The sequence below is a fragment of the Chloracidobacterium sp. D genome (assembly GCF_018304685.1).
Lineage (GTDB): Bacteria > Acidobacteriota > Blastocatellia > Chloracidobacteriales > Chloracidobacteriaceae > Chloracidobacterium > Chloracidobacterium thermophilum.
On the sequence record NZ_CP072634.1, the window covers coordinates 1,835,148 to 1,892,818 of the forward strand.

The following is a 57,671-nucleotide window of genomic DNA, read 5'->3' on the forward strand; positions in this document are numbered from 1 at the left end:
TGGCCGAGCCGGTCAGGGAACTGACGAAGTTCGATACTTCTGACCCCTACCGACTGGCCTACCTGCGCGGGGGAGCCAACGAGGCCCTACGGGTGGCCACGGCCGTCCTCATCGAAGCCCGTCACCTGATGCTTTTGCAGAACGAGTCGTCGGAAAAAAAGGAAAAGCAGCTCGTGACCGCGCCGGACTGTGATGCGAAGTCGCTGCCATTTCCTCTGGAAAGAGCCGTACTTCGCTTTTTCACAACTCCACGGAAGCCGGAGGAAATGTTTGAGCAGGGTGGTCTCAAACAGCAGGTGGATGATCTTTACAAAGAAGAGCTGGAGAACGCCGGCTTGTTGCCCTCTGAAGCCCAGAAACAGGCCCGTACCAGTCGGGCGCTGTTTGCTCTGATCCTCATCCTGGTGGTCGGTTTGACCAAGATTGGGGTGGCCTTGTGGCATGGATACCGCAACATCGGCTTTACCCTGCTGATTATGATTGTTGCGGCAATCTGGGCTTGGAGTTTTAGCGGAGACTATCGGACGCGCCTTGGCAACTATGTTGTGAAGTCGCTGGAATCGCTGTTTGAAGGCATGCGCGCCCAGGCCGCAACCCTCAAAGCCAACGCCTCGATGGCGCAGATTGCCCTGCTGGCCGGTGTCTATGGTGTCGCGGCCCTGCCGGCGGAGGTTTTCCCTGAAGTCCGGGAAGCCTTCCCCAAGGCTCCAACCGACAGTTCATCCTGTGGGAGTTCCTGCAGCAGTTCGTGCAGCAGCGACGGCGGTAGTTGCAGCAGTTGTGGCGGCGGCTGTGGTGGCTGTAGCTAGGTTACTGTTGTTCCCACTTGCCTGATGGTCGTAAGTCTGATGGTGACTGGATATGGTGGAAACCCTGCCCGATCGCGTCGGTCTTGGATGGCGCGCCCCTTTGGCAGCCGACATCCTGGCTAACCTGGATCGTATCGAGGTGGTGGAAGTCATCGCCGACGATTACTTCGACGCACCGGGCAGGGAGCGGCAGGCGTTGCGCTGGCTGGGGCGGCAAGTGCCGCTGGTGCTGCACGGCGTTTCCCTGGGGTTGGCCTCGACCGCACCGGCTGACCCCGTTCGGCTTGACCACATGGCCCGTCTCATCGGTGAGGTCGAGCCATGGCTGTGGTCGGAGCATCTCGCTTTTGTACGTGGCGGCGGCGTTGAAGTCGGCCACCTGGCCGCGCCGCCGCGAACAGCCGCCACCATCGAGGGCACGGCACGCAATCTCGCCACAGCACGCACCATTGTCGGCAGCAATCCACTGGTTGAGAACATCTCCACCATTATCGAGCCGCCCGGCAGTGCGCTCGATGAGGTGACGTGGCTGGAAGGCATCCTGGCCGCCACGGAAAACGGTTTGCTGCTCGATCTGCACAACCTGTACGCCAACGCCTGCAACTTCGATTTTGACCCCCGTGAAGCCATCGCCCGGCTTCCCCTCGAACGGGTCGGCTACATCCACCTGGCAGGCGGGAAGTGGGTGCAGGCGACGCGCTTTCCGGGGCGACGGCTGCTCGACGACCACCGCCACGCAACGCCACAACCGGTGTTTGACCTGCTGGCCGAGGTGGCGCGGCGGACGGCGCGGCCGCTGGTCGTCATTCTGGAGCGCGACGGCGACTATCCGCCCTTTGCCCAGCTTCTGGATGAACTCGATGCCGCACGTGCCGCCCTGGCACGGGGGCGCGCCGACCGGGACGCCAACCAGAACGTACGCACCAATGTCGTCGCCACACTTTGAAGCCTTTTTGGCGCGGCTCTATGCCGATGAAGCTTTCCGGGAGCAGTTTTTGGCCGCGCCGGAAAACACAGCTCGCGCCTTTGGGCTGTCGCCGGAAGAATGCGCGGCGCTGGCGGCAATTGATCTGACGGGCCTGGAGCTGGCTGCGCGGGTGTTTGCCAAAAAGCTCGACTACAAGGCGGAGTACAAACGCCGGCAGGGATGGCGAACCCGCTGGCGGCGGTGGTGGCGTGACCGCTGGGCGGAGTGGCGGCACCGCCGCCGGACAACCCTTCAGGCGAAATAGAGCGCCAGCGCCGTCCGGGCAAGATTCCACACGCGCGTCCAGTTGAGCTTCCCATTACGGGCATCGTGCAGGCTGGCCCAGACCTTTTCCCGCAGTTGCGCGCTTTCGCGCCGGAACAGAAAGTCGCGCGCATAGGGCAGGGCAACTTCAAGGAAGTTGAAGCGCGGGTTCATCGTGATGCTGATGCCTTCCAGAGTCATCAGCGCCCGGATGATGAAGGTGAACGAAGCAGGCGTCGAGAAGGGGTAGCGGTAGATGATGTCGCCCAGGTCGTAAGTCAGGTCCTTGAAGCGGACTTCCGAGAGGTTGACATCGAGTTTGCGCCGGAACAGGTCTTCGACGACGCGCGCAAAATCTTCCATATCGGCTTCGGGCGAAAGAAATCCCAGCCCGACCAAATCCCGGACGATGCCCGGCGCATCACGTTCGATAAGGTGGAAAAAGGCGCTGACCATCTGGCTCTGCAGGGTTGGGGAAATATGCCCGACCATGCCGAAGTCAAAAAAGGCCAGCCGTCCGTCGCGCAGTATGAGAATGTTGCCCGGATGCGGGTCGGCGTGAAAGAAGCCGTCTTCGAGCAGTTGTTTGAAGTAGGTGCGATACATCAGCTCGTTGGCTTCCTTGGCGTCAATGCCGGCGGCGGCCAGCCCTTCCAGATCGGTCACACAGATGCCACGCAGGAACTCCATGGTGATGACCCGCGAGGTCGTCTGTTCCCAGAAGATGGTCGGCACGTGAACCCGTGGCCAGTCGGCAAAGTTCTGCCGGAAGCGTTCGGCATTGCGGCCTTCGTTGCGGTAATCGAGTTCGGCATAGATCGTGCGCTCGAACTCATCAATCATCCCAACCCAGTCGTTACCTTTGAAGAGCCGTTTCGAGCTGGCCATCCACCGGGCAAGACGGCGCAGGATGTCCACATCTTCGCTGATGCGCGCCACGAGATTGGGGCGTTGCACCTTGATGGCCACTTCCTGCCCGTCGTGCCGGACGCCGCGATAGACCTGTCCCAGACTGGCGGCGGCAACGGGTTCCGGGTCAACGGTGCGGAAAAGCTGGCTGACGGGCGCCCCCAACTCGCTCTCGATGATGGCGAAGGCTTCGCTGTTTGGAAACGGCGGCACACGGTTCTGGAGCTTGGCCAGTTCCTGAATGAACGGCACCGGCAGCAGGTCGGCGCGGGTGGCCAGTGCCTGCCCGATCTTGATGAACGTCGGGCCGAGCCGGATGAGCTGTTCGCGCAGCCGGGCTGCCTGGGCTTCGAGTTTTTCAGCCGGAAGTACGGCCAGGTTGCCGCCGTCTGAGTGAACTCGGGCGCGTCGGAGGTCGCGGTACAGCATCCAGGCGAAGCGCCCCAGAACCCACACGATAAAAAGCGTTCGCTGCCAGTGGCGAAGCCAACTCCAGACCCCCCGCCGCGTGGGGACAACCGGTGGGTGAACATTCGGTGAGATGGAGAAGTCTGCGGGCAGGGTACGGTTCATCGAGGTCACATGCCACCGGTGCGGGGTTCACCGGATGGGCCTTCCCCGCCCGTTATAGCAAACTCATCCCACGGGCAAAAGCGACAAAAGCCGACGGCTGCCGTCACTGTCCGGCTGGCGGCAGGGCGCCTGCGCGTCAGGAAGTGTGGTCATAAACGATGCGCCAGCCGTTGGGAAAACGCCGTACCAGGAGGGTGAAGCGCCCGGAAGTGATCTGTTCGGGAAGTACGACCCGCCAGGCCCCGCGTACGAGTGCCGCGCGCGGCCCGACCATCTCGATGACGAGGTCCTGGAAGTCAAGCGTTCCCATGGCGCGTCCTTCGGACTGGTAGCGTTGCCGGTAGCGCACCAGCGTCGCTTCCCACCCCTTGGTCACGGTCGTACCGGAAACAAAGGTCAGTTCCGGCGAGCGCCAGTAACCGTCCATGAAACCTTCCAGATCGCCCCGGTTCCAGGCGGCTACCTGCCTGTCGAGCAGCGTACGAATGGCGGCCACGGACGATGGGGGCTGCGCCGGAGTGCGAATTGCACCAAACAGTAACCAGAGCAGACAGAAACACGCGGCAAGCGGTCGGAAAGGCATGGGATTCAGGGCGGTTTTCACTCGATGATTTTGACGTCGCCTTCGAATTTTCGGTAGTTCCGAAACTCGCTGACATTCCGAAAAGCCTGGCGATAGGCATCGCTCACCTGGATGGTCTCAGCCGTCAGCGGCATCCAGTAGTTCTTGCCGAGAATCGTGACCCAGTCGTAATCCACGGCCGATTCGACCTGCGACATGGGAAAGCCTGGTGGAATGTCGGTTGCCGTATGTTCGATGCGCAGCACGCGCTTGGTGGCTTCGTCAATCCACAGGCTGCCCTGATAGCCGACCTGAATGCGCTGCGGTGTGCCGTCGGAGAGCCGTACAGTGAGGGTGTAGCCGGAATTGGCCTTGGGAACAACGAAGTCATACACGCGACAGAGGCGCCCCCGGTAGCGTTCCCGTCTGGCTTCACGGAACCGGGTATTGGTGCTGGGCAGAAACGGGGCGGCAAGCTGGCCGGAAAAATCGCCAACGGAAGTCGCGCCGCCAACGTCTTCATAGCGCCGTTGGGTGGCGCGTCCGTTGATGGACAGCAGTTCGACCCGTTCGCGTCCGCCTTCGACCCGGACTTCCGTTTCAAGGATGTCGCGCGTTTGCCACTGGCCGCGACCGTCCCGCACCATGCGGCGGATGGTCTGGGTGACGATGAAATCCGGGAGGTCGTCGGCGCTGCGCAGGGCATGAAACCGGGCCTGTTCGATGAGCGGCAGTTGGCTGAGACGCGCTGTTTCGTCTTCTGCGGACGCTTCCGACGGCTCATCACTGACCGGTTCTGCCTGGTCGCGGGGTGGCGCCGAACTGGCAGGGACAGGGCCGGACGGTATGGTGCGGGTGGGTTGGGGACGCGCCGTTGGGGATGGTTTTGGCGATGGTTGAAACGTCAGTTCGACCAAGGCGGTGATGAGTGCGCCGGGTGCGCCAAGCTGGCGGGCACGGTCCAGAACTTCGTCCGTGACTTCAAAGGCGATGCCGCGTTGGCGCAACTCCCGGATGGCCGCGTCAGTGGTGATTTGTCCCTGGCGCACACGCTGGACAAGACGGTAAAAGCCCACTTCCGACAGCGGGCCGGTCTGGTTTTCTGGCGATTCCACCGAGCGCGGACGCTGCGGCGCAGGGTTGTTCCCGCCTGTCCCGGCGAGGATTGTGGTGCGCAGGGGATGGACCATCAGGAGCATCAGACCGGCGACGGCAAGAAAGAGCTTGAGTCGGATGGGATGAACTGCCATATCATCGGGTTTCGGGGTCACGACCGGCCTTCACCACCTCACCATGCTGTTACACGCTGTGGAAACCAACCGTGATTAAGTCGGACAAGTGGATCCTTCGCATGTGCGAAGAGTATAACCTGATTTCGCCTTTTGAGCGGCGGCTCATCCGGCAGGTCGAAGACCGGCGCATCATAAGCTGTGGGCTGTCAAGCTATGGTTATGACTGTCGTCTGGCGCGGGATGAGTTTAAGGTCTTTTCTCCGATCCAGGGGACGGAAGTGGACCCCAAAAACTTCAATCCCGACAACCTGCTGGACATTCCGCTGCGAACGGCGGCCGACGGCAGCCACTACTGGTTGCTGCCGCCTCACTCTTATGCGCTGGGGGTGACGATTGAGCACTTCCAGATGCCGCGCAACGTCACGGCGATTGCTCTTGGAAAAAGCACCTATGCGCGTTGTGGGCTGATTCAGAACACCACGCCGCTCGAAGCCGACTGGAAGGGGCGGCTGGTCATCGAGCTGTACAATGCGGCCAACCTGCCAGTCCGGCTCTATGCCGAAGAAGGATTCGTTCAGATCATCTTCTTCGAGTCGGACGAGGAATGCGCCGTTTCCTACAGTGACCGCGCGGGCAAGTATCAGCATCAGACCGGATTGACCCTGGCCAAGGTTTAGGCAAGCGCATGGCACTCGTCATTCGGAACGGCCGCGTCTGCGATCCCTCGCAAAACCTGGATGCGGTCATGGATGTTCTGGTGGTGGACGGCCGCATTGCAGCACTGGGGCCGAATCTGGACATCCCTCCACAGGCGGAACTGGTGGATGCAACCGGGTTGGTTGTGGCACCGGGATTCATAGATGTTCACGTGCACCTGCGTGAGCCGGGCTTTACGGCGAAGGAAACGATAGCTACCGGAACACGCGCGGCTGTGGCCGGCGGCTTCACGGCCGTGTGCTGCATGGCGAACACCTTGCCCGTCAATGACTCGCCGCTGGTTACGCGCTACATCCTCGACCGGGCGCGGGAAGCTGCTGCGTGCCGCGTGTATCCCATCGGCGCTGTGACCAAAGGATTACAGGGGGAAGCTCTGGCGGATATTGGTGGGATGGCGGCGGCCGGGGTCGTCGCCCTGTCGGATGACGGACATGGGATTGCCAACGCCAACCTGTTGCGACGGGCGCTGGAATATGCCAGCGACTTTGGATTGCCGGTCATTGATCACTGTGAAAATCGTGACTTGGCGGCCGGCGGCGTCATCAATGAAGGAGCTGTGTCCACACGTCTGGGGGTACGGGGGATGACGCGCGCCGCCGAGGAAGTGGATGTGGCGCGGGATGTCGTGTTGTCCAGCCTGACGGGGGCGCATATTCACATTGCCCATCTGAGCACGGCCGGTTCGCTGGAACTGGTGCGGCGCGCCCGCGCCGAGGGCTTGCCGATTACCTGTGAAGTTACACCGCATCATCTGACGCTTGATGAATCCGCTGTCTTGACGCTGGGGCCACTGGCCAAGATGAATCCGCCGCTGCGTACGGCCGGGGATGTCGAAGCCCTGCTCGAAGGTGTGGCTGACGGCACGGTGACTTGTCTGGCGACCGACCATGCGCCGCACACAACGCTGGAAAAGAACCAGGTGCTTTTGCACGCGCCCTTCGGGGTGGTGGGACTGGAGTGCGCCGTGAGTCTGATGCTTGACCGGCTCTACTGGCAGCAGGGCATTCCGTTGCTGCGCCTCATCGAGCTGTTTTCGACCGGCCCGGCGCGCGCCTTCAACCTGCCTGGTGGGACGTTGCAAATTGGCTGCCCGGCGGATATGACAATACTGGACATCCACCGCGAAACGGTGGTGGATGTGCGTCAGTGGCAGTCAAAAGCGCGCAACTGCCCTTTCGACGGCTGGCGGCTCAAAGGCGCGCCAGTCATGGTGGTGGTGGGCGGCGAGCGGCGGAGTGTTCTGCCGCCGCCTGTGCTTGCCGAAACGGTTGCGGCAGACTACCGGACAAGTTAACGTGCGCCGATTTTTCGTGTGCCGGTGCGTGTCCGTCACGGGCCGGCACATGCCAAATACTGAAGAAGAGAGAGGATGCATTCGCTCATGGCAGAGCAATCCGTTGAAGAGAAAGTCAAGGCTATCATCGTCGAGGAACTCGGCGTGGATGAAAGTGAAGTGACCCCGGAGGCCAAGTTCATTGAGGACCTGGGTGCCGATTCACTCGATACGGTCGAACTCGTCATGCGTTTCGAGGAGGACTTCGGACTCGAAATTCCTGATGAGGACGCCGAGAAAATCCTGAGCGTGAAGGATGCAATAAGCTACATCCAGTCCAAGCTCGGATAGGTTGTGCGTTCCACAAGCTGTTTGCCCGCGCACCGCGACCGTGGAGGTTTTGCGTCATGAAACGGCGTGTCGTCGTCACTGGCGTCGGGGTGGTCAGTCCCCTTGGGCTGGATGTCCCGGCCACTTGGGAGGCATTGCTGGCCGGGACAAGCGGGATTGGCCCCATCACGCGCTTCGACGCCACAGCGTTTGCCGTCCGCATCGCCGGCGAGGTGCGTGGTTTTGACCCGGCGGCGTTCATCGAGAAAAAAGAGATCAAAAAGATGGACCCGTTCATCCACTACGCCATCGCCGCTGCTGAGGAAGCGATGCGCGACAGTGGGTTGCACATCAACGGTGACCATGCGGCCCGGGTAGGGGTTCACATTGGGTCGGCGCTGGGTGGGTTGACCATCATCGAGCGCGAGCACACGAAACTGCACCGTGAAGGTCCGCACCGGGTTTCACCGTTTTTCATTCCGTCCGCCATCATCAACCTTGCCAGTGGACAGATTTCGATCCGCTTTGGGGCGAAGGGACCGAATCTCGCTTCGGCCACGGCCTGTGCTTCCGGCGCACACGCCATTGGGGAATCCTTCCGTATCATTCAGGCAGGGGATGCCGATGTGATGCTGTGCGGGGGTGCGGAAGCGCCCGTAACGCCGACCGGTATTGGCGGTTTTGCGGCCATGCGCGCCCTTTCCACGCGCAACGCTGAACCGGCGCGGGCCAGCCGTCCATTTGACCGGCAGCGGGATGGCTTTGTCATGGGCGAGGGGGCGGCCGTTCTCGTTCTGGAAGAACGGGAACAGGCTTTGGCGAGGGGGAAGCGTCCGCTGGCAGAGGTTGTTGGCTTTGGACAATCCGCCGACGCTTTTCACCTGACGCATCCAAGCGAGGTTGGCGACGGCGCGGCGCGGGCTATGCGGCAGGCGCTGGCCGATGCCGGCATTGCCCCGGCCGAGGTTGGTTATCTCAATGCCCATGCGACGGGCACTCCGGCCGGAGATGCTGCCGAAGCGGCAGCTATCCATCAGGTTTTCGGTGCGGCTGCGACTTCGCTGGCGGTCAGTTCAACGAAGTCCATGACCGGTCATCTGCTGGGGGCAGCCGGCGCGCTGGAAGCCGTCGTCGCAGTACTGGCGCTGCGGGATGGGCGCATCCCGCCGACGATAAATCTCGATGAACCGGAGTTTGACTTGGACTGTGTGCCTTGCAAGGCCCGCGAAATGTCCCTCGACTATGCCATGAGTAATGCTTTTGGCTTTGGTGGGGTCAATGTTTCGCTGGTCTTCCGGCGGGCCGAAGCCTGAGAGTTCCAGTTGGGAGGTCTTCTGCTGTGAAGTGCGTTGAACTTGCTGATCAGTTTGGAATTGAGCACCTTCGTCTCACTGAGCGCCCTCACCCGGAGCTGAAGTTTGGAGAGGTTTTGATCCGAGTGCGGGCTACATCCCTCAACTATCGCGATCTGATGACAGTAACCGGGGTCTATAACCCCAAGCAGCCGCTCCCGTTGATTCCGCTGTCTGACGGTGTGGGGGAGGTTGTGGCGGTTGGGGATGGCGTCACGCGCGTTGCCGTTGGAGACCGGGTGGCCGGGATTTTTGCGCAGGGATGGACCGCCGGTGAGCCGGCCGTGGAAAAGGTGCGCACAACGACCCTGGGTGGCCCGCTCGATGGCATGCTGACCGAGTACCGTGCGCTTTCGCAGGAAGGGGTGGTCAAAGTCCCGGACTATCTGAATGACGAAGAAGCGGCCACCCTGCCCTGTGCGGCGCTGACAGCCTGGAGTGCGCTCATCGCCCACGGACAGCTCAAGCCGGGGGATACCGTACTCGTCCAGGGGACAGGCGGCGTTTCCATCTTTGCCCTCCAGTTTGCCAAAGCCGCCGGTGCCCGGGTCATCATCACCTCCGGGAGTGATGAAAAGCTCGAACGCGCCAAGGCCTTGGGGGCGGATGAAGTCATCAACTACCGGCAGGCTCCCGACTGGGACAAAGCCGTGCGGGAGATGACTGCCGGCCGCGGTGTTGATCATGTGGTTGAAGTAGGTGGTACCGGCACTTTGGCTAAGTCCATTCGTTCCGTCCGGTTTGGCGGTCATATCAGCCTGATCGGGGTATTGTCCGGGCGGACTGGCGAAATTGACATTGCGCCGGTGCTGATGCAGAACATCCGCGTGCAGGGCATCATTGTTGGGTCGCGGGAGATGTTCGAGGCGATGAACCGCGCCTTGGAGCAGAACCGGATTCGTCCGGTAGTGGACAGAATCTTCACCCTTGAAGAGACACAGCAGGCGTTTGGGTTGATGGCGCAGGGTGGACATTTTGGGAAAATCTGCATTCGGATTGACTGAGACGGTTGCACATTTGGGGGAGCGTGGGGTGTGGCGGCAAGCCCTTCTGTGGCTTGCCGTTTGTGTTTTGGCGGTGGGGGCTGGGGCGGTGCACCAGTGGCAGACGGGGCGGATTGGGGTGTTGGGGGATTATGCCTACATCGTGGATACAGCGTGGCGGATAGCGCAGGGGGAGGTGATGTACCGGGACTTCGGGTTGCCGCATTCGCCACTGACGTTTCACGTGCAGGCGACGCTGATCAAGGTGTTTGGGTTCAGCTATGGGGTGACGGCGTGGTACTGCACGGTGGTGAACGTGGGGTACGTGCTGCTGACGTACGGGCTGGTGCGGGTTTTGGTGCCGGGGTGGAGTGGGGTGGCGTTGTGTGTGCCGCTGGTATGGCTGGCACCGCACAGTATTTATCCGCATCCGTTTTATGACCCGGACGCCTGTTGGCTGGTGTTGCTGAATCTGAACCTGCTGCAGTGGGTGGCGACGCGGCGGGTGGGGGCGGTGGTGGCGTTTTTGGGTGGGGTGACGACGGTGTTGCCGGCGCTGGGGAAGCAGAATGTGGGGTATCCGTATGTGTTGCTGGTGGTGGGGGTGGTGGTGTGGTGGGGGTGGGTGCGTGAGCGGTGGGTAGGAGGGCGTGCGGAGGGGGAGAGCCGAGAAGGAAGCAAAGGGGAAGAAGGGCTGGATGTTGTGGGGTTGCGATGGTTTGGGGCGGGAGTGGTGGCGGGCGCGGTTGGGGTAGTGGTGTGGCTGGGGCTGACCTGTGGGTTGGGGAACTACTGGCGTTGGGTCTTTGTTTCTGCCAGCCGCCGATTGGCACGCCCGACTATTCCAGAGACCTACGGAAACTATGCGCCTTGGGTCGTAGGGGGTGCATTGGTACTTGGCTGGTGGCTATGGCAGCGAAAAGGGGAGGTGGTACGACCGTCCTGGGTAACAACCGCCAGTCTGGCACTTTTGCTGGGGCCTTTTATTGTTGTGAGCGCCATAACCTGGCTCTGTGGACGCTTCTTCATTGGGTTCAATTATCCGTTGTTGTCGCTGTGGGTTCCGGTCATGATCCTCACCCTTGTGGTTGGGCTGTGGCATTTGCCGGCAGCGTTGTTTTCGTCACGGTTGATGTGGGCAATGCTCCCGTGGGCAATCGTCATTCTGACATTTTTTTCGTTTCTTTCCCAAGGCTATACCCGGTCATCCTACGGAATATGGGCGTTTTTCGTACTGATGGTAGCCTATGCGGTGAGTCCGTTTGGCAGTGACCGCTGGCAGCCGCTGGTGTGCTGGGGGATCACCTTCAGCCTGACCCTGGCGGCCTTTCCGTATGTGTACCACAACGTCCGACTGCGCTATGTTGACCAGTGGGGAGCATCGTTACAGACCACTTCTTCGGGTCCCCTCCGCGACTTTACGGCTTGTAGTCCCTACCTTGGTAACTTTGCTGAATTGTTGGATTTTGTGGCTGACCACATTCCTGAATCCGAGCCGGTGGTATGTATTCCGCAGGAAGACCCGTTTTACGTGATGACGGAGCGACGCAATCCCCTTCCGATGGTCATTTTTGACCGCACAGCTACGCCTTTTTCCCCAAAAGAGATTGTAGAAGAAGCCGAGCGCCGGCAGGTGAAATGGGTGATTGTCAAGCGGGTACTGCAAATAAGACATCTTGCTAAGGAGACCAAGGGAATCCCGGAGGCTTTCTCGGAAAAGTACACCACGGTGGCGAAGTTGAAGGGCTATGACATCCTGTATCGGTCGGCTCCGGCGCAAGCTGATTCACCATGAGCAGGTAGGGCCGTCGCGCTGTCCTTCCGACAAACTTCGATGCCAGGGGAGTTTTATTTCCAACTGAGCAGCGGCCGGGCGTCCGGTCGCCGGAATGAGGCCAACGCCCCTGCCGCCAGGATGATGAAATACACATCCAGGTAACTCCGGTGGCTGGTATGCGCCCAGAAAACCGCCGTGACCACACTGAAAGCCAAGACGTGCGCCACGCACAGAAGCAGCGCCGGCCAGTTTTTCCGGCGTCCCAGAAGCCATAGTCCAACTCCGGCCAGCAGCATCACGGGCACGTAAGACACCCCATAGATGAGCTGTTCCATCCGGCCTTTGACCGGATTGAGCTGCCACCAGAACGCTGCGCCCAGCTTGCGGCACGCTCCCCAGGCAGTCGCCCCCGGATGTGACCGGATATAGGCCCACGCCCGGGCGCGAAACCAGTCGTCAAGGTCCGTTTCACGGCGCGTGGCCCGTTCGACTTCGGCCAGTTCGGCTGGTGTCATGGCAGCCCAGGCCGCCGCCGTGCTGCGGTCAATGCTTTCGACCGGATAATGGGTAAAGGTCTGGGGATTATTCGCTATCCAGAGTGAGTGTCCCAGACGGGTCGTCAGCACCGGACGCCCCACGACCAGCCAGTTGCGCGCCAGCCAGGGCAGCAGCACGAGCAACAACGCCAGGGCATAGCTGCCAACCACCAACCACCGCCGACCTGGTGATGTGGACTGACAGCTCCACCAGAGCCAGCCAAGCGCCAGTGGCGCAATCGGCACCAAGGAAGGACGTACCAAGATGGCCACGCCCGTCAGACCGCCCGCCAAAAGCGCCTGACGCAGTGGATGACTGGATACCGGCACAAGGGCCAGCGCCAGCGTCGCCAGGGCAACGGTTGCCGTGTAGAGTCCTGTTTCCTGAAGCGCCGTGTCATGGACGACAAAGTAGGGATACAGCGCCGTACCTACAGCAGCCAGCCACCCGGCCGGCGCGCTGAACCACAGCCGCGCCAAATGGTAGGCGCACCAGACCGTTACCACGCCAACAGCCGACTGTGCGGCCGCAATGGACAGAAAGTTTCGTTCGCCGCCAGTGACAAGCGCCAGGAATGCCGGATACAGCGGCGTCCAGTAGGCGCAGGTGAGCGCGTCCAGACAGAAGGTGTGCTCCCGGACGAGCTTCTGGGCCAGATCGAAATAAAAGCCGTAGCTTTGTTCCCAGAAGGTGGCATCGCCACGCGCCACCCGAACGCCAAAGCGCACCCCACCAGCCAGAAACGCCACGGTGAGGAACCCGGCCAGGTGTCGCCAGCGGTCAGGCATCGAGGGGCACCGTCTCGACAAACACCAGACCAAACCCTTCCAGCGCCGTCAGGCGGCGGGGATGATTGGTGAGCAGGCGGATGCGATGCAGCCCCAGTGCACGCAGGATTTGCGCCCCGGTGCCATAGTCGCGGACGCTCCCGTGAACGACAGATTGACCGTTGGCAATCGCCCGCAGATGCTCCTCCAGGTGCGTTCCGGCATGTTTCTGCCGGAGATAGAGCAGGACGCCACTCCCTTCAGCAGCAATTTTGTCGAGCGCACACCGCAGCCACCGGCCGGCCTCGTCGCTGGCTTCTTCAAACACGTCGCCAAGCAGGGTTTGCGAGTGCACCCGCACCAGCGCGTCCTCTTTCTTTTCGGGTTCTCCCATCACCAGCGCCAGATGCACCTCATCGGTGATGTCACTGCGAAATGTCATGGCGCGAAACCGCCCACTGGGCAGGTTCACCATGGCCTCGGCCGTGCAGCGGACGTGGATTTCATTGGCGAGCCGGTACCGGATCAGATCGGCAACCGAGACGATTTTCAGCCCATGCCGGCGGGCAAACTCAATGAGTTGCGGCAAGCGCGCCATCGTACCGTCGTCATTCATGATTTCGCAAATCACTCCGGCCGGCGTTAGTCCTGCGAGGCGCGCCAGGTCCACGCTGGCTTCCGTCTGCCCCGGACGTACCAGCACGCCGCCACGCCGGGCGCGCAGGGGGAACACGTGGCCGGGACGCGCCAGGTCCTCCGGGCGCGTAGCCGGGTTGACGGCCGTGAGAATCGTCGTGGCGCGGTCGGCTGCCGAAATTCCGGTTGTCACACCCCGTTTGGCTTCGATGGAGACGGTAAAGGCCGTCCCAAACCCGGAGGTGTTGTTGGCGACCTGAAGGGGTAGATCGAGTTCGTCACAGCGTTCTTCCGTCAGTGAAAGACAGATGAGGCCGCGCCCATACTTGGCCATGAAGTTGATGATGTCCGGTGTGACCTTCTCGGCGGCGCAGACGAGATCGCCCTCGTTTTCACGGTCTTCATCATCCACAACGATGACCATGCGCCCGGCCCGGATGTCGGCAATGGCTTCCTCAATAGGAGCAAGTGCCATAAGACTTGGATTTTTCATTTCTCTCTTGTGCGGTGGCTGGCAACGGTGTCATCTCCGTTTGTAGTGTTTGTCCACATCGGACGCAACGCCACCCAACTGATTTCACTCGTTTACCGCTCCCGCCAACAGCAAGAGTGGCGAGTGGTGAGTGGCGATGGTGATAGGAGGTGCCGGCAGAATGTGGAAAAAGCAATCCCTGGCAGCTTTGCGGGCCTGGCCTGGAATGCAGACAGAAAATAGCAGGCGAAGAAGGGCTACCTGCACTCAGGTTTTCAGGCAAAACTTTGGGTGGGAGTCGCCGTTCGGCTGACGCCCACCCTAACCCGACTGAAACAACACCCAACATCCAGCGCAAATGACAACCCTGCTTTCAAAACCAGGTTGCCTGTGCCAGGCCGTGGCCTTACCTCCGCCTAAACACTGGGGACAGCCGTGCCCTCAGTCGGCAATGGCTCGGCTGCTTCTGCGTACTCATCCACATCGGCAAAAAAGTCCGTCAGATGTTGATATGCCGACCGACGCGCAATCGCCTGGCTGACCAGCTCGGCAATCGTCTGCGCCCCCTGCGCCAAAAAGAGCGGGCGGGAAGCAAAAATGTTGGTGAAGTACATGCTCGGAATCCCGCGCTCTTTGGCATAGGCAGCCAGCGCCGTCGTCCCCAGTACCAGGTCCGGCTTGTATTCATCCACGGCAATCACATCCTGGTCGAACGTCTTGCGAAACACGACCGTGGCGCCATGCGCGGCCAGCCACGCCTCGTCTTCTTTTGTAAATGGCGTCTGCCCGATGTTGGTTGACACATAAGGCACCTCCGCACCGGCTTCTATGAGCAGGCGCGCCACCATAAGTTCACTGCCCTCGTACCCCGCGACAATGATGCGTCCCCGCACCGGCGTGCGGGCAAAGACCTCCGCGACGGCCCGGGACTCCGTCTCGGCCAGAGTCTCAATAAGACTGGGACGGACGTTGAACGCCTTGCCAATGCGCTCAATCCAGGTGCGGGTGCCTTCGACGCCAACCGGCGTGCAGCCCATGGAGGGAATCTTGTACTTCGCCAGCAACGCACAGGTCTTCGTGTAAAACGGATGCAGCGTGACGTTGACCCCGACGCCAAGCACTTTGCGGAAATCCCCAATCGTCCGCGATGGGATGTGGGCCACGAGCCGAATGTCCATCTTTGCCAGCAACTGTTCCAGATACAGCGGATCGGCCGGGAAGACCTCCCCAATGGTCGAGGCCGTATCCGCCTGACGCGGCGGCAGACCATCCCGTTCCACCAGACACTTCAGAAGCTGGGACGCGGCAATGTCCTTGGCCTCGGCATGGGATTTGACGCCATAGCCCGGCACGTGCATGGGCACGACCAGCGGAAAGGTCGGGTCATCTTTGGCGCGGGCGGCATAGTCTTTGGCAATGGCATCAATGGCCAACCCGACCGTTTCCTCATTGCACAGGGTAATCAGCGCAATGACGCGGGGATTGAACTGGGCAATCGTTTCGGCCACGGCCGCCCGCGTCCGGTCTTCAATCCGGCCGTTGGTCAGGTCAGCCGCCGTATAGACCGGCGTCAGGACCGACTTTCGCGCCGCATAAAAGTGCGACACAAAATCCAGACCATACACACAGCCGGCATTGCCAACCAGAATCGGAACAATGCCCTCGACGCGCATCATGACGCGCAGGCTGCCAAAAGCCTGACACATCGAAAGAGGGGCGTGTTTGGAACTACAGGCGTTGATACGTTGCAAAACGTTGAGTTGCATCCGCTTCACAGGCGGGGACGGATGGATCACGGGCCGCGCCAGCCGCGGCCTTGCTTCCAACCTACAGTGTCCAGCCGGCCAAACGAAGGGCGACTTTCCACCTTTTGCCGTAACCTGATACGGCAGCCTGTGGGACTCCGCCTACCAGCCCAGGATGCAGGCAAACATCAGGGGCGCCACAATCGAGGCATCCGATTCAATGATGAACTTCGGCGTCTCGACCCCAAGTTTGCCCCAGGTGATTTTTTCATTCGGGACCGCCCCGGAGTATGAGCCATAGGAGGTCGTCGAGTCGCTGATCTGACAGAAGTAGCCCCAGACCGGCACGTTTTCCCGGCGCAGGTCCTGGTGCAGCATGGGGACGACGCAAATCGGAAAGTCCCCCGCAATGCCGCCGCCAATCTGGAAGAAACCGATGGAAGCCGTGACGCTGGTTTCGGTGTACCAGTTCGCCAGTTCGATCATGTACTCGATGCCTGTCCGCACCGTGTGCACGTGCTTGATGTCACCGGTGATGCAGTGCCCGGCGTACATATTGCCCAGCGTGGAGTCTTCCCAGCCCGGCACGAACATGGGCAGTCGTTTCTCCTTGGCGGCCAGCACCCAGCTATCTTTCGGGTCAATCTGGTAGTTGGCCTGCAGCCGGGGGTTGTCGAGAATCCGCCAGAAAAACTCGTGCGGGAACAGCCGTTCACCGCGCGCATCGGACGCCATCCATTCTTCAAGAATGAACGACTCGACGCGCCGCATCGCCTCCCCTTCCGGGATACAGGTATCCGTGACCCGGTTGAGATGCCGCTCCAGCAGCGCCTTTTCATCCTGTGGTGTCAGGTCACGGTAGTGCGGGATGCGCTCGTAGTAGTCGTGGGCGACAAGATTGAACACATCCTCTTCCAGGTTGGCGCCAGTACAGGAAATGGCATGCACCTTGTCCTGGCGGATCATTTCGGCCAGGGACAAACCCAGCTCGGCTGTGCTCATTGCCCCGGCCAGCGTCACCATCATTTTCCCGCCGGAGTCCAGATGGCGGCGGTAGGCTTCAGCCGCCTCGACCAGCGCCGCCGCGTTGAAATGGCGAAAATGGTGCTTGATAAAGTTGGTAATCGGTTGTGCATTCATCAGCTCATAACCTCTACAGCACTTCATCCAGCCGCCACAGGGGAAGCGCACCGGGCGTCAACCCGGCGCAGGTATTCCCAACTGGCGCAGGCAGGCCCGCCGTGGCGGCCATCCGTGGCTTACATGAAGGCGAAATCGAAACGTTCCTGGTGAATGTTCGGGTCACTGTGCAGGGTGACAGGGACCCCGAAGCTGAATTCGATTTCCCGCAGCACCCGTGATTCAGCGCCCCGCAGCAGGTCGGCAACCGCCGGACTCACCCGCAACGTCACCTCGCTGAACACCTGGCTCGAAGCGGCCTTTTCCTTGGCGAGATGCTTGGCGTCCGACAGAATTTCGTAGCACATCGTCTGCGCCGACTTGATCATGCCGCTGCCGCCACAGTAGTGACACGGCTCACTCAGCATCCGTTCGAGGCTCTGGCGGACCCGCTTGCGTGTAATGGCCACCAGCCCGAAATCATTGAAGGACGTAATCTTGGAAGGCGACCGGTCAGCCTTCATCGCCTGCTCCAGTACCTGCATGACCTTCTGGCGGTTCCGGCGGTCTTCCATGTCAATGAAGTCCAGAACGATGATCCCGCCCAAGTCACGCAACCGGATTTGGCGGACGATTTCTGCCGCAGCTTCCAGATTGGTCCGGGTGATCGTGTCCTCCAGACGGTTCGACTTGCCGACGAATTTGCCCGTGTTCACATCAATGGCCACGAGCGCCTCCGTCTGATTGATGACGATGAAACCGCCCGACTTGAGCCAGACCCGTGGTTTGAGGGCGGCTTCGATTTCAGGCTGGATGTTGTATTCCTCGAAAATCGGCCGATTCCGCGTGTAGAGCCGCACCCGGTCCACGAGTTTGGGCTGGAAGCGGTTGATGAAATCCACGATGTTGGTGTATTCGCCCGGATCATCCACCCGAATAACCGAAAAGTCACTCGACATGTGATCGCGCAGCAAACGCTGGACAAGGTCCAGTTCACGGCAGAGCACCGTTCCCGCCCGGGCCTGCTCGGCCCGGCGCCGGATGTCGCGCCACGTGCGGGCCAGGTAGAGCATGTCATCGCACAGGTCCTGCTCCGAACGGCCCTCGCAGGCGGTCCGCACAATGAACCCGCCTGTGACGCCTTCCCGCTCCCGCAACATGGTCATCGTGCGCTTGAGCCGCGCCCGTTCCTGTTCGGTTGAAATCTTACGTGAAACCCCGATGTGGTTGATAGTTGGCAGATACACGAGGTAACGCCCCGGAAGGGACACATACGAAGTAATCCGGGCGCCTTTGAGGCCAATTGGCTCCTTGGCAATCTGGACGATGATTTCCTGCCCTTCGCGCAGCAACTCCGTAATGGCCGGCTGCCGACGTGGCAGGTCAGGGTCGCGACGGTCTTCCCGCGCCGGACGTGCTGCCGGACGCGCCTCTCGTCCAGCGCGGAGATCAGGACGGGACTCAACAGCATTCTGGGCTTCGATGAGGGAAAGCGACTCCGCACTCACCGGAATCTCCCGCACCACCACAGCCGGCTCCCCTGGCGTACCACCGGTGTTGCCGTTTTCAGGCAGCCGGTCGGGATCGGGCCGGTGTGATTCAGCTTCCGGTGTGGCGCTCGGCTCGGCAGTTTCTTCCGGGGTATCACTCCGGTCATCCGACTCAGCGGATTCATCCCCTGGGGTGACGGCCGTGCGTGCACCGCTGCGCCGCCGGCCCCGGCGACCACGCCGTGGCGGGAATTCGGCCTGCGACGGACGTACCTGAAGCTGGGCCGTATCACCCTGTGCCTTTTCTTCGCCGTCTCCGGCCCTGCCTGTTTCCATTTCCTCTTGAGGGCTGGCTTCGCCAATATCCGCTGCTCCGGTTTGCACCGGCATCGCTTCCGCCGGCGTAGCTTCAGTGGTCACAGCATCTGATGTGGCGGATGGCTCAGGAACAGACGTTGTTTCAACCGGCACAGCCAGAAGTGCCGCATCGCCTGTGGCAGACTCGGTCTCTTCCGTGAACGGTTCAGCGCCGGTGGTTAATGGCTCATCGTCATCGGCAATCCGCTCATAGCCCAAGGTCAGCGGTTCAATGGTTGGCGCATCACTGGTCGCGGCTTCAACCGGCTCCGGTGCCGGTTCTTCAGAGGTGGTGGTCAGCTCTTCAATACGGGTTTGGGCGATGATCTTTTGCTGGATGATGGCATCCTTGAGCAGGTCGCCGGCTTCTTCTTCGTAATCATCATCGCGCACGCGCTCAAACTGAACTTCCACCGCCGGCGGCCCTGCTGCCGAAGTCTCGGCGGTGATCAATTCTGCAACTTCGTCTTCGACTTTCCGACTGCGGCGACGTGAGCTTTTTTTCTTTTCCTCACCGATGACCTCCTTGCGCCGGCCGCGCCGTCGTTCACGGGGCGCACCCGGTTCGATGGCTTCCGCCAGCGCCTCCCGCTCGATTTCGAGACGGTCTTCCCCGCTGGCAGCTTCCTCTGCAACCACCCTCTGCCCTGACTCGCCACGGACAGATGAAGCTTCCTGACTTGTTATCGTGTCATCATCACTGACCCGTTCAAACTGCGCCCCGGCAGCCGACCCCAAAAGTGAAGACAGCAGGGGCGTCTCCACCCTGACATCATCTACCGGGCTTTCTCCAGCCGCACCCGCTTCACCGGGAGCTTCCGAGACAGGCGGCACAGCCACCGCTTCTTCCGTGGGCTCCAGATCAACAGCCGTTGCCTCACGAATCCCTGTCACGGCCGGCGGTTCTGTCACTTCAGAACGGTGGTCGCGTCCGCTGCGCCGCCCGTTCGTTTCCCGCCGTGCTGGTTCGGGTTGACGTTCCGGGCGTTCGCTTCGTTCAGCAGGCAACCGGGGAAGGGGTTCCGTTGTGTCGAGGTCTTCTTCGGTTTCCTCGAAAAAGTCCCCGACGTAGAGAAAGGCATCCCGCTCCAGCCCGATGTCCACAAAGGCCGACTGCATTCCGGGGAGAACCTTGCGTACCCTGCCCTTGTAGATGTTGCCCACGACGGCTTTGGATTCATCGGCCCGCTCGATGTAGAATTCGACGACGACACCATTTTCCAGAATCGCAACCCGCTTTTCATAAGCGTTCACGCTGATGATCATTTCCTTGTTCATATTTGGAGCTATTCCTCGATATGTTTCTGCTGTGGCTGGTCAGACACGCAACCAAGGTCGGTGTCATCCTTGACCGTTGGCGCATCATTCTTTTCGCAGCAGCGCCAGCGTGTGTCAGGCCGACCCGCCGGTACACGGCCGGGTCAATGCCGGTGCGCCCCGGAAAGCCACAGGTATGTTTGCGGATAGCGACGAGAACCAGTCAGCGAACAGGGCAAGGAAAGCACGCATCCAGAAGCGCTGGCAGCCAAAACCCGTCATTGTGCCTGGCATCACCAGTCTGGCATCGCCGGTGAAACATCCCAGGCTCACGATAGCCACACCCGGCAACTCTCACCGCTGAAACTCCACCGGCAGCGGGTCAAGCTTTTTTCTTCATCACCCTCGACCGGGGGGGAGGATGTCCTAATTCGAGAAGCGCCTTCCGTACACGTTCGCCACCAAACCCAAACTCACGAACGTCATCAACAATGACGAGCCGCCTGCACTCAACAACGGCAACGGTATCCCAATGATGGGAACAAGCCCCACGACCATGCCGAAGTTGACAATGACATGAAACGCCAGAAGCGTCATGTAGCCCGCCAGGACGAGCATTGAAAATCGTTCTCGTGAACGTCCCGCAACGTTGGCAGAGTGTAGTATGACGAAAAGAAGCAGCGCAAGAACACCCAGAGACCCCACCAGTCCAAACTCCTCGGCAATCACCGAGGCAATGAAATCCGAGTGATGGGCCGGAACAAAGCCGCCCTGGCTCTGGGTGCCGCCCCGAAATCCGCGCCCCAGAATCCCCCCTGACCCAACGGCAATCATGGATTGCAGGGTTTGATAGCCAAACCCCTCGCGCGTCTGCCGGTCCTGAAGGCGTTCGGGATGAAAAATGGCGTTCCAGGTGACATTGATTCGGTCCCGCTGGTACTGCTTGAGCCGGGGTTCAACCAGAAACACAAAGAGCAGCGGGCCAAGGATGAGACTGGCAACGGCCGACCCCACCACCCACCGCACCGAAATACCACTCAAAAAGACCATGACGAGCACTGGCGGGAAGAAGGTCAGGGCCGTACCGGTGTCTGGCTGCTGGAGCGTCAGACCGACCGGAATCAGCGTCACGACCGCGACCAGCGCCAACTGCGGCCACGTCACTCCCTGGAGACTGATGGGGCGTAGAATCCGCGCCACGAGCAGGATGGTGCCCAGTTTGGCAAACTCCGAAGGCTGAAGCGTTCCTAACGGCCCGAGCCGAATCCAGCACCGCTGACCATTGATTTTCACCCCGACAATGAGGACGGCAATGAGCAACAGAACTGTGACGGCATAGATGTATGGCGCGGCATCGAAGACCCGCTGAAAGTTCAGGCGTGTCACCCAGAAAAAGACGACATAACCAATGCCGCACCACAGCATCTGCTTGAACCAGAACTTCTGATGCCACTCCGTCGCCTCGCCCGGCGCGGCATCAATGCTGTAGAGCGCCACCAGGCTGACCCCACACAACAGGGTCAGCGCCACGAGCAGGGGCCAATCAAAATCGCGCCAGGGACGTTCCGGCATGTGCCCGCACCTGCTTTCTTGGGACAACCCTCAACGCGCCGTCGTCTGGGGCTGTGTCCTCAGACGTGCCGCCGGACGGACAGCTCCCGCAGCGTCGGCTGACCCGATCTGCACCGGGAGTCCCTTTTTCTTCCTCAACCAGGCTTCAAACACCGCCCGTACATTGGGCGCGGAAACCTTGGCTCCAAAACCGCCGTGCTCGACGAGCGAAATGGCGGCGATTTCCGGTTTATCCCGTGGGCCGAAACCGACGAACCACGAGTGATCGCGCTCTTCGAGCTTGGAGGCTTTGAGTTTGCTGACCACCTGGGCCGTCCCCGTCTTGCCACACATCTCAAAACCGGTTTCCGGGTCACGCAGCGCCGAACCGGAGGCTGTCCCACCGGCATTGACCGCCCCCCACATCCCTTCTATCACGGCCTCCCAGTAGTCATCCGGGAGTTCAATCCGCTTGACCTGATCCTTGAAGGTCACACCAGGGCGTTCCTGCGTGGGACGCGCTTCAAGCAGAAAGTGCGGCGTATGAAACTCTCCCCGCATGGCAATGCCGGCGACCGACCGCAGCATCTGCAGGGGCGTCGGGCGTACCATAGCCTGCCCAATGGAAGCATAAACAGAATCCGCATCGGTCCAGCGGTACTGGGCCGGGGTGGCATTCGGCATCGTGCGCCGCACAGTGGCCGCCTTGAGTTCGAGACTCGGAATGTAGCCCTTGAACTCATTGGGCAGATCAATACCGGTGTACTCTCCGGCGCCCAACTCCGAAGCGTAGGTGCGGAGATTGTCCAGACCGAGCTTGATGCCCAGCCGGTAAAACCAGCCGTCACAGGACTTGGCAATGGCCGTGGGCAGCGGTGGCATTCCATGACTGCCCATGCACCGGACATGGCGGCCGCCAACGTTGATCCCTCCACCACACAGCAGGCGGTCCGTCGGCTTGAGCACGCCAGCCCGCATGGCTGCCACGGCCAGGATGACTTTCCAGGTCGAACCCGGCGGATAAATGTCCTGGATGGCGCGGTTGCGCAGTGGCTTGTGTTTGTCGTTGGCATACCGCGCATAGTCAGCCCGTGAAATACCGGCAGCAAACAGGTTGGGGTCATAGCCCGGCATTGAAGCCAGCGCCAGCATTTCCCCATTGCGCGGGTCCATGACGGCAATGGTTCCATCCAGTTTCAGCGCCTTGAGCCGCTCTTCCGCCACCCGCTGCAAGTCCAGATCGAGCGTGGTCACAATGTCCTGACCGGCAACGGGAGGTACCGTCTCGATTTCACGCACGAAGCGCCCACGCCGATCAACAATAATGCGCCGATACCCATCCCGCCCCATGAGAATACGGTTGTAGAACCGCTCCAACCCGGACTGCCCGACCTTGTCCCCCGGACGACAGTAGTCAAATTCCGGCCGCTTGAGCTGGGCTTCACTGACCTCGGCTACGTAACCCAGAACGTGGCAGGCCAACTCCCCGTGGGGGTACTTCCGCTGAGGACGCAGTTCGACGAGAAACTCCGGGTGTTCATAATCCAGCACAGCAACTTTGGCCCGGTCGGCATCGGTGATGTTGGATTTGACTTCAACCGGACGAATTCTCGCCGCTGGCGAGCGGAGTTGCTGCCGGGCATACTCTGGTGCCACCCCGAACTCCTCCGCCAGAATACGCAGCGTTTCAGCTTCATCCTGAATGTCTTCCCGGTTCACCATCAGGCTGAACGTCGGCCGGCTGTCCACCAGGACATTTCCGTGGCGGTCAAGGATGTTGCCGCGCGGTGCCACGATGGGAATCTTGCGCTCGCGGTTGTTTTCGGCCTGTTTGACATAGTCCTCGTGGTGAACGACCTGCATGCTCCACAGGCGCAGGGCCAGAACAACAAAAGCCGCCACAATGCCGGCCTGAAGCGCCAGCAACCGGAGCCGTGGATTGAAAGAGGGTGGCGGAGCTGAAAAGTGCGGCGTCATGGGGGAGGGACATCAGGAAAACATCCGCAGCGCCGGGTCCCAGGTGCAGAAGGTATGGTCAAAAGGCGCGCGGCGCCAGCGGTTCATCCGTGCTACGGACGGCAATCCACTTACCCAACCAGCGATCACCCAGGGGAAACAGGGCTATCCCCGCCAGACCATTCCCCAGTAGGGCGAACATCCCCACCCGGACGACATCCCGCAACGTCGTTCCGGGCGGCAACATCGAAAAAAAGTACAGGAAAAAGGCAAATAATCCCGTGTTGACGACGGAACACAGCGGCAGCACCAGCAAGCGTGTCGCTTTGCTGTCCAGCGAAAACTTGACACTGACCACGGCCAGCGCGTAGCCGATGAGCATCTTGGTAAAGCCACTGGCACCATAGAGTACCCCCCACACCAGGTCCTGCAACAGGCCACCGGTCATCCCGACCAGGGCGGCGCGCAGGGCACGCGGCTGCACACCAACGAAGACGGTCAAAATGAGGATGAAATCCACATACTCGAAGAACGGGCCAAGATAGGGCAGGCGGACCAGCATGGTTTGCAGCGCCACCATAAGCAACAGCGCAATGACGACACGCGCCGTCGGCCCAAGCTCCAGCACGATGAAGGTGGTACTGGCGCGGCGCTGGGGAAGTGACTGGCGCATGACGTAGGGGGATAACATGGTGTGCTGACTGACTTCTCAGGAACAATGATTCATTTACTTTTGGATGGCTGCTTGGCTGTGGGCGAGGGGCGCAGGAGGTCTGAAACCGTTACCCGAATGGTCGGAGGGAGAATGGCCACTTCTTCCAGGCGCTCCAGAGGAGCCGCCGGGCGCACCTGGATGCGGTGGAGTCCGGCACCGGAGCCACGTTCGACCGTCTCCACAGTACCGATGATAAGTCCCTTCGGATACACACCGTCGAGACCGCTTGTGAGTACCATCTCGCCTTCGCTGACATCTGTCAGGCCGGAGACATTATCCAACCGGCACAGCGGCTGATTCTGCCCGCGCAGTTCGCCATTCACCCGTGATACGGCCAGGGTCGCACCCAGTCCGGCCTGCCCGTCGGCAATGGTCTGTACCACGGCCACGTTTGGGCCGACGGCCACCACCCGCCCGACCAGCCCCTGGGGCGTGACGACCGGTGCATTGATGAGCACCCCATCCAGCGAGCCTTTGTCGAGCAGGATTTGCCGGAACCACGGAGTGCCGTCGCCACCAATGACATTGGCCACAACCGTCGGCGCCGGCGCAGACTGCTTCAGGGCCAGCAGTTCGCGCAACCGCTGCCCGTCCAACGCCTCGCGCTCGCGCTCCACCAGCAGCCGCCGCAGGCGATCATTTTCGGCCTGCAAACGCTGGTTGGCGGCATAGACCCCGCGTAGGTCCACATATCCCTTCCAAGCGGATACCACCGTTGTGATCACGGCATCAGACGCCTTCTGGAGCGGCTGGAGTACCGTCAGAAGCGCCACCCGCGGCAGGCTTTGTCCGAGGGTACGGGCACGGGCATGGAGGGACATCAGCAGAAACTGCGCCAGAAGCAAACCGGCCACGAGCAAGGCAACCCGGCGCGCCGGGTCGAGCTTCTGCAATGGAGAGGGCAAGTGCAACATCCGGCCCCCAGGCTCAGTTGGCAATCATGTGCTTGGCGTAAGCGCCTCCCAGACTCACCCGTTTGAGCAGCTCAAAGTCACCCAACATCTTGCCGGTGCCAAGCACAACGGACGACAGCGGGTTTTCAGCCAGGGTCACAGGAACGCGCGTTTCCTTCATCAGAAGTTTGTCAAGGCCCTTGAGCAACGCTCCACCACCGGTCAGGACAATCCCCCGGTCGGCAATATCGGCTGAGAGTTCCGGTGGCGTTCGTTCCAGCGCCACCCGCACCGCGTTGACGATGGTAGCGATCGGCTCCGCCATGGCCTCACGCACTTCCTCGTCAGAAATCGTGATCGTTTTGGGAATCCCCTCGATAAGGTCACGTCCGCGAATCTCCATCGTGAGACGCTCTTCCAAACGGTACGCCGACCCCAACTCGATTTTGACCTGCTCGGCCGTCCGTTCGCCGATGAGCAGGTTGTACTTGCGCTTGATGAACTGGGCGATGGCTTCGTCGAGTTCGTTGCCTGCCACCCGCACGGCACGGGAATACACAATGCCGGAAAGCGAAATCACAGCAATGTCGGTTGTACCGCCGCCGATGTCCACAATCATGTTGCCGTATGGTTCGGTGATGGGCAGCCCTGCGCCAATGGCCGCGGCCATGGCTTCCTCGACCAGATACACCTCCGCTGCCCGCGCCCGGTAAGCAGCATCTTCAACCGCCCGCAGTTCAACTTGGGTAATCTCACCCGGCACGCCGATGACCACCCGTGGCGACACCCACGACTTCCCGTTGTGCGCACGCCGGATGAAGTGCTGGAGCATTTTCTCGGTCACTTCAAAATCGGCGATAACGCCATCTTTCATCGGGCGAATCGCCACGATGTTCCCCGGCGTCCGCCCAATCATTTCCTTGGCTTCCTTACCAACGGCCTCAACCTGGTGGGTGATCTTGTTGATGGCGACAATGGATGGCTCACTGACAACAACCCCACGGCCTTTGGCATACACCAGCGTGTTGGCCGTTCCCAAGTCAATCGCCAGGTCATTGGAAAAGTAGTTGAAGATAGAACGCAGTTTCATCAGTTAAACGTATCATTCCCAGCCAACAGGTTCAGAGCGGCCATGACAGCGCGCCCAAGCGCAGCTTTTGGCGAGGCCCACCGGAGGGCCCGACTTCTCAAAACACTGCTTTTGAAAGCTTGTTCACTTTTGAACCATTGTCAAGAAACGCAGCGCCCCAGGTTCGGAATTTTTCCGACTGTCAGCCCTCCAACCAGCCGGGAAGCAACGGCCCATAGACCATGGTGGGCGAGGCCCACGCGATCCCCTTGGCCAAAGCCTGCCCAGGGGCGGTCAAGCTCAGCGGGTGACAACTTTTTCACCTCGCCGCCCACGAGCGTCTGTAGCGACAATGCGAAATGTTTGGCCGGGCAGAATAATGGAGAACCGCCCATCACCGTCCACAGGGACAACGCGCCCGTTGATGCGGATTTCCGCCCCTGGCTCGGTTTCTCCCGAAACCTTGTGGATACCGGCCGCAACCCGTGCGACCTGTACCTTCTCTATGTAGATAGGCGTGTCAGATACTCCTGGCTGCCGGGGAACAAACGTCAGGCGGTACTCCTCACTCCACACACCAGGACGCCCATCCCGTGCCACCGCCCGTACCCGCCACCAGTACGTGCCACTCTGTGAGTTAACATTCCACGTGAACCCAGGTGTCTCGGTGTCCTTTTCAAAAACTAGGGCCCGGTTGAGAAAGTATTGGGAACTGGCAACTTGGAGCTGGTAATAGGGAGCGTCCGCCACTGCCCCCCAAGCAAAGGTCACGGGCAGCGGCTTGCCATACTCCAATGGGATAATGGAGGCATTTTCCGGCAGCGCCGGACGCGGCGGCGACAGCAGGGTGTACTCCTCCACTTTCTGGTCCCGGTCATATTCCACACTCGTGTTGGTACGGATGCTTTCCGTCACGCCCCGGTCGGTCGTCGAGCGGAGTTCCCCGCGCTCCACACTGATGCGCACGCGATCCCCAGTCACATTGACTTCCGCACTGGAGTTCTGTGTCACACTCAGCTTGACATTCTTGAGTGCCAGCTCGTTGACATCTTCGGCCGTCTGAACCGTTCCCGTGCTGATATTGACCGTGCCGCCTTCGACCCGGTTGCGCACCACCTGCTGGTCGGTCTTGGCGTTCTTGGCGTTTTCCTGAACCATGACCGTCGAATCCGACTTCATCTTCAGAACGCTGCGGTCAACATACTGGATGACGGCGGCCCCGTCCGAAGCTGTATAAATGACATCACCTGGCTCAAGGATGGTGTTGGGGGTCGCCGGTTCAAGCTGATTGGTCCGTGCCCGCTTGATGTTGACTGTGCCCAGCACCTGAACCAGGCGGGCCCCTTGAGTTTCAAATTGTCCGGCAAGGGCTTCCTGGTGACGTTTCCAGAGATACAACCCGACAATTGCGCCAACAAGCAGTAAAAACCCGGCAATAATTTGGTAAAGCGTCCGGCGGGAGATGAGATACCAGTCCAGAATTGGACGCTTGAATTTGGTTGCAGCAGCGTTTTTATTGCCTGGTTGGACGTACATTGAACACCGTCCACTTGGTTGACTGAATCCGTTGCCTCGTGCGGCACTGAGAGCGCTCCCACCACACGCTATCGCTATAACACAGCCAACTGTGCAAAATCAAAATGTGCCTGAAACTTGTTATCCTGCCCTGTACTTGGAGTCACTTACACCATGCCTTTGTCCATTCACTGCCAGCCCCTGGTACAAACCACCGTTGATGTCCTCCTCGTGCCGGTCTTTACCGAGGATGTCTCCAACTCCGGTTCTCTCAACGAAAGTCTCCCTTCTGTTGGCGAACGTCTGTCGGCCGTGCTGGGTACAGCTGAGATGATGGGCAAATCAGGGCAACTGCTCACCCTGCACCTGACGCCCGGCTTATATGCCACCAGGCTGGTGTTGATGGGCGTCGGCGCGGCCGACAAGCTGACGACCCAGACGATGCGTGAAAGTGTGGCTGCCGCAATTCGCGCCCACGGAATGCAGGGCGCGCGACGTTTTGGTCTGCTTCCACGGTGGGGCGCACTCCCGCCCCAGTCCTTTGTCCAGGCCGCGGTGATCGGCGCTCATCTGGCGACGTTCCCTGTGGATTGTTACCGCACCGAGGACACGCGCCCGGTTCAGGTCGAGACGCTGACGGTTGTAACCGAAACCGCCGATGACGCCATCCACGAGGGTATCCGCCGGGGCAGCATTCTGGGGGAAGCCATCAACTTTGCGCGGTTTCTCGTCAATGAGCCAGCCAACCGGATGACCCCCACCCACCTTGCCCATCACGCCCAGGAAATGGCCAACGACGTGGGCCTGCAAACGGACATCCTCAACGAAGACAAAATGCGCGACCTTGGAATGGAGGCGCTGCTGGCCGTGGCGCGCGGCTCGGTCGAGGAACCACGGCTGATTACCGTACGCTACAGCCCTCCCAACGGCGGCGGACGTGAAACCATCGGTCTCATCGGCAAGGGCATCACCTTCGACACCGGCGGTATCTCGCTCAAACCGGCCGAGAACATGGAAAAGATGAAGTACGACATGGCCGGCGGGGCGGCTGTCCTTGGGGCGATGCGCGCCATTGCCCAGCTCAAGCCCAACCTCAACGTCATTGGCATCGTTCCGAGCTGTGAGAACATGCCTTCCGGCAAAGCCACCCGTCCGGGCGATGTCGTGCGGACCATGCTGGGGAAAACCGTCGAAATTATCAACACGGATGCCGAAGGACGGCTCATTCTGTGCGATGCCATGGCTTATGCGCGCCGGCTGGGTGTCACCTGCATGGTGGACCTGGCGACCCTGACCGGGGCCATTGCCGTTGCGCTGGGACTTCGCTACGCCGGACTGTTCAGCCACCATCCCAACATGGTTGAGGAACTCCAGGCAGCCGCCCGTGCGGCCGATGAACGGGTGTGGCCGCTGCCGCTCGATGACGAGTACCGGGAACTCATCAAAAGCGACATTGCGGACATCAAAAACGTCGGCGGCAAATACGGCGGCAGCATCACGGCGGCCTGGTTTCTGCGGGAATTTGCGGGCGATGTCCCGTGGGCGCACCTCGACATCGCCAACATGGCCTGGAACATGGAAAACAAACCGCATCTTCCCAAAGGGCCGACGGGCTTTGGCGTGGGAACGCTGGTTGAGTTCGTTCTGGCACGCGCCCACGCCGCCAACGGCACTCCCGGCTCATAGCCCGAAGTATCGGGCATAAAAAGCGCGCGCCCGGTCGGGGCTGGAAGTCCCTTTGATGATGGCGCGGCCATCCTGAAACAGCGTGGCTTCCAGCCCCTCGACGGTAAAGCGCAGCACATCGGCGTTATGCCGAACCTCGCCAAGGGGCCGCAGGCGCTCGGCCAAAGGGGCAAAATCGAGCGCGCTGGCGGGCGGGCGCGCCGGACGTACCTGCACGGCCTCACGTCCGCACAGCGTGGCGGCGAACGTCGTTTGTTCGACCGTCAGGAAATCAAACCGCCGGAGCTGGCAGCAGGGACAATCCGCGCGGCGGCGGTCGGGCGACAGCGCCAGCGTCGTCTGCCGCCCGCTCCAGACATCCACCTGCCAGAGGTTGTGCCGACAGGCTGCCGCCTGACCCATCAGCAGCTTCAGGGCCTCGACCACCTGCGCGGCCGCCACCGTCTGGATTACCGGCAGGATGACTCCGGCCGTCTCACAGGTTGGCGTCAGGGCCGCGTCCGGCGGTTCTTCAAACACACAGCGCAGGCAGGGGGTTTCACCCGGCCGGATGGTCATTGTCGCCCCCTGGCTGCCGACGGCCGCGCCATAAATCCACGGTTTCCCGTGCTTGACGCAGGCATCGTTGAGGACGTAGCGCGTCTCGAAGTTGTCCGTGCCATCGAGGACAACATCGGCTGCGGCCACAAGGGCTTCCACCGTATCCGGCGCAACATCGGCAATGATGCCCTCGACCCTGACGGCGCTGTTGACAGCCCGCAGCCGCTGCTCGGCCGCGCGCGCCTTGGGGCGGTGCGCCTGCGCATCAGCTTCATCAAACAGGATTTGCCGGTTGAGATTCGACCACTCGACGAAATCCCGGTCCACGAGACGGACCGTACCGACGCCAGCCCGCACGAGCATGTCGGCCAGCGCACAGCCCAATGCACCGCATCCCACGACCAGCGCCCGCCCTTGAGCGAGCCGCGCCTGCCCTTCCGGGCCGATTTCGGCAAACCGTTCCTGGCGGGAGTACCGTTCACGCATCCCGTCCGCCGTCAGCCTTTCCTGAGAAATTTGGCGACGCCAGCGCGGCAATCGGCCGTATGCCGGGCAATGACGTTGACATCGGCGCCGCTGCGCAGCGCAGCTTCAAAGCTGAGGCCGTCCATGTGGTAGAGCAGCCGCTTCGTCAGATGCATGGCTGAGCTGCTTCGGGCTGCGAGCTGTTTGATGTACGCCGCAAAGGCTTCATCAAAGGTATCGCCTGGCAGGACGCGGTTGACCAGTCCCCACTCGTGGGCCTGCCGGGCCGAAAGAACCTCCCCGGTGAGCACCCATTCGAGCGCCCGCTTTTCGCCCAGATTGCGCCGCAGAATGGCCATGACCATGGCCGGGACGAAGCCGATGCTGACTTCGGGATAACCAAACTGCGCCGTTTCGTCTGCCACAATGAGGTCGCAGGCCGAAGCCAGCCCACACCCACCCGCCAGCGCCCGTCCCCGGACACGCGCTACAATCGGCTTCGGACAGGCGCGCATGGCGGTGAACAGATGAACAAGGGTTTCGGCATCCCCCAGGTGCTGCATGATGTCCTGCTCAGCCATGGCTTCCAGTGCCGCCAGATCAGCTCCGGCGCAGAAGTCCTTTCCGGCGCCGGTCACCACCAGAACGCGCACGTCCGGGTCCTGCGCGGCCGATTGCACCGCCGCCCGCAGCCCATTCAGAATGCCGGCATCAAGCGCGTTGCGTTTTTCAGGACGGTTCAGCGTCGCCGTGGCAATTCCGTCGGCAACGTCGTAGAGAAGGCTGTTCGGTGTGTCGCTCATGGTTTCTTCCTTCGGCGCGGCCAAAGGCGGCACCGAATCTCTCCAGAAATGGATGGCTATCCGCCGCAGGGGACTTTCGCTAGATTACCCGCCATTCACCATGCCTTCCAAATTTCCCCACAGTGACTGACGCCCGATGTCCATCCAGCTTTGCTTCCACTCTGCCGTTTGGCGACGGATGTGCACGCCGTACGCCTGGCTCTGGCTCACCTTTCTTTTCGCACTTGCCGGGTCAGGGCAGGCCCAAACCGCCAGACCAACCGTGGTCTATGACCTCGTTCCACAGACGCCGAACAGCCATCTCATCACCGTCACCCTGCGTTACGCCCCGCCGGAACCGGTCAGGCACCTTGATGTGGCGCTTCCGGCCTGGCGTCCGGGACGGTACCAGATTCAAAACTACGCGCGGAACATCCGCGACTTCCGGGCCACCGACCAGACCGGACGGCCGCTGCCGTGGGAAAAAACTGACAAATCCACGTGGCGCGTCCAGTGTGGCGCCAGCCGTGAAGTCCGCATCTCCTACGCCTGCTATGCCAACACCCTCGATGCCGGCTCGACGCTCTGGAACGACGAGGAGCTGTACTGGAACGGCACCAACCTGCTGATGTATGTTGTTGGGAAAAAAGACCTTCCGGCGCGCCTGTCGCTGACGCTGCCCGCCGGCTGGCGCTGCGCCTGTCCGCTCAGAAAAGTCGCCGAACCGTTTGTCTATGAAGCGCCCGACTACGACACGCTGGCGGACGCGCCCGGCATTGCCAGTCCAACCCTCGACATCGTTCGGTTTGAGCATGCCGGCACGGCCTACTTTATGGCGTTCCAGGGGCCGGTGAGCCTTCCGCTGACCGAACTGGCTGAGTCCATACGGCGCATCGTGGCGGTGACGGTGGAGATGTTCGGCGGCAAAGCGCCCTTTGCCGACTACTGGTTTCTCTACCACGTCATCCCCGGCGGCCGTTTTCACGGCGTCGAGCACCTTAACTCAACGAGCATCACCGTCCCGGCAAGCGTGTTTGCGGAACGTATCCAGCGTTTCTACAGCATTACCGCGCACGAGTTTTTTCATGCGTGGAACGTCAAACGCATCCGTCCGCAGGTGCTGGGGCCCTTTGATTACAGTCAGGAAGTGTACACCCGCAACCTCTGGGTGGCGGAAGGGGTGACGAGTTACTACGACGATCTGCTGTGTCGGCGGGCGGGCGTGCTGTCGGTTGAGGACTACCTGCGCGCCCTGGGAACGACGATTGCCACGCAGCAACGGACGCCGGGGCGACTTGTCACACCGATCACGGCTGCCAGTTTTGACGCCTGGCTGACGCCGGACGACACCAATGTGCGGGTGGATTTCTACACCAAGGGGGCGCTGGTGGCGCTGCTGCTCGACCTTGACATCCGGCGACGCACTGGCGGTGCCAAATCCCTCGACGACGCCATGCGCTGGCTGTACACCACTTATGCCGAACGCGGGCGCGGCTATCCCGAAAACGGCATGCAACTGGCCGTTGAAGCCGTAGCCGGAACGAGTTACACCGACTTCTTCGCGCGGTATGTGGACGGCACGGACGAACTGCCTTATGGGGAGTACCTGGCAGCCGTCGGGCTGGAACTCGTCGAGACGCTGTCGCCCACGCAGCCCAAAGCGTCGCTGGGCATCGAGTTGTCCGGGGATGAGAAACAGACCGTAATTGCCAATGTCTTTCCCGGCGAGGCCGGTTTCCAGGCGGGTCTCGACCGGGGCGACATCCTTGTGGCGCTTGACGGCGAACAGGCTACGCTGACCACAGTGCCCCAGTTGCTGAAACAGCGGCAACCCGGCGAGACCGTCAGAGTGCTGGTGTTCCGGCGCGGCAAGCTGCGGGAATTCGCAGTGACGCTTCAGAAAGAAACGCGCCTGGATTTCCAGGTACGCCCTGTGTCAGCGCCAACGCCTACCCAGACCCGGCTCTATCGGGCCTGGTTGGGTCTGGCTTCGGCATCCGGTTGAGCTTGCCGTCGGCACAATAAAGCCTCCACGTTGCTCACCGGTGTGCGATGTGGAGGCTCAAGTGTCACGCCCTATTATGTGTGGGCGTCATCTCATACTCAGGCGGTTGCCGGATTGTCCCCGGCCGCCACGGGCGGAATCAGTGGGTTGACAACAGAGGGACGTACCGCATCCGTCTTGGCTTCTTCGCGGTCACTGCTGCCGGTCGGTTCGTCATCCAGCGGCAGCCCGGCCACCAGCCGCCGGACCTGAATAGCATCAAGCGATTCACGTTCGAGCAGCGCCTCTGCCAGCCGCACGAGCGCATCTTTGTTGTCCAGGATGATCTGCCGCGCACGGTTGTACTGCTCCATGACGATGCGCTTCACTTCCTGGTCAATCTTGATCGCCGTGTCTTCGCTGTAATCCTGATGCTGCGCGATTTCGCGGCCGAGAAAGATTTGCTCTTCCTTCTTGCCAAAGGTCAGCGGGCCGAGTTGCGACATGCCGAATTCGCACACCATTCGCCGGGCCAGTTCAGTGGCCCGCTCCAGGTCATTGGCCGCTCCGGTTGTAACGTGATTGAGGAAGATTTCCTCAGCCAGGCGACCGCCCATGAGGATGGCAATCTGTCCCTCGATGTACTCGCGGGTGTGAGAGTAGCGGTCAGCTTCGGGCAACTGCTGCGTCAGTCCCAGCGCCATGCCGCGCGGGATGATGGTGATTTTGTGCACCGGGTCGGCATTCGGCACTTTGATACCGACGAGCGCGTGTCCGGCTTCGTGATAGGCCGTGTTGCGCTTTTCTTCGTTGGACATCACCATCGAGCGCCGTTCGCTGCCCATGATGACCTTGTCTTTGGCCCACTCGAAATCCCGCATGGTGACAAACTTCTGGTTGTTGCGGGCGGCATTGAGCGCAGCTTCGTTGACAAGGTTGGCCAGGTCAGCGCCGGTGAAACCGGGTGTGCCACGGGCAATGACGGAAATATCCACGTCGTCCCCAAGCGGAATCTTGCGCGTGTGGACGGCCAGAATCCCCTCGCGTCCCTTGACATCGGGACGGTTGACGACCACCCGGCGGTCGAAGCGCCCGGGCCGCAGCAGCGCCGGGTCGAGCACGTCGGGCCGGTTGGTTGAGGCAATCAGGATGACGCCGTCGTTGGATTCAAAGCCATCCATTTCGACAAGCAACTGGTTGAGCGTCTGCTCGCGCTCATCGTGGCCGCCACCCAGACCGGCGCCCCGGTGCCGGCCAACGGCGTCAATCTCATCAATGAAGATGATGCACGGCGCATTTTTCTTGCCCTGCTCAAACAGGTCGCGCACCCGCGACGCCCCGACGCCGACGAACATCTCCACGAAATCCGAACCGGAAATGGAGAAAAACGGCACGTTGGCTTCGCCGGCGACTGCGCGGGCCAGCAGCGTCTTGCCCGTTCCGGGCGGGCCCATCATCAGGATGCCTTTCGGAATGCGGCCGCCCAGTTTCTGGAACTTCTGCGGTTCCTTGAGAAACTCAATGATTTCCTGGAGTTCTTCCTTTGATTCTTCAACCCCGGCGACATCCTTGAAGGTGATGCGCTTGGCCTGGTTGGAAAGCAGCCGTGCCCGGCTTCGCCCAAAGGAAAGCGCCTTGTTGCCGCTCCCCTGCATCTGGCGCATCATCAGAAAGACAAAACCAATGAGCAGGAACACCGGCAGGTAGTACAGCAGAATGGTCAACCATATCCCGCTTGCGGCCGGCTTGCCCTGCACCTTGATGTCTTTCTCTGCCATGCGCTTCATCAAGTCGCCGGAAACGTTAGCCACGATGTCAGTCCGAAACGGCTTGCCGTTGACATACTTACCCGTGACTTCCGTATCCGAGATGACGGCCTCCTGGATTTCCTTGGCCTCGATCTTCTTAATGAGGGTCGCATAGTCAGGGTTGTCTTCCTTGAGCTGTCCGGTGCGGTGGAGCAAGCTCCAGAACAACACACCGCCAGCAATAATGACGATCCAGAGAACTACTTGTCGGACTGCCGTATTCAACGTCGCGCCTGCCTTTCCGTTTCAGTCTTCGCTTGTCTCGCTGTGAAGCTGACCGAGAAGCCGTTGCGTAAGCTTGTGGCGTGCGCCGGGTCGGCACGCCGGGTTGGGCCACTGACTTTACACGAACGGCTTTTCCGAGGGAAAGCCGTCGCGTCGTCTCACTGGCGGGAAGCGGCTCCCGCCTGCCTGCAATATAAGCCAACCGTCACGCTTCGGTGAACACCAGCGCGTCGGCGATCCGCCGTACCTGGCGTCCACCGGTCAAATCCACGCATTTTCCAATTGCATCACCGGGAAGAAGGGTCTGCTCGATGGCGGTGATGTGCCGGGAGGCTACGGCTGGATATTCTGCCTGTTGCGCCACAGCATGCAAGACCCGGCGGCGGATGGGCGGTGGCAAAACCAGCAGTTCACTTACCGGCAGCGCCAGTCGCCCGCTGGCGCGGCGCGCATGCTGTTTGAGCCAACTCTGGGCCAGCGTCATGAGGTACTGCTGGTCTTCGCGCGCCTGGGCGGCCAGCCGCGCCAGCGCACTGCCGACCTGTGGGTTGAGCTGTTCGAGTTCGGGCAGCACGCGGTGCCGCAGCCGATTGCGTGCCCGTGACAGGTCGTGGTTGGTTACATCCTCCCGAAACCGTACTCCGTGGTACCGGGCGTAGGCGACAATCTGCCGGCGCGAGACCGTCAGGAGCGGTCGGATCACCTGCACCGGCGTCCCGGCGGCGAGCGGCCGTAACGGCGCAATGGCAGTCAGGCCGGCAAGACTCGTCCCCCGCACGAGGCGGAGCAGAACCGTCTCGGCCTGATCGCTCTGGGTATGTGCAGTGGCGACGAAAGCCGCGCCCAGACGCTCTGCCGTCCGTCGCAGAAACGCATACCGCACCTGTCGGGCCACGGCTTCCAGGTTGCCGCCGCCAGACGCCACAGACTGGGCAATGTCAGCGCGCTCCACGGTCCAGTCCAGCCCCATCTGCGCGGCCGTTTCGGCAACCAACTGCGCATCGGCAGTGGACGCCTCCCCACGGAGACCATGGTTGAGATGAGCGACATGCAGGCATTGCGCCCGGCAGTCTCCACACCAGGTGTGCAGGGCGTGGAGCAGCGTCATGGAATCGAGTCCGCCCGACACGGCCACCACCACCCCGGCGGACGGAAATCCCGCCACCTGACGCAGCCAGGCCACATTCAAAATGGATTCAGCCGTGAACTTCATCCCACACCACGCCGGAACGGGGGTTACTCGTCATCAAGCGGTGGGTAATCAAAGGGGTGATTGGCCAGTACGGCCCGCATGTTGATCTGTCCGAGCAGTGTTTCCAGAAAGGTGGCGAGCAGGTGAATGGTCTTGAGCAGTTCTTCGAGGTTGCGCGCCGACTGGACGGTATCCAGAAAACGGTCGTATTCGTCCCAGTCCTTGTACATCAGAAAACGCAACGATGTGTCCCGAAAGAGCGTGATGCGCTCGATAAGCGGGGCAACGGCGGTCTTTTCCGGTCGGGACTCGAAGCGGCGCAGGTGGCAGAGCAACCGCCAGATGTCCTCGCGCAGGTGGAGAGACTGTTCGAGTTTGGTCTGGAACATGTCGAAGGCGGTTGCCCCATCGAAACCCGGATCGAAGACCACGGCCAGCGCCACCAGCGATTGTTGGAAGCAGTCGCGGAGCAGCCCGTGGGCATTTTCCACCCGCGCGTAAATGGGCGGCGCCTGATTGAGTTCCGCAAAGCCGGCGAGTTCGCGCCCGTAAATCTTCTGGAGTTCCATTTCCAAGGCATATACCGTCGCGTCAAACGCATCGGTGACATCCGGCAGCAGATTGGGCAGGCGCATCAGGCGGTTTTCGATGAACTCAATCAGGGCTTCCGTCTCAGCGCGTACCAGGATGAAAATGGGCAGCGTGCCTTTGAGGGGGCGGTCCTGACGCAGATCATCCTGGATGAAGTCGAGGTAGCGTAAGAAACGATAAAAGCTGCTGAAGACGTGCCGCAGGTCCTGGCGCAGGGCGAGATCGGACAGCCCCAGGAGCAGTTTTCGCAGTGCCTCAGACTGGATTTCCGGCTTGAGCGTCCGCATCTCCGGCTGGGCAGCCAGACGGCAACCACTCCGTTCAATAGACTGGTTCAACAGACGCCCGACAGCCGTGAACGTGTGGTAGCCAACCGGCTTTGTCCGCACCAAATCCTCCACAACCGTCCGAACATCAAAGAGCGATTCCGTCAACTGGTACAGCGCCGTGACCAGCGCCGTGTCAGCCGGCGTCAGCTTTGGGGAAAGTGCAGGGTCACTTTTGAGCGTTGGCGCCTGTAAAGCCCCGATGATTTCAGTGGACAGATAGTTCAGCCGCAGCAGTGACTGGCGCACAATCCGCAGTTCTTCGGTAAAGTCCCGCTGGGCAAGGGTGGCCCGGCCCTGCTCTGAAAGTGGATGTAGATCAACCCGAAAAAAACACGCCATGCTTTGAAGCAGCATGTCGAGTTCAAACAGCCACCGCTGCCCCGTGCCGGTCAGTGTGGTTTCACGGACAGGGGGCGGCAGCGCAGTTGTCTCCGCTACGACCTCATCCACTGTCGTCGTTACTGGCTGGGCATCGTTCATGGGACAGGGCCAGGGTGCAGGAACAGAGGTGAAAGAAAACTGATGGGCTGAAGAGAAGATAGAACAGAAAATAATGTAAACCGGCAGGATTGTATAGCCACTTACCTTGGAGTCCCGGACTGGTATCAGTCCACCCTGGATTCAATCCGCCAGGCTGGATGGAGAAGCAAAAAACGCCGCCAGATGCCGCTTCAGCTCCAGTTTGGCACGAAATAAGCGCGATTTGACCGTGCCAACGGCCACGCCCAGCACTTCGGCAATCTCCTCACAACGGAGTCCGTCGTATTCCTTCAGCACAAGGGTATCCCGAAACTCCGGCGGCAGGCGTTCCAGGGCGGCACGCACCAGCCGGGATCGCTCCTGGGCTTCAAACATCACATCCGGCCGCCCTACTGCCTGCGGGTTCCAAACTGGCATCGGAACGAATACCGCCGGAACCGTTGCCAGTCGCCTTGAGGGATTCCCCGACGGTCCGGTTTCTTGGTCTGCCAGCGCCCCTCCCGTTGACTTTGCCAAAATCATCGGGGTTTTATGCACTGCTATCAAGAATGTGCGCAAAAGTGCGCACGGTTCTCTTCCTGCCCCGACGCGTCCTGTTGACCACCGTCGTATCTGACAGGCGTGACTTTCCCGACTACGGCGGGGACGGTCCCCGCCGCAGCGCCGCCATTGCTGGACGGACTCGCCACGGGTAGGGCAGTTTCGGTTGCCAGCCGTTTCAGGTTCAGCGCCGCATTGAGGTCACGGTCATGGTGCGCACCACATTGAGCACACACCCATTTTCGGTCTCTCAATGTCAGCGCCTCGTTCTTCCAGCCACAGATGGAGCACAGTCGGCTACTTGGATACCAGCGATCAGCGATGGTAAGACGAGTACCGTAGCGCCGGGCCTTGTATTCCAACTGCGAGCGCAACATCCCAAAACCCACGTCAGAGATGGCGCGGGCGAGTTTCTCGTTCTGCAGCATCCCTTTGACGTTTAAATCCTCGATCACTAACGCTTGGTTTTCGCGGCAGAGTCGAGTCGTGAGCTTGTGGGTGAAATCCGCTCGGATATTGGCCATGCGGGCATAGAGCCTTGCCAATATCGCAGCGGACTTCTGCCGGTTGTTCGATACCGGCAGGCGCGTTCCTTCAGGCAGGCGGGTATGGCGTTCAAATCCTGCTGCCTTCCTGGCGGCTTCCAGCTTGCGGCTGAGACGTCGGCTACGGTTTTCCAGACGGCGCAGCGCTGCTTTGAGCGGCTTTGGCGCCTCGATGACTTCACCGCTGGAGATCGTTGCGGCAGCCTTGATGCCCAGGTCGATGCCGTTGACCTCGTGCGACGTGCGACGCCGATAAAATTGCGCATCAGGCACCTCGACCTGTATGGCCACAAACCAACGATCCGCGGTGCGAGAAACCGTTGCGCCCAAAATCCTGCCCGCGAAGCGCAGTTCCTCGGTCATGGCGACTTCACCGATCCTGGGCAGACGGATCGTCTTGCCTTCCAGGGTGAACTTGTCGTTGGCAACATAAAAGCTGTCGCGGCAACGCCCCTTTTTCTTGAAGCGCGGTGCGTGTGCCTCTTTGCCAGCCTTGAGGTCGGTGAAGAACCGTTCCCATGCTTTGGCGAGATTCCTGAACGGCTGGGCGTGGGCATCCCGGTGAATGTCTTGCAACCAAGGCCGACCGTTCTCATCGAGCCACTGCGGGTCGGTGTACTTGATGGCGTTGAACTGTTTTTTGAGCGCCATGGCGTTTGGCCTGCCGCCTGCTGCGTATTGCCTGTTCCACTCATTGAGCGCCCAGTTCCAAACACGCCGCGCCGTGCCGCAGGCGCGCTTGAAGTAGTCCACTTGCTCAGGAGTCGGACAAAGAGCGATCTTGTGGGTTAGTTGCATTGTTGGGCCTTTTTGACGTCATTTACATCCTGTTTCAGCGCTTCATCCAACTTCTTTCGATAGTTCCTCAAACCGTACAGCCGGGACGAAAAACAGCGCACGATGGTCATTAAGTCCTGCACCATTTCCTGTTCGGGAGACAGCCGTTCCTGGTTGAGTACCAGCACTTCGCAGCCATGGGTTTGGGCGTAATGTTCGAACCACTCAAAGCCGAAACGGGTGAGGCGGTCCCGGTGAGCGAGGATCAGCATCCTGACTTCCCGTCGCCCGATCTCGTCCATAAGGGCCAGAAACCGCTTGCGCCTGAAGTCCAGCCCGCTGCCCACTTCCTCGATAAACTCGACCCCCGCCAATCCCTTCGCCACCACGAACTCTTCCAGCACTTTGCGCTGATTCGCCAGGTCCGGCTTCTGCGCCGCACTCGATACCCGACAGTAGGCGACAAGCTTTGTTGGCGCATGGTTGGCCTGCCGCAAACCGATGAACTCACGGATCTGCGTCTCAGTGTAGAGGCGGCGGTTGCTGTCCGTTCGGGCCACCGGAATCAGCCTTCCTTCGCGTTCCCAACGCTGCAACGTCTTGACCGAGACACCAAGGAGTTTTGCCGCCTTGCCTGTGCTTATAGTGCTTTCCATGAGCATTATTATACACTATCGCGTACTATACGGCAAGCTAGAGTCCGGCTCCTATTCTCCGGCTCCGTGCTGAAGCCTTTACCCCGGACAGCTTCAGGCGCGAGCCGCCTGTCCGGGAACGGACTCGGTAAAGGCTTGTTCCACAAGGAGTTCCAATTCACTGCCAATTTACTGCCAATTCACTGCCAATCCACTGCCAATCCACTTAGCCCTCGGCGAGGAACAGCACGGTGCCGCGGCCTTTTCCCGTTTGACGGATCAAACCGAGTCCTCGGAGACGCTGAAGATCACTTTTGAGTTCGTTTACGTCGAGTTGCAAAGCCTGTTGAATCTTCTTCCGCCCAATCCCTGGCCGTTCTGAGAGCAACTGCAGAATCTTCCGCTGGCGCTCTGTCAAATCCTGCCTGACTTGCTGCGGTGGGATGTAGCGACTGGGTCGAAAGCGCACAAGCACCAGGTCAGGGCCTTCCTCAATTTCGGGACGCGGGAGGCCGGCTTGCTGTGTCAGTTCCGCCATCTTCAGCGTGCCCCGGCCCCACGATTCGATAATGCCGCGGCGGTGGAACACCCGCGCGATCAGCGGGTTCCACGGCCGCGATTCGTGAGGCTGAAATAACTGCTCCGGCGTCAAGCCAAAGTGCAGGTTGCCAGTGGAGGTGATCTCCAAACGATCCTGATAGATGGCCAGGCTCACCGACCCGCCGCCGCTGCTGTAGTCGCGGTGACACAGGGCGTTGGCCAACGCCTCCCGCAGGGCGACCGGCGGATACAGCGGGTCGTCAATGCGCTCGAACAGCCCCGGCACGATCCGACCCGCGATCGGCAGGTTCTCCCGCAGAAAGCGTTCCGCTTTCTGCAGCAACTCGAAGGCGTGCCCGTGGAACTGGCGATTGTCCAGAAATTCGCCCTTATCGATCCCCTTGAACTTCGCCACCCGCAGCAGACATTGGGGAAACTCCGCCTCAATCCGCGGCTGCTGGCCAAACAAGACCACCGCCGCCCGCAACAGGACACCATCCCGTGACAGCCCTAAACCGCGCAGCAACTCCAGCGGGTCGCGCGTGCCGGGTTCCTCCAGCCGGCCCCGGCGGATGGCTTCATCAATGGTGCGGGTGAGTTCGGTTCGGTCGAGATCGGCGACCGTCCACCTGTCTGCGGGTTCGGTCTCCCAGCGGCGCTCGCCGTGGAAGCGCTCGATCAAAATCCGGTTGTACTCGTCCCGGCTCATTCTGGGGCTGGTGTTACCGACCCGCTTGTACGCCTGTCCCTTGTAGCTGTACGGCCGGTTCGGGCCCGTCGAGACTTCAACAACGATGACTTGCCAGCCCGGCTTCACGTCCACGCGGTCGATCTGAGGGAAAACCGTCGGCTCGATCTGCTGGATTTCCTGGGTCAGTTCCTCAATGGTGCGATCTGAAACCGGCTGGCCGACAATCTGCCCCAAGGGATCGACGCCGAACAGCACGCGCCCGCCGCGCTGGTTGAGCATGGCGCAAAGGTCGTGCATCGCCTCCGAACGCTGGCCGGTGGTCTTCTTGAACTCCAGCGTTTCCGATTCGCCGGCCGCGACGAGTTGTTGCAGTTGTTCGAGCGTCATCACATCGCCCTCCCGACGATCCGCTCGGCGTCCGGCACCCGCAACTCGCCGGAGATCAGCTTCGGCAACAGTGCAGACCGCAACGCGGCGAGGATGCGGGATTCCAAGATGCTCTCTTGAAGTCGGCCGATCATCGGCTTGAACCGGTCAGTGAACGTCCCGGCCACTTCGGGTAATCCACAGTGGGTTCGAGTCCCTCTTGGGAGGCTACCGGCTGGTATCAGCCCACCCTGGATTCAATCCGCCGGGCTGGATGGAGAAGCAAAAAACGCCGCCAGATGCCGCTTCAGCTCCAGTTTGGCGCGAAATAAGCGCGATTTGACCGTGCCAACGGCCACGCCCAGCACTTCGGCAATCTCCTCACAACTGAGGCCGTCGTATTCCTTCAGCACAAGGGTATCCCGAAACTCCGGCGGCAGGCGTTCCAGGGCGGCACGCACCAGCCGGGATCGCTCCTGGGCTTCAAACATCACATCCGGCCGCTCTACCGCCTGCGGTTCCCGCACGGGCAGCGGCTCATCATTCGGCTCTGGCGCGACCATCACCCGGTGTTCACTCCGGCGCGTATCGCTGACCAGACGATTGAATGCGATCCGGTACAGATAGGTCTTGACCGAAGCCTCACCACGCCAACTCCCGGCATGTTCCACCAGAGCAACAAAGACATCCTGGCATAGCTCCTCAGCCCGTACAGGTGAGGCCAAACGGCGCGCCAGAAAACGGTAGATGGCCATCCGGTAGCGTTGATAGAGCTGGTTGAACGCCTGTTCATCGCCCTGCTGAAACGCGCGCAGGAGTTCTTCATCAGTAGCCATGACCGGCTCGTGGGGTAACGAGCATTTTTTCAACCGGTGGACAGCGCCAGGGCCAGGCAAGACAGCCTGCCCGGCGCCAGCGGCCTGGCCGGCGCCAGCGGCCTGGTACGATGGCAGCGACCACTACTTCTTGAAGAGCTTGTCAAGAAAACCACCGCTTTTGTTGGATTTGATGGCATCGAGTCCCTTGCGCGCGGCTTTGGAGTCAGGATCGAGGCGCAGGGCCTCATTGAACATTTTTTCCGCCTGAAGGTTCATGTTGGCGCGGGCATAGAGTTGCCCCAGCGCCACGAGGGGAGCGGGGTTGAACTGGTCCAACTCGGCCGCTTTCTTGAGGGACTGTTCAGCTTCGCGCTGCATCTTGGGATGCGCCGCAAGCGTCGTGCCCAGCAGCAAGTGGTAGCGGGGAGCGTTCGGGTTGAGGGTCACGGCTTCCCGCAGCAACGCCACAGCACCGGCAAAATCACGGTTGGCAATTTTGGTACGGGCGTCCTGAAAGGCCTGCTCTGCCCGGGCCTCGCGCTGCACTGTCGTTTCGGCCGGTGGCGGCGGTGGGGCGCTTCCCCGTGGCGTTGGGGTGGCGGCGGACAGTGGCATGGGGGCGAGAACGGCAGGCTTTTCACCGGCGTCCCGGATGGCTTCGTAGGCTTCTGTAATCCGCGCAAAAATTGCCTCCACCTGGCGGCGCGTCTCCAGGGTGGCACTGAGGTGGCGGTCAGGGTGGAAGTCCTTGGCCAGCCGGTAGTAGGCATCCCGAATCTCATCCCGCGTGGCGTGGGGTGAGATCCCCAGGATTTCATAGGGATCATTTGTGGTATCAAGCCGGGCCTGCATTGCCAGCAACATGTTGACAGCCTTGAGGGAGCCAGTGCGCTTGGCGGCCGCATCCGCAGCCCGTGGGGGCACAATCGGCGGCGCACTCACGGCCTGTTCAACCACTTCGGCCGGAATTTCCATCTGCCCGGTCTCCCGGTTGAGGACCGGCGCGGCGTGGCGTTCCAGAATTCCTGCCGAAATCAAGCCGTACAGTGCCTGCAGGACAACATTCGGGGGGGCGTTGACGAGCATCATCGCCTGCAACACGTTCATGGGAATGTTGATGCCATTCACCAACTGGCGCTCGATGGGCTTGAGCGACAACGACTGGGTGCGCAGCAGGGGGTTGTTCGACGGACCAATCAGGCGGTTCAAATCACCCATCCCCCGCTGGATGACACTGAAATCCCGGATGCGGCGGACGCCTTCCAGAATGATGTTTGCCGTCGAAAGCTCCAGCCGCAGGTCTTCCGGCACCGGCTTCTCCTGAGCCGTGAAGTGATACTGCCCACTCGTCCACTCGAACATCGAGTAAATGATGCCCAGAATCTGAAAGGTGACGGCGTTGGACAAGTCCCGTTCAGAAATGATGCCCTGCTCCACCAGCACGCGGCCAAACCGCTTCCCACGGGTCATGGCGGCCGAGGCCCGCTGGAAGTCTTCCTGTGACAGCAGGCCATAACGCATCATGCTTTCGCCAATGCGGTCGGCGCGGTCGTTGCTTCGCGCAAACACAATGGCACCCAGCTCAAAGTAAATGGATTTGGTGAGCGCCTGGTGGTTCACTGTCAGCTCGCCGCTCAGACGCCGGGTGTAAATCCGCCGGATGACATCCGGCAGCGCATCCTGAATGAGATCACCCTGCAACAGTGGACTCGTCACGGCACACTCCTCTTGGGTTCAGGTGAGTGGAGTCAGCCCCTTGGACGGCCAGCTTCACCCCGCCTGTATCATTCCACTTCCACAGCCTCACCGTCCTTGCCCTTGATGATCGGGTCAGACGGTCGCGCCCGCTCTCCCTGGCGGTCCGCTCCGCGCAACACACCACTATCGTCCATCAGGAACGAACGCCGCCCGGTTTCCCGGTAACGTTCCGGCACCGCATGAATCTGAAACGTCGGGGGAACCGTCTGGTTGTTGACCACCACCTCGATGCGATAGCCCCGGTAACGCCCATCGGCGAGTCCGGTAATCTCCCCTGCCCGGCGCAACTCAGCCAGCGTGCCAAAACGATTCTGCCCAACACCTAACGCATAGCGTGCCTGGGCTTCCTGCAACTGACTGAGCAAGGGTAACACGGCCGCTTCATTGGCAGCGACCCGGATTTCAAACAACCGGTCAAGATCAAACACTTCATCAGTTTGCCCGCCAAAATCAGCGGCATACAGGGCAACGATGCGCCAGGTCTTGAGTTTCCGGTCACGGGTGAGCACCACACTGATCACCACGGGCCTGGCCTCTTCGCTGTTGAGGGACGCCCGCAACTCGACCACCGACAGGTTTTCTTCCGTGATGTCCCGAAAGGCGATGTTGCCGACGATGCGCGTTCCCGAACGCAGCAGCATCTCACGCGCCCCGCTCCCCGTGATGACGGACTCCACCCGGACACCCCGTCCAGCCAGCCGGCCGAGGGGGTGATCGCCCAGCAGCGCCTGCCGGATGTCATTGTAGGCGGCGTTGTCGTTGGTCGCCAGACTGGAGAGCGTCGCCTGGGCGCGGTCAGTAAAAAAGGCCCGGATGGACGGGTCATCCCCCCGAAAGAAGGCTTCCACACACGACGCGACAATATCCACCGGACGCAGTTCGCGGGAACGTTGGGAAGCGGCTGCGGCCACAACCGGTCCGGCGAATGATTCCGGCCGGGCTGACAGTTCCAACCGCTCTCCCCAGGCCGGGAGAGCAACCAGAGGGGTGAGCAGACTGAGGGGGCTGACACCCAGGACGCAGGCAAAACGAAAAAAAACGCCAACCACAGGCTGGCGTGCGTGTTTGAGAAGGATAAGCACTCTGCATAGGCATCATCATTATGGATTGTTCCGGTGCGTTTCAAGCTGGTCTCTGGGCAGGGCCATTTGACAGCGCCGCCGGATGCGTTCACCTTGGTCATGGCTTATCATACGTCCGCCCAGAGGTGTGGCAGCTTTGGGGACGCCACTGGCCAGGAGAAGTTGCCCGAAGAGGGGCAGTCAAATGCTGGACGTGACGGCATCCGCATGGAGGTGGGAAACCACCCCCTGGGTTGCCGCATCGCATGCTGTGCCATGTACGACCGAGTGATCCGCCTGCGCGGGAGTGAAACCTACGAACTGGCAACCCGTACCCGTTTCGGTTACGAACTCGATCCCAGCCGCAACTTTGGCATCCGGCTCGTCGTGCGGGCCTATGTTGTGGCTGAGGACTACAGTATTGAAGATTTTGCGGCCATGGTGCGGAATGAAGCGGCGCGCCGTGAAGAAACACAGCGTTTTCGGGCAGCCTTTGCGCTTGACAGCCGCGATCTCGACGCTCCCTACCCCGAATCCCACCCGGAACCTGAGCCACCGCCGACCACGCCGCCCGCCGACCTGCCGCCCAAGCCATAACGCCTGACACGTGAGGCGGTGGTGCGCGGTGGTTTCCCGGAACTGCCCCGGCCACAAAAGTAACCAAGGAGTGACAGGCAAGCTATGGAAACCCTGCCCCCAACGATGAGCCGTCAACCCTCCTCCGCACCGGAGGGACATCTGTTCCCCCACGGGGCCACCCCCTCGGCCGCGTCCCCGGTTCACCGTTTCACGCCATGCACAGAGCCTTTCCGGTGGGAAGGCATCCCTGTTACGGCATACCAGTCCACCCCGGCGACCGCTGCCGACTTTTCCGGTATTACCCGGCAGACGCTGTTTGGTCGCAGCGGAGAAACCATTGGTTTTGAAGTGCGCTACTTTGAGATTGCCCCCGGCGGCTGGTCATCCCTCGAATGCCACGAGCATGCCCATGCTGTCATCGGGCTGCGCGGGTCTGGGAAAGTGCTGCTGGGGGACACCGTACAGACGCTGGGGTTTCTTGACCTGGCCTACATTGGGGCCAACTGCGTTCACCGCCTGGTCAATGACGGGACGACACCGTTCGGCTTCCTGTGCATTGTGGATGCGAAACGAGACCGTCCGCGCCGTCTCCGTCCGGCCGATGTACCGGAACTGCTGGCCAATCCCGTGTTGGCTCCGCTCATTCAGCGGGCAGTGCCTCCGGTGCAAGAAGATGCCATTCAGACAACACCCCGCGCTGACCAGACCTGAGAAAGGGTGCGGCTTGACACTTTTTTTTGACCGGTGGTAGCTTTTTTCAGCATCTTTTTTTCAAAAAAACCAATGGTTTATGGGCAAGCGGCGGCCAGTTCATGGACTTGATGAACGTAGTCACGAGCTACTTCTGGCGCTCGTTCGCCTCCACATTGCCACAGGCGAACCCATTGGCTCGCGGACGCTCTCCAAACAAACCGGTCAAAAGCTGAGCCCGGCCTCTATCCGCAACATCATGGCAGATTTGGAGGAGCAGGGTTATCTGACCCAGCCGCACACCTCCGCTGGACGGGTTCCAACCGACCGTGGCTACCGCTACTATGTGGATACACTGCTGGCGGATTTCGACGCACGTCCTTCCCGGACAGATGAAGAAATCATCCAGCGCAGCCTGTTTTCCGATCCGACGGTGACTGGCGAGGATGTCTTGGCCCGCGCCTCCCACGTCCTTTCCAACCTGTCGTCGCACGTCGGGATCGTGCTCTCTCCGCCACTTTCCCGTGACATCCTGCAACACATTGAGTTTATCCGTCTCGAAGCCCGCCGCGTCCTGGTGGTGGCCGTGTCACGTACCGGACTGGTCCGCAACTTCGTGGTGCGCCTTGACGAAGACCTCTCACCGAGCGAGTTGGAACGCACGGCCAACTACATTGTCGAAAACTTTGCCGGGCGGAGTCTGGCGGATATTCGCGTCGAATTGCTCAAGCGAATGTCAGAAGAAAAGCATCTCTATGACCGGCTGCTCAGGAATGCCCTTGTGCTGTGCAACCGGGATTTGGGCAATGGTGCGACCGAAAGCGATGTGTATGTGGATGGCACGGTCAACATGCTTGATGCCCCGGAGTTTGCCGATGCGGCCCGTATGCGGGCGCTCTTTCGCATGTTCGAGGAAAAAGGGCGGTTGGTCAAAATCATCAATGCCTGTCTGGCACAGGCCGAAACCACCCGGGGGATCGTGGTGCAAATTGGTATGGAGCATCACGTACCCGGCTTGCGGGACTGTGCCATCGTGACAGCTCCCTATCACTATCGGCATGATTCCGTTGGGAGCTTCACGGTCGTCGGTCCGATGCGCATGAAGTACGGGCGGGTGATGCGTCTGGTCGGCTACATGGCAAAAATGTTTGACCAACTGCTGAACGACGCCCCTTCTTCCCCGTTTCCCCCGGCGCTTGTCGGGCCGCAGCCCGTGGGTTCGCTGGCAGGCCAGATTGAAATCGTGAACCTGTCCAGCCGCTATAATCTGGTCGGGGGATGAATGAGCAGGCAGGGTTTGGAATCGTGAGAGTTGGTTAGGCGATACTTGATGCCGTCTCCACAACATCCTTTCAGTCAAGGATTTCTGGTCTGGTAACCAAACTTCAGGGCGCAGTGAAGCGGTTGTGCCACAATATCCGGCAGGTCGTTATGGTATTGCCTTCGGCACGCCCGTCAGACCTGCTTTGAGGAGGACAATCCGGTGAATACTCCCGTGGGCAATGTTATGCCGAAGCTGGATACACCACCCAAACGACGCACCATTGAAATTGAGCTTCCCATGGAAGTCCATCCAGCGGACGCGGGGCCGGAAGCCACTGCCTCCTCACCAGCGGCTTCTGTTCCGGGTCAGCCGAATAACCCGGTGGTTTTGGATGTCCTTGAACTGGGGGAAGAAAGCACGGGAGAGCCGGCGACAGTTTCTTCAACTTCCAGTGCAGCCGGAACAGCCACGGAAACGGCTGCCGCCTGTCCGCCCCCGGCATCGGCGGCTTCCCAGGAGACAGAACCGGCGACAGCGCCAACAGAAAGTCTCCCGGCCGGGAGCACCACCAGCGGCAGTCACGCTTTTTCTGAAGACGAAACCATCAAGCTGCTGATGGACCTCGCCAGCCTGCAGGAAGACCTCGAACGCGCCCGCGAGCAGACCACCTCGGCCCGTCGCCACGTCGAGATCGTCCAGGAACAGCTCTCCAAAACGCTCGTCGAAAAAAGTGCCGTCCAGGATCAGCTCCAGCGGTTGATGGCCGAGTTCGAGAACTACCGGCGGCGCGCTGAACGGGAAAAGACCGAAGCGCTGGAACGTGGCAAACAGACAGTCCTGCTGGCGATGCTGGAAGTCCTGGACAACCTCGAACGCGCCTTGGCGACCGGACGGGGGGAAGGGGGGACACTCGCCGATTTTCTGGCCGGGGTTGAACTCATTCAACGCCAGGTTGTGGACAGTTTATCCAGCTTTGGCGTCAAGCCGGTTCCGGCCGTTGGTGAAACTTTTGACCCTACGGTTCACGAGGCAATTGCCACGGACGCAACAGACGAGTACAAACCCAATACCGTCCTGGCTGAACTCAAGCGCGGGTACAAGCTCGGTGATCGGCTGCTGCGCCCGGCAATGGTACGGGTAGCCGTTCGCCCGCCCGCTTCCTGAGTGCCGGACGGCTCAGCTCAGGTAGGCAGACCCCGCACGACAGCACGTTGTGCGCCGTGTCGCGGCGCACCGAAAGTCATTTCTTCACGCATGTCTTCAGGGCATGCCACGGACTGATGTCATGGGCAAAGTTATCGGCATAGACCTTGGTACAACCAACTGCTGCGTCGCCGTCATGGAGGGTGGGACAACACAAATCATTCCCAACAAGGAAGGGGGGCGCACGACGCCCTCGGTTGTTGGTTTTACCGACAAGGGCGAACGACTGGTGGGGCAGATTGCCCGGCGGCAGGCGATTACCAACGCTGCCAACACCATCTATGCTGTCAAGCGCCTCATCGGCCGCAAGTTCAACTCGCCGGAAGTCCAGCGCGCGCGTGAAACCTGTCCCTACGAAATCTGTGAATCCTCAAACGGCGACGCCTGGGTCCGCGCCCAAGGTCGGGCCTACAGCCCCCCGGAAGTCTCGGCCATCATCCTGCAGCGGCTGAAAGCCTCAGCCGAAGATTTCCTGGGCGAACCGGTCGAGGAAGCCATCATCACGGTTCCGGCTTACTTCGATGACTTTCAGCGCCAGGCGACGAAAGATGCCGGCAAGATTGCCGGCCTCAACGTCCAGCGCATCATCAACGAGCCAACGGCGGCGGCGCTGGCCTACGGTGCCGGGCAGCACAAGTCGGAGCGGATTGCCGTTTATGACCTCGGCGGCGGCACGTTTGACGTGTCGGTGCTCGAAATGAACGACGGCGTGTTTGAAGTCCTCTCGACCTGTGGCGATTCCTTCCTGGGCGGCGAGGACTTCGACCAGCGCATCATTGACTGGCTCATTCAGGAATTTCTCCGTGAAACCGGCATTGATCTCCGCACCGACCGGCTGGCGCTCCAGCGGCTGAAGGAAGCCGCAGAACGCGCCAAGTGCGAACTTTCCTCCACGCTTGAAGCCAACATCAACCTTCCCTTCATTGCTGCCGATCCGGCTTCCGGCCCCAAACACCTCAACCTCAACCTGACCCGCGCCAAGTTTGAGGAACTGGTCAAAGACCTGGTTGAACGCACGGTTGAACCCTGCCAGAAAGCCCTGTGGGATGCCCGTCTCAAACCCGAAGACATTGACCAGGTGTTGCTTGTCGGCGGACAAACGCGCTCCCCCATCATTCACGAGTGCGTGAGGAAGATTTTTGGACGCGAACCCAACGCGAGCATCAACCCGGATGAAGTCGTGGCGATTGGCGCTGCCATTCAGGGCGGAGTCTTCACCGGGCAGGTCAAAGACCTCGTCCTGCTCGACGTTATTCCGCTCTCGCTGGGGATTGAAGTTCGCGGAGGGCTGTTCCAGAAGATCGTCGAGCGCAATGCCACGATTCCGGTGCGCAAGTCCCTGACCTTCACCACCGTGGTGGATAACCAGTCCAGCGTTGAAGTGCACGTGCTTCAGGGTGAGCGTGAAATTGCCAAGGGAAACCGCTCGCTGGGACGGTTTGAGCTGATTGGCATTCCTCCGGCCCCGCGTGGTGTTCCGCAAATAGAAGTTACCTTCGAGATTGATGCCGACGGCATCGTGCAGGTCTCCGCACGTGACAAAGCCACCGGACTCGAACAGAACATGCGCGTCACCCCCACTTCGGGGCTGTCCCCCGGCGAGATTGCCAACCTCATTGCCGAGGCCCAGCGCAATGCCGAAAGCGACCGCCAGTTGAAGGAACTCCTGCTGTTGCAAAGCCGCCTGGAGGGACTGCTGCAAAACACCCAGCGGTCGTTCGGTGAGTTTGGCTGGATGCTTCCGGCGGAAGAACAGGAACTCGTGCGGGAGACACTCATCGGCGCCAAGGAAGTCCTCAACATCCAGGACGCGGCTGTGGTCAAACAGTGGCTCGACGCGCTCGAACAGGCCGCTCAGATCATCACCAATGCCATGTTCAATGCGCCGGCAGGCGACCAGCCTCCGCCATCCGAAACCGGCGGCGTGAAGATGTTGACGGAATGACACCCGTCGGAAATGGTAAGGCTGACCACTGTGGCCCGGCCCGGTCGGGGGCCACGCAGACACCCCACACAGCCGTCGGCAGGCGTGGCCCGACGGGCTACGGCAACCTTGCCTGGTTTCGGAAGGATTGAGGCATGGCAACCAAACGGGATTACTACGAAGTGCTGGGCGTTGCGCGCAACGCAACGGAAACGGACATCAAAAAAGCCTACCGCCGCCTGGCGATGAAATATCACCCGGACAAAAATCCGGGGGATGCCGCCGCTGAGGAAAAGTTCAAGGAAGCGGCGGAAGCCTACGCGGTTCTTTCAGACCCCGAACAGCGTGCGCGCTACGACCGCTTCGGGCATGCCGGTGTTGGCGCGGCGGCCGCGGGTGGCTTTGGTGGCGGCTTTGCCGGTTTCCAGAACTTCGAGGACATCCTGGGCGACCTCTTTGGCTTCGGCTTTGGCAGTACCGGCGGCGGACGCCGCAACAGTCAGGTCCAGCGCGGCGCTGACCTGCGCTACGATCTGGAACTCACCCTCGAAGAAGCCGCCAATGGTGTCACCACGCAAATCCGTGTTCCACGGCTCGAAACCTGTGGTGACTGCGGCGGTAATGGGGCCGCCCCCGGCAGTCCGCCGGAGACCTGTCCGACCTGTGGTGGGCTGGGGCAGGTTCGCTACCAGCAGGGCTTCTTCAGCGTGACCCGGACCTGCCCCCAGTGCCGTGGGACGGGCCAAATCATCCGCAATCCCTGTCGTACCTGCCGGGGTGAAGGACGGGTGCGGCGCGAAAAACGCATCGAGATCAAGGTCCCGGCCGGCGTGGATGACGGCATGCGGCTGCGCGTCAGCGGCGAAGGCGAAGCCGGACTCGGCGGCGGCCCGCCGGGCGACCTGCAGGTGGTCGTCCACATCCGGGAGCACGAAATTTTTGAACGGCAGGACAATAACCTGCTCTGCCAGGTGGCGATCGATTTCGTCGAAGCCGCCCTGGGTGCTGAAATTGAAGTCCCGCTGCTGAACGGGCAGACGACGATGAAGATTCCCGAAGGAACACAATCCGGGACGACATTCCGCCTGCGGGGCAAAGGGATTCCGTCACTTTCGGGCGAAGTGGGCGATCTGTTCGTGGTCGTCAACGTCGTCACCCCAACCAACCTCACCCGTGAACAGCGGCGGCTGCTCGAAGAATTCGCGGCGGCTTCCCCCAAGCGCGAAGGACGCAAAGCCGTCCGCAAAACCGAAGAGAAGGGTTTTTTCGACCGCGTCAAGGACGCCATCTTTGGCACCTGACACCTGCCGGAGCCGGCCGTCGCCGGCGGCCGCCAAAAAGGGGACCCTGTAAAGGCTCCCCCAGAAACCGCCCGGCCGCCTGACCGGGAGGGAAGCCCCCCGGCAGGGCTTGATTCTCTGGGGAATGGTGGAAACGGGCTTCGGCTACCGGGCGGCGATGCTCTGGCGGAGCGTGTTCCGTAACTGCCCCAGATTGAAAGGCTTGGGCATGACCGTCACATTGGGGCGCTCCCGGAGCTGGTTCAGCCGCGCCTCATCCTGAAGGGCCGTAATGAGAATAATCGGCAGGTCGGGCTGCTCCGCATGAAGCTGCCCGATGAGTTCTTCGCCGTCCATACGCGGCATGAACAGGTCCGTGACAACACACCGGATGGCGTCGCGGTGCTGGCTGTAGGTCTCAAATGCCTCAACACCATCCTCGGCCGTCAGGACCTTGTATTCCAGACTCAGCACGGAAACCAGCAAGTCGCGGATGTACGACTCATCGTCCACAATCAGAATCGTGTGCGGGGATGTCATACGATGATGGGGAAACTCAGGCAAAGTCCAGCAGCCACGCGCCCGGTCAACCTGTAACTGGTGCTGGCGGTCTCCAAGCATGCCGAGTGCACCAACCCTGGTCAAGCCAACCGCGGGCGCGGGAACGAAACTGCATTTTGTTGTTCGTCAGATGAAAAATACTTTCACACACTGCCAGCCTTTGTCCACCCAGGGACAGCGCACCCGATGGCGGCCCACGTGGGTGCGGAAAGGACTTCTGCACCGTGGACCTGTCGCAGCTTGAAGTCTTTGTCGCCGTCGTCGAGGAACGGCACTTTTCACGGGCCGCCAGCAAGCTGGGACGGACGCAGGCGGCCGTCAGCCAAACCATCAAAAAGCTTGAAGGCGACCTTGGCGCGGCGCTGCTTGACCGCAACTCGAAAGGCGTTATTCCCACTGAAGCCGGACGGCTGCTGTACGACTATGCCCGCCGCCTGCTCGATCTGCGCGATGAAACGACCCAGGCGCTGCGGCAGCTCGACACCCTCACGGCCGGGCGGCTGGTCATCGGCGCCAACGAACAGACGGTGACCTACCTTCTGCCCTGGCTGGAGCGTTTCATTCGGATGTATCCGGCGGTGCACGTCGAGGTCAAACGCTGCCGGGCCAGCGATGTACCGGCCGAAGTCCTGCGGCACAGCGTGGAGTTGGGCGTCATCAGCTTCGCGCCCCCGGAAGCCGGACTGCACGCCCTGACCATTGCCACCGACGCTGTGGCACTCGTTACGGCCCCGCACCACCCGCTGGCGGGACGCGCCTCGGTCTCCATCCGGGAGCTTGGGCAGGAGACGTTCATTGCGCACAACGTCGTCTCGCGGTATCGGCTTCAGGTCGTCGAAGCCTTTGCCCGCCACCGGACGCCGCTGCGGATTACCGTCGAGTTGCCCTCTATCGAAGCCATCAAGCGCATGATCGAGGCCGGAATCGGCGTCAGCCTGCTGCCCCGCCTGTGCGTGGCGGCTGAAGTAGCGCGGGGGCAGTTGGCGGCCGTTCCCGTCCGGGAAATGCGTCTGGCACGCAAGCTGCGCGTCATCCATCGGCAGCCGTCGTCGCTGTCGCGCGCAGCCCAGGCCTTTATCGCCCTCGTCCGCCATCCCGAACCGGAAAACACTTCACCGGAAAGCACGCGGCCGGAAAACACCTAAGTGGAAGGTAACGGCTCGATGGAGAGCTTCGGGTTGTCGAGCACAATGCGGCCGTCGCGCAGTGTGATGGCGCGGTCGGCCGCCCGCGCCAACTCCTCGTTGTGTGTCACCAGCACGAGCGTCGTTCCGGTGGACTGGTTGAGTTCACGCAGCAGCTCGAAAATGCGCATGCCGTTGGCGTAGTCCAGATTGCCGGTCGGCTCATCGGCCAGCAGAATGGGCGGCTCGTTGGCAAAGGCGCGGGCAATGGCCACCCGTTGCTGCTCGCCGCCGGAAAGCTGTGCCGGGTAGTGATGCCCCCGGGCGCTGAGACCTACGGCCGCAAGCAAGGCTTTGGCGCGCTTTTTGGCGTCCCGTCGCCCGGCAATCTCCATGGGAATCTGGATGTTTTCGAGGGCCGTTGCCGTCGGGATGAGGTGAAACGCCTGAAAGACAAACCCGATGGTGCGGCTCCGAAATGCGGCCAGCGCGTCTTCCCCCAGGCGCGTGATGGAAGTCCCGGCCAGGATGACTTCACCGGTCGTCGGCGTATCCAACCCGGCCATCAGACCGAGCAGCGTGGATTTCCCGCTCCCGGAAGGGCCAAGAATGGCGGCAAACTGTCCGGCCGGAATGAAGAGATCAAGCGGATGGAGAATCGTCAGGCGGCTCTGGCCGCTGAGGGCTTGCTTGGAAAGCTGCTTCAGTTCAATCATTCGGAATCGGGCCTTACCGCCAGAACTATGCCGCGTGCGACATCCGGCGTTGATTTGGGCTTGTCCGCAACATACCAGTTTTTTGCACCGGCTGCCCGATCAGTCAGCACCTTCAGGTTGTTGGCAACCGTGGGGCAACGGCGACGCACTGACCGCCACCCCGTCGCTCCACTGACGGCTGTCCGTGACAGGTTATCCGACTGGTAAAATCCAGGCACTGTACGGCGTGCACATGCGCTAATATCGAAATGCCATCTTTTGCAGCCCAGCGAACGGACGTATGAAGGCACAGCGCAGTCGGGTTGGCAGCTTCGCCATCAGTCTTCTCATCATCAGCAGCAGTCTGCTTGCCGGCGGATGCAGTCGTACCGGCACAGAAGCCCCGGAAAACCTGCCCGTCCTGGCGCCAGCGCCCACGGACGCCGCACCCACCGCCCGGCCGCGGATCGTTGTCCTCGGCGACAGCCTGACGGCCGGTTTCGGCCTGCCGCGCGAAGCCAGCTACCCGACCGTGCTCCAGAAGAAACTCGATGCCGCCGGACTGAACTATCAGGTCATCAACGCCGGTATTTCCGGCGACACCTCGGCCGGCGGCGTCGAACGGCTCGACTGGTCGCTGGACGGCGACGTGCGCATCGTCATCCTCGCCCTCGGCGCCAATGACGGACTGCGCGGGCTGCCCCTCAACCAGATGGAAGCCAATCTGCGCACCATCATCGAACGCGCCCGTGCACGCGGAGCGCAGGTCATCCTCGCCGGTCTCAAAGCTCCCGCTGAAGCGGGACCCGACTACGGCGCACAGTTTGAAGCCGTCTATCGCAAACTCGCCCAGCAGTACCGGTTGCCGCTCATCCCGTCCCTGCTCGAAGGCGTTGCCGGCCGGGAAGAACTCAATCAGGAGGACGGCATCCATCCCAACGCGCGCGGCGCGGCCATCGTCGCCGACAACGTCTGGAAAGTTCTCGAACCCGTCGCCCGGCAGCAGCTTGCCCAATCGCAGTCCAATCCCGATGCGCCCCCGGCGGCCAAGCCGGCTGGCGCACGATAACCCGGCGGATGCCCACCTACGACTGGCAGGATACCATCGTTGCCATTGCCACCCCGCCCGGCCACGGCGGCATCGGTATTGTCCGCCTCAGCGGCGAACGCGCGCTCGACATCGGCGCCACCCTCTTCCGTGGACGGCGCGCACTGTCCAGACACCCCTTTCGCCTGCTGCGCGGCACGTTTCTGGACACCACCGCGGACGAAACCATAGACGACGGGCTGGCCGTCTATTTCCCGACCCCACGCTCGTTTACCGGTGAAGATGTCGTGGAGCTGCACGCCCATGGCTCACCCGTTGTGCTGCGCCGCCTTGTCGCCTGCGCCATGCGGGAAGGCGCACGGGCGGCCCGGCCCGGCGAGTTCACCCTGCGCGCCGTACGCCACGGCCGCCTCGATCTCGCCCAGGCCGAAGGGCTGCGCGACCTCATCCACGCCCAGACAACCTACCAGGCGCGGCTGGCCGCCCGGCAGATGCGCGGCGCGCTGTCCACCCGGCTGCAACCGCTGAAGGAGCAGCTCCTGACGACGATTGTCCACCTCGAATCGGCCGTGGAGTTTGTCGAGGAACAGCTCGATACGCATTCACGCGCGACACTGGTGGAAGAACTGTCCCGGCTCGAAACCCAAGTGCGCCAGCTCGCCGCAACCTACCGTGCCGGACGCCTCATCCGCGAAGGGCTGGCGCTGGCCATCGTCGGCCGTCCCAACGTCGGCAAATCCAGCCTTTTCAATGCCCTGCTCGACGCCGACCGGGCCATTGTGACTGACGTTGCCGGCACAACCCGCGACACCCTGCAGGAAGTCGCCACGATTGGCGAACTGCCTGTCCGGCTCATGGACACCGCCGGCATCCGTGACACCTCGGACATCGTCGAGCGCATGGGTGTTGAGCGCAGTTACCGGGCGCTGGCCGATGCCGACATCGTGCTGTTTGTCGTGGATGCCGCAGCCGGCCCGCACCCGGACGAAACGCAGGTCATCGGACACCTGCGCCAGCGCCAGGCCATCTGTGTCGTCAACAAGCTGGACCTCATGCCGTCCGTCGTGCCGTTTGAGTTGTTCCTTCAGGAACATGACCTCACATGTCCGGTCGTCGGCGTTTCAGCACATACGCGGGCCGGGCTGGCCGAGTTGAAGGCCACCATCCAGCAGGTTGCCGTCGGTAGCAGCTTCGACACCAGCCAAGACTGGCTGGTGACGGACGCCCGGCACGCCACCGCCCTGACGACCGCGGCCGAGGCGCTCGGTTGCGCGCGCGAACTGCTGGCCGAAGGGCATTCGGAAGAAGTGCCACTGGCCGAACTCCACCGCGCCCTGCATGCCCTGGGCGACATCACCGGCGAAACGGGCATTGAAGAGGTGTTTGACCGCATCTTCGCCACCTTCTGCATCGGCAAGTAAGCCGTGTGCCTCTCGATGCTGCCTGAAAAACACTCCCTCTGAAGTTGACGCACCGGCGGCCATTTGACATAATACACCGGACTGACCTCTATGGAATCCACTGCCCCACTGGACAAAACCGCCAGCCCGGACCTTGCCGCGGCGCCCCACGCGCCGGCATCGCCGGTCATCCGCATTGAACCCACCCGGGGCTGGGTGGCCGTCAGGCTGAAGGAACTGTGGGCCTACCGCGAACTGCTGTA

At 61.2% G+C, this 57,671-nt stretch carries 49 protein-coding genes (2 of these 49 cut by a window edge); 21 read left to right on the forward strand and 28 right to left on the reverse strand.

The annotated features are described in order from the left end of the window. The 3 genes in view from J8C01_RS07665 to J8C01_RS07675 are tightly spaced (at most 52 nt apart) and all read left to right on the forward strand, a layout consistent with a single transcriptional unit that may run on beyond the window. On the forward strand, nucleotides 1-809 hold the 3' portion of the coding sequence (locus J8C01_RS07665) for a TIGR04222 domain-containing membrane protein (protein ID WP_211431528.1). It extends 247 nt beyond the left edge of the window; only the last 809 of its 1,056 coding nucleotides appear in the window; its start codon lies beyond the left edge, outside the window; its stop codon occupies nucleotides 807-809. A 52-nt stretch (nucleotides 810-861) separates the two neighbouring features. Then, on the forward strand, nucleotides 862-1,755 hold the full coding sequence (locus tag J8C01_RS07670) for an MbnB/TglH/ChrH family RiPP precursor modification enzyme (protein ID WP_211431529.1): 894 nt from the start codon (nucleotides 862-864) through the stop codon (nucleotides 1,753-1,755). Next, on the forward strand, nucleotides 1,736-2,041 hold the full coding sequence (locus J8C01_RS07675; RefSeq protein WP_014100045.1) for an Os1348 family NHLP clan protein: 306 nt from the start codon (nucleotides 1,736-1,738) through the stop codon (nucleotides 2,039-2,041). The genes J8C01_RS07670 and J8C01_RS07675 overlap by 20 nt, the downstream gene beginning before the upstream one ends. Here J8C01_RS07675 and J8C01_RS07680 read toward each other — a convergent pair. The 3 genes from J8C01_RS07680 to J8C01_RS07690 all read right to left on the reverse strand — a co-directional run bounded on the left by J8C01_RS07680 (nucleotide 2,029) and on the right by J8C01_RS07690 (nucleotide 5,334). Next, on the reverse strand, nucleotides 2,029-3,522 hold the full coding sequence (locus tag J8C01_RS07680; RefSeq protein WP_211431530.1) for an ABC1 kinase family protein: 1,494 nt from the start codon (nucleotides 3,520-3,522) through the stop codon (nucleotides 2,029-2,031). The two genes, J8C01_RS07675 and J8C01_RS07680, sit on opposite strands and share 13 nt — an antisense overlap. A gap of 136 nt (nucleotides 3,523-3,658) precedes the next feature. After that, on the reverse strand, nucleotides 3,659-4,105 hold the full coding sequence (locus J8C01_RS07685; protein ID WP_148263982.1) for a YybH family protein: 447 nt from the start codon (nucleotides 4,103-4,105) through the stop codon (nucleotides 3,659-3,661). A gap of 17 nt (nucleotides 4,106-4,122) precedes the next feature. Then, complete coding sequence (locus tag J8C01_RS07690) at nucleotides 4,123-5,334, reverse strand: hypothetical protein (RefSeq protein ID WP_211431531.1); 1,212 nt, start codon at nucleotides 5,332-5,334, stop codon at nucleotides 4,123-4,125. Nucleotides 5,335-5,405: 71 nt separating this feature from the next. On the opposite strand from J8C01_RS07690, the gene dcd reads away from it, so the two are divergent. From dcd to J8C01_RS07720, 6 genes are all read left to right on the forward strand, one after another. Beyond that, nucleotides 5,406-5,993 (forward strand): dCTP deaminase, encoded by a 588-nt coding sequence (gene dcd / locus J8C01_RS07695; protein WP_371821086.1) that lies wholly within the window; start codon nucleotides 5,406-5,408, stop codon nucleotides 5,991-5,993. An 8-nt stretch (nucleotides 5,994-6,001) separates the two neighbouring features. Next, nucleotides 6,002-7,327, forward strand: a complete 1,326-nt coding sequence (locus J8C01_RS07700) for a dihydroorotase (RefSeq protein WP_211431532.1) — start codon at nucleotides 6,002-6,004, stop codon at nucleotides 7,325-7,327. Nucleotides 7,328-7,402: 75 nt separating this feature from the next. Then, entirely contained in the window at nucleotides 7,403-7,657 is a 255-nt protein-coding gene (locus J8C01_RS07705; protein ID WP_014100051.1) for an acyl carrier protein, read from the forward strand. Nucleotides 7,658-7,713: 56 nt separating this feature from the next. Then, nucleotides 7,714-8,949 carry a beta-ketoacyl-ACP synthase II gene (gene fabF / locus J8C01_RS07710; RefSeq protein ID WP_014100052.1) on the forward strand — a complete coding sequence of 412 codons (1,236 nt, stop codon included), beginning with the start codon at nucleotides 7,714-7,716 and terminating at the stop codon, nucleotides 8,947-8,949. A gap of 26 nt (nucleotides 8,950-8,975) precedes the next feature. Further along, entirely contained in the window at nucleotides 8,976-9,992 is a 1,017-nt protein-coding gene (locus J8C01_RS07715; RefSeq protein WP_211431533.1) for a zinc-dependent alcohol dehydrogenase family protein, read from the forward strand. Between the two features lie 88 nt (nucleotides 9,993-10,080). After that, on the forward strand, nucleotides 10,081-11,766 hold the full coding sequence (locus J8C01_RS07720; protein ID WP_249355421.1) for a hypothetical protein: 1,686 nt from the start codon (nucleotides 10,081-10,083) through the stop codon (nucleotides 11,764-11,766). 53 nt (nucleotides 11,767-11,819) lie between these two features. Here the strand turns inward: J8C01_RS07720 and J8C01_RS07725 are convergent, their stop codons facing one another. From J8C01_RS07725 to J8C01_RS07775, 11 genes are all read right to left on the reverse strand, one after another. Next, entirely contained in the window at nucleotides 11,820-13,073 is a 1,254-nt protein-coding gene (locus J8C01_RS07725; RefSeq protein WP_211424758.1) for a glycosyltransferase family 39 protein, read from the reverse strand. Next, nucleotides 13,066-14,163, reverse strand: a complete 1,098-nt coding sequence (ribB, locus tag J8C01_RS07730; RefSeq protein ID WP_211424759.1) for a 3,4-dihydroxy-2-butanone-4-phosphate synthase — start codon at nucleotides 14,161-14,163, stop codon at nucleotides 13,066-13,068. The genes J8C01_RS07725 and ribB overlap by 8 nt, the downstream gene beginning before the upstream one ends. A gap of 413 nt (nucleotides 14,164-14,576) precedes the next feature. After that, complete coding sequence (locus J8C01_RS07735) at nucleotides 14,577-15,926, reverse strand: nitrogenase component 1 (RefSeq protein WP_211431535.1); 1,350 nt, start codon at nucleotides 15,924-15,926, stop codon at nucleotides 14,577-14,579. Between the two features lie 141 nt (nucleotides 15,927-16,067). After that, nucleotides 16,068-17,045 (reverse strand): deoxyhypusine synthase family protein, encoded by a 978-nt coding sequence (locus J8C01_RS07740; protein WP_211431536.1) that lies wholly within the window; start codon nucleotides 17,043-17,045, stop codon nucleotides 16,068-16,070. A 119-nt stretch (nucleotides 17,046-17,164) separates the two neighbouring features. After that, complete coding sequence (locus J8C01_RS07745; RefSeq protein ID WP_014100061.1) at nucleotides 17,165-20,149, reverse strand: Rne/Rng family ribonuclease; 2,985 nt, start codon at nucleotides 20,147-20,149, stop codon at nucleotides 17,165-17,167. Between the two features lie 405 nt (nucleotides 20,150-20,554). After that, the gene (gene rodA / locus J8C01_RS07750) at nucleotides 20,555-21,700 is read right to left on the reverse strand and encodes a rod shape-determining protein RodA (RefSeq protein WP_014100062.1); all 1,146 of its coding nucleotides are present in this window, start codon (nucleotides 21,698-21,700) and stop codon (nucleotides 20,555-20,557) included. Nucleotides 21,701-21,730: 30 nt separating this feature from the next. After that, nucleotides 21,731-23,656 (reverse strand): penicillin-binding protein 2, encoded by a 1,926-nt coding sequence (mrdA, locus tag J8C01_RS07755; protein WP_211431537.1) that lies wholly within the window; start codon nucleotides 23,654-23,656, stop codon nucleotides 21,731-21,733. 58 nt (nucleotides 23,657-23,714) lie between these two features. Then, a complete protein-coding gene (locus J8C01_RS07760; RefSeq protein WP_148263983.1) occupies nucleotides 23,715-24,326 on the reverse strand; it encodes a rod shape-determining protein MreD in 612 nt (203 codons plus the stop codon). A gap of 32 nt (nucleotides 24,327-24,358) precedes the next feature. Further along, nucleotides 24,359-25,255, reverse strand: coding sequence for a rod shape-determining protein MreC (gene mreC / locus J8C01_RS07765; RefSeq protein ID WP_187288355.1), 897 nt, complete (start codon nucleotides 25,253-25,255; stop codon nucleotides 24,359-24,361). Between the two features lie 22 nt (nucleotides 25,256-25,277). After that, complete coding sequence (locus J8C01_RS07770; RefSeq protein WP_014100066.1) at nucleotides 25,278-26,333, reverse strand: rod shape-determining protein; 1,056 nt, start codon at nucleotides 26,331-26,333, stop codon at nucleotides 25,278-25,280. Between the two features lie 279 nt (nucleotides 26,334-26,612). After that, entirely contained in the window at nucleotides 26,613-27,848 is a 1,236-nt protein-coding gene (locus tag J8C01_RS07775; protein ID WP_211431538.1) for an Ig-like domain-containing protein, read from the reverse strand. A 153-nt stretch (nucleotides 27,849-28,001) separates the two neighbouring features. On the opposite strand from J8C01_RS07775, the gene J8C01_RS07780 reads away from it, so the two are divergent. Beyond that, the gene (locus tag J8C01_RS07780; protein ID WP_211431539.1) at nucleotides 28,002-29,513 is read left to right on the forward strand and encodes a leucyl aminopeptidase; all 1,512 of its coding nucleotides are present in this window, start codon (nucleotides 28,002-28,004) and stop codon (nucleotides 29,511-29,513) included. On the opposite strand, the gene J8C01_RS07785 is transcribed toward J8C01_RS07780, so the two are convergent. Continuing rightward, the gene (locus J8C01_RS07785; RefSeq protein WP_211431540.1) at nucleotides 29,508-30,539 is read right to left on the reverse strand and encodes a ThiF family adenylyltransferase; all 1,032 of its coding nucleotides are present in this window, start codon (nucleotides 30,537-30,539) and stop codon (nucleotides 29,508-29,510) included. The genes J8C01_RS07780 and J8C01_RS07785 overlap by 6 nt on opposite strands. A gap of 11 nt (nucleotides 30,540-30,550) precedes the next feature. After that, nucleotides 30,551-31,321 carry an enoyl-CoA hydratase/isomerase family protein gene (locus J8C01_RS07790; RefSeq protein WP_211431541.1) on the reverse strand — a complete coding sequence of 257 codons (771 nt, stop codon included), beginning with the start codon at nucleotides 31,319-31,321 and terminating at the stop codon, nucleotides 30,551-30,553. 178 nt (nucleotides 31,322-31,499) lie between these two features. Here J8C01_RS07790 and J8C01_RS07795 point away from each other — a divergent pair, with 178 nt between their 5' ends. Beyond that, nucleotides 31,500-33,305 (forward strand): M61 family metallopeptidase, encoded by a 1,806-nt coding sequence (locus tag J8C01_RS07795; protein ID WP_211431542.1) that lies wholly within the window; start codon nucleotides 31,500-31,502, stop codon nucleotides 33,303-33,305. Between the two features lie 98 nt (nucleotides 33,306-33,403). On the opposite strand, the gene ftsH is transcribed toward J8C01_RS07795, so the two are convergent. The 10 genes from ftsH to J8C01_RS07850 all read right to left on the reverse strand — a co-directional run bounded on the left by ftsH (nucleotide 33,404) and on the right by J8C01_RS07850 (nucleotide 45,628). Further along, on the reverse strand, nucleotides 33,404-35,317 hold the full coding sequence (ftsH, locus tag J8C01_RS07800) for an ATP-dependent zinc metalloprotease FtsH (protein ID WP_049787484.1): 1,914 nt from the start codon (nucleotides 35,315-35,317) through the stop codon (nucleotides 33,404-33,406). A 205-nt stretch (nucleotides 35,318-35,522) separates the two neighbouring features. Beyond that, entirely contained in the window at nucleotides 35,523-36,530 is a 1,008-nt protein-coding gene (tilS, locus tag J8C01_RS07805) for a tRNA lysidine(34) synthetase TilS (RefSeq protein ID WP_211431543.1), read from the reverse strand. A gap of 23 nt (nucleotides 36,531-36,553) precedes the next feature. Then, nucleotides 36,554-37,909, reverse strand: a complete 1,356-nt coding sequence (locus J8C01_RS07810) for a hypothetical protein (protein WP_211431544.1) — start codon at nucleotides 37,907-37,909, stop codon at nucleotides 36,554-36,556. Nucleotides 37,910-38,050: 141 nt separating this feature from the next. Then, a complete protein-coding gene (locus J8C01_RS07815) occupies nucleotides 38,051-38,326 on the reverse strand; it encodes a sigma-70 family RNA polymerase sigma factor (protein ID WP_211431545.1) in 276 nt (91 codons plus the stop codon). Nucleotides 38,327-38,451: 125 nt separating this feature from the next. Beyond that, nucleotides 38,452-39,792: an RNA-guided endonuclease InsQ/TnpB family protein gene (locus J8C01_RS07820; protein ID WP_211431546.1), complete on the reverse strand. Its 1,341-nt coding sequence runs from the start codon at nucleotides 39,790-39,792 to the stop codon at nucleotides 38,452-38,454. Further along, complete coding sequence (locus J8C01_RS07825; protein ID WP_211432703.1) at nucleotides 39,783-40,427, reverse strand: IS607 family transposase; 645 nt, start codon at nucleotides 40,425-40,427, stop codon at nucleotides 39,783-39,785. The genes J8C01_RS07820 and J8C01_RS07825 overlap by 10 nt, the downstream gene beginning before the upstream one ends. A gap of 205 nt (nucleotides 40,428-40,632) precedes the next feature. Continuing rightward, a complete protein-coding gene (locus tag J8C01_RS07830) occupies nucleotides 40,633-42,024 on the reverse strand; it encodes an RNA-binding domain-containing protein (RefSeq protein WP_211432704.1) in 1,392 nt (463 codons plus the stop codon). Nucleotides 42,025-42,260: 236 nt separating this feature from the next. After that, nucleotides 42,261-42,839 carry an RNA polymerase sigma factor gene (locus tag J8C01_RS07840; protein WP_211431547.1) on the reverse strand — a complete coding sequence of 193 codons (579 nt, stop codon included), beginning with the start codon at nucleotides 42,837-42,839 and terminating at the stop codon, nucleotides 42,261-42,263. Between the two features lie 123 nt (nucleotides 42,840-42,962). After that, complete coding sequence (locus tag J8C01_RS07845; protein ID WP_211431548.1) at nucleotides 42,963-44,537, reverse strand: DUF4388 domain-containing protein; 1,575 nt, start codon at nucleotides 44,535-44,537, stop codon at nucleotides 42,963-42,965. A 68-nt stretch (nucleotides 44,538-44,605) separates the two neighbouring features. Beyond that, nucleotides 44,606-45,628: a hypothetical protein gene (locus J8C01_RS07850; protein WP_211431549.1), complete on the reverse strand. Its 1,023-nt coding sequence runs from the start codon at nucleotides 45,626-45,628 to the stop codon at nucleotides 44,606-44,608. Nucleotides 45,629-45,916: 288 nt separating this feature from the next. On the opposite strand from J8C01_RS07850, the gene J8C01_RS07855 reads away from it, so the two are divergent. The 6 genes from J8C01_RS07855 to dnaJ all read left to right on the forward strand — a co-directional run bounded on the left by J8C01_RS07855 (nucleotide 45,917) and on the right by dnaJ (nucleotide 52,601). Next, nucleotides 45,917-46,237: a hypothetical protein gene (locus J8C01_RS07855; RefSeq protein ID WP_041569156.1), complete on the forward strand. Its 321-nt coding sequence runs from the start codon at nucleotides 45,917-45,919 to the stop codon at nucleotides 46,235-46,237. An 84-nt stretch (nucleotides 46,238-46,321) separates the two neighbouring features. Further along, on the forward strand, nucleotides 46,322-46,930 hold the full coding sequence (locus J8C01_RS07860) for a cupin domain-containing protein (RefSeq protein WP_211431550.1): 609 nt from the start codon (nucleotides 46,322-46,324) through the stop codon (nucleotides 46,928-46,930). A 79-nt stretch (nucleotides 46,931-47,009) separates the two neighbouring features. After that, the gene (gene hrcA / locus J8C01_RS07865; protein ID WP_014100083.1) at nucleotides 47,010-48,191 is read left to right on the forward strand and encodes a heat-inducible transcriptional repressor HrcA; all 1,182 of its coding nucleotides are present in this window, start codon (nucleotides 47,010-47,012) and stop codon (nucleotides 48,189-48,191) included. A 225-nt stretch (nucleotides 48,192-48,416) separates the two neighbouring features. Further along, nucleotides 48,417-49,337: a nucleotide exchange factor GrpE gene (grpE, locus tag J8C01_RS07870; protein WP_211431551.1), complete on the forward strand. Its 921-nt coding sequence runs from the start codon at nucleotides 48,417-48,419 to the stop codon at nucleotides 49,335-49,337. Nucleotides 49,338-49,458: 121 nt separating this feature from the next. Continuing rightward, nucleotides 49,459-51,321 carry a molecular chaperone DnaK gene (gene dnaK, locus J8C01_RS07875; protein WP_081464882.1) on the forward strand — a complete coding sequence of 621 codons (1,863 nt, stop codon included), beginning with the start codon at nucleotides 49,459-49,461 and terminating at the stop codon, nucleotides 51,319-51,321. 134 nt (nucleotides 51,322-51,455) lie between these two features. Further along, on the forward strand, nucleotides 51,456-52,601 hold the full coding sequence (gene dnaJ / locus J8C01_RS07880; RefSeq protein ID WP_014100086.1) for a molecular chaperone DnaJ: 1,146 nt from the start codon (nucleotides 51,456-51,458) through the stop codon (nucleotides 52,599-52,601). 144 nt (nucleotides 52,602-52,745) lie between these two features. Here the strand turns inward: dnaJ and J8C01_RS07885 are convergent, their stop codons facing one another. Next, a complete protein-coding gene (locus J8C01_RS07885) occupies nucleotides 52,746-53,120 on the reverse strand; it encodes a response regulator (protein ID WP_211431552.1) in 375 nt (124 codons plus the stop codon). A gap of 245 nt (nucleotides 53,121-53,365) precedes the next feature. Here J8C01_RS07885 and J8C01_RS07890 point away from each other — a divergent pair, with 245 nt between their 5' ends. Beyond that, complete coding sequence (locus J8C01_RS07890) at nucleotides 53,366-54,286, forward strand: LysR family transcriptional regulator (protein ID WP_211431553.1); 921 nt, start codon at nucleotides 53,366-53,368, stop codon at nucleotides 54,284-54,286. Here the strand turns inward: J8C01_RS07890 and J8C01_RS07895 are convergent. Next, nucleotides 54,283-54,981 carry an ABC transporter ATP-binding protein gene (locus tag J8C01_RS07895; protein WP_014100089.1) on the reverse strand — a complete coding sequence of 233 codons (699 nt, stop codon included), beginning with the start codon at nucleotides 54,979-54,981 and terminating at the stop codon, nucleotides 54,283-54,285. The genes J8C01_RS07890 and J8C01_RS07895 overlap by 4 nt on opposite strands. A gap of 280 nt (nucleotides 54,982-55,261) precedes the next feature. On the opposite strand from J8C01_RS07895, the gene J8C01_RS07900 reads away from it, so the two are divergent. The 3 genes from J8C01_RS07900 to J8C01_RS07910 all read left to right on the forward strand — a co-directional run. Next, a complete protein-coding gene (locus tag J8C01_RS07900; protein WP_211431554.1) occupies nucleotides 55,262-56,029 on the forward strand; it encodes an arylesterase in 768 nt (255 codons plus the stop codon). Nucleotides 56,030-56,037: 8 nt separating this feature from the next. Then, nucleotides 56,038-57,429 carry a tRNA uridine-5-carboxymethylaminomethyl(34) synthesis GTPase MnmE gene (gene mnmE, locus J8C01_RS07905; protein WP_211431555.1) on the forward strand — a complete coding sequence of 464 codons (1,392 nt, stop codon included), beginning with the start codon at nucleotides 56,038-56,040 and terminating at the stop codon, nucleotides 57,427-57,429. A 90-nt stretch (nucleotides 57,430-57,519) separates the two neighbouring features. After that, a protein-coding gene (locus tag J8C01_RS07910; RefSeq protein ID WP_211431556.1) for an ABC transporter permease crosses the window boundary here: on the forward strand, nucleotides 57,520-57,671 show its start. It continues 736 nt past the right edge of the window; 152 of the gene's 888 nt are visible here — the first part of the coding sequence; the start codon lies at nucleotides 57,520-57,522; the stop codon falls past the right edge of the window.

What these genes read in the sequence shown, in the direction of transcription:
- J8C01_RS07830 (WP_211432704.1), bottom strand. Translation starts at nt 42,024, where the DNA reads ATGACGCTCGAACAACTGCAACAACTCGTCGCGGCCGGCGAATCGGAA.
- J8C01_RS07840 (WP_211431547.1), bottom strand. Translation starts at nt 42,839, where the DNA reads ATGGCTACTGATGAAGAACTCCTGCGCGCGTTTCAGCAGGGCGATGAA.
- dnaK (WP_081464882.1), top strand. Translation starts at nt 49,459, where the DNA reads ATGGGCAAAGTTATCGGCATAGACCTTGGTACAACCAACTGCTGCGTC.
- J8C01_RS07705 (WP_014100051.1), top strand. Translation starts at nt 7,403, where the DNA reads ATGCATTCGCTCATGGCAGAGCAATCCGTTGAAGAGAAAGTCAAGGCT.
- J8C01_RS07675 (WP_014100045.1), top strand. Translation starts at nt 1,736, where the DNA reads ATGTCGTCGCCACACTTTGAAGCCTTTTTGGCGCGGCTCTATGCCGAT.
- J8C01_RS07760 (WP_148263983.1), bottom strand. Translation starts at nt 24,326, where the DNA reads ATGTTATCCCCCTACGTCATGCGCCAGTCACTTCCCCAGCGCCGCGCC.
- J8C01_RS07770 (WP_014100066.1), bottom strand. Translation starts at nt 26,333, where the DNA reads ATGAAACTGCGTTCTATCTTCAACTACTTTTCCAATGACCTGGCGATT.
- J8C01_RS07680 (WP_211431530.1), bottom strand. Translation starts at nt 3,522, where the DNA reads ATGAACCGTACCCTGCCCGCAGACTTCTCCATCTCACCGAATGTTCAC.
- J8C01_RS07795 (WP_211431542.1), top strand. Translation starts at nt 31,500, where the DNA reads ATGTGCACGCCGTACGCCTGGCTCTGGCTCACCTTTCTTTTCGCACTT.
- J8C01_RS07725 (WP_211424758.1), bottom strand. Translation starts at nt 13,073, where the DNA reads ATGCCTGACCGCTGGCGACACCTGGCCGGGTTCCTCACCGTGGCGTTT.
- ribB (WP_211424759.1), bottom strand. Translation starts at nt 14,163, where the DNA reads ATGGCACTTGCTCCTATTGAGGAAGCCATTGCCGACATCCGGGCCGGG.
- J8C01_RS07895 (WP_014100089.1), bottom strand. Translation starts at nt 54,981, where the DNA reads ATGATTGAACTGAAGCAGCTTTCCAAGCAAGCCCTCAGCGGCCAGAGC.
- hrcA (WP_014100083.1), top strand. Translation starts at nt 47,010, where the DNA reads ATGGGCAAGCGGCGGCCAGTTCATGGACTTGATGAACGTAGTCACGAG.
- J8C01_RS07810 (WP_211431544.1), bottom strand. Translation starts at nt 37,909, where the DNA reads ATGAACGATGCCCAGCCAGTAACGACGACAGTGGATGAGGTCGTAGCG.
- J8C01_RS07855 (WP_041569156.1), top strand. Translation starts at nt 45,917, where the DNA reads ATGTACGACCGAGTGATCCGCCTGCGCGGGAGTGAAACCTACGAACTG.
- J8C01_RS07780 (WP_211431539.1), top strand. Translation starts at nt 28,002, where the DNA reads ATGCCTTTGTCCATTCACTGCCAGCCCCTGGTACAAACCACCGTTGAT.
- J8C01_RS07790 (WP_211431541.1), bottom strand. Translation starts at nt 31,321, where the DNA reads ATGAGCGACACACCGAACAGCCTTCTCTACGACGTTGCCGACGGAATT.
- J8C01_RS07775 (WP_211431538.1), bottom strand. Translation starts at nt 27,848, where the DNA reads ATGTACGTCCAACCAGGCAATAAAAACGCTGCTGCAACCAAATTCAAG.
- J8C01_RS07690 (WP_211431531.1), bottom strand. Translation starts at nt 5,334, where the DNA reads ATGGCAGTTCATCCCATCCGACTCAAGCTCTTTCTTGCCGTCGCCGGT.
- tilS (WP_211431543.1), bottom strand. Translation starts at nt 36,530, where the DNA reads ATGAAGTTCACGGCTGAATCCATTTTGAATGTGGCCTGGCTGCGTCAG.
- J8C01_RS07815 (WP_211431545.1), bottom strand. Translation starts at nt 38,326, where the DNA reads ATGCCAGTTTGGAACCCGCAGGCAGTAGGGCGGCCGGATGTGATGTTT.
- J8C01_RS07685 (WP_148263982.1), bottom strand. Translation starts at nt 4,105, where the DNA reads ATGCCTTTCCGACCGCTTGCCGCGTGTTTCTGTCTGCTCTGGTTACTG.
- mrdA (WP_211431537.1), bottom strand. Translation starts at nt 23,656, where the DNA reads ATGACGCCGCACTTTTCAGCTCCGCCACCCTCTTTCAATCCACGGCTC.
- J8C01_RS07740 (WP_211431536.1), bottom strand. Translation starts at nt 17,045, where the DNA reads ATGAATGCACAACCGATTACCAACTTTATCAAGCACCATTTTCGCCAT.
- grpE (WP_211431551.1), top strand. Translation starts at nt 48,417, where the DNA reads ATGCCGAAGCTGGATACACCACCCAAACGACGCACCATTGAAATTGAG.
- J8C01_RS07885 (WP_211431552.1), bottom strand. Translation starts at nt 53,120, where the DNA reads ATGACATCCCCGCACACGATTCTGATTGTGGACGATGAGTCGTACATC.
- J8C01_RS07785 (WP_211431540.1), bottom strand. Translation starts at nt 30,539, where the DNA reads ATGCGTGAACGGTACTCCCGCCAGGAACGGTTTGCCGAAATCGGCCCG.
- J8C01_RS07820 (WP_211431546.1), bottom strand. Translation starts at nt 39,792, where the DNA reads ATGCAACTAACCCACAAGATCGCTCTTTGTCCGACTCCTGAGCAAGTG.
- J8C01_RS07900 (WP_211431554.1), top strand. Translation starts at nt 55,262, where the DNA reads ATGAAGGCACAGCGCAGTCGGGTTGGCAGCTTCGCCATCAGTCTTCTC.
- J8C01_RS07700 (WP_211431532.1), top strand. Translation starts at nt 6,002, where the DNA reads ATGGCACTCGTCATTCGGAACGGCCGCGTCTGCGATCCCTCGCAAAAC.
- J8C01_RS07860 (WP_211431550.1), top strand. Translation starts at nt 46,322, where the DNA reads ATGGAAACCCTGCCCCCAACGATGAGCCGTCAACCCTCCTCCGCACCG.
- dnaJ (WP_014100086.1), top strand. Translation starts at nt 51,456, where the DNA reads ATGGCAACCAAACGGGATTACTACGAAGTGCTGGGCGTTGCGCGCAAC.
- J8C01_RS07670 (WP_211431529.1), top strand. Translation starts at nt 862, where the DNA reads ATGGTGGAAACCCTGCCCGATCGCGTCGGTCTTGGATGGCGCGCCCCT.
- J8C01_RS07825 (WP_211432703.1), bottom strand. Translation starts at nt 40,427, where the DNA reads ATGGAAAGCACTATAAGCACAGGCAAGGCGGCAAAACTCCTTGGTGTC.
- rodA (WP_014100062.1), bottom strand. Translation starts at nt 21,700, where the DNA reads ATGCCGGAACGTCCCTGGCGCGATTTTGATTGGCCCCTGCTCGTGGCG.
- J8C01_RS07735 (WP_211431535.1), bottom strand. Translation starts at nt 15,926, where the DNA reads ATGCAACTCAACGTTTTGCAACGTATCAACGCCTGTAGTTCCAAACAC.
- mnmE (WP_211431555.1), top strand. Translation starts at nt 56,038, where the DNA reads ATGCCCACCTACGACTGGCAGGATACCATCGTTGCCATTGCCACCCCG.
- J8C01_RS07745 (WP_014100061.1), bottom strand. Translation starts at nt 20,149, where the DNA reads ATGAACAAGGAAATGATCATCAGCGTGAACGCTTATGAAAAGCGGGTT.
- fabF (WP_014100052.1), top strand. Translation starts at nt 7,714, where the DNA reads ATGAAACGGCGTGTCGTCGTCACTGGCGTCGGGGTGGTCAGTCCCCTT.